This window comes from Streptomyces sp. bgisy100 (assembly GCF_057709105.1).
In genome coordinates this window covers 114185-171855 of record NZ_JBYITE010000012.1, presented here as the reverse complement: position 1 = coordinate 171855, position 57671 = coordinate 114185, and the positions used below count along the sequence as shown (strand labels likewise).

48 protein-coding genes and 1 pseudogene (2 of these 49 running past the window's edge) are annotated in these 57671 nt (G+C 72.2%); 31 read left to right on the top strand and 18 right to left on the bottom strand.

From position 1 onward, the window contains the following. From AC3EQ1_RS11630 to AC3EQ1_RS11605, 6 genes are all read left to right on the top strand, one after another. Positions 1-2639: the 3' portion of a DUF6531 domain-containing protein gene (locus AC3EQ1_RS11630; protein WP_432094248.1), read on the top strand. The gene continues 1918 nt to the left of window position 1, outside the view; only the last 2639 of its 4557 coding nucleotides appear in the window; its start codon lies beyond the left edge, outside the window; it ends in the stop codon at positions 2637-2639. Between the two features lie 2 nt (positions 2640-2641). Next, positions 2642-3088: an SUKH-3 domain-containing protein gene (locus AC3EQ1_RS11625; protein ID WP_432094247.1), complete on the top strand. Its 447-nt coding sequence runs from the start codon at positions 2642-2644 to the stop codon at positions 3086-3088. A gap of 41 nt (positions 3089-3129) precedes the next feature. Next, positions 3130-3576, top strand: coding sequence for an SUKH-3 domain-containing protein (locus AC3EQ1_RS11620; RefSeq protein ID WP_432094246.1), 447 nt, complete (start codon positions 3130-3132; stop codon positions 3574-3576). Positions 3577-3733: 157 nt separating this feature from the next. Continuing rightward, positions 3734-4096 carry a type II toxin-antitoxin system RelE/ParE family toxin gene (locus AC3EQ1_RS11615; protein WP_432094245.1) on the top strand — a complete coding sequence of 121 codons (363 nt, stop codon included), beginning with the start codon at positions 3734-3736 and terminating at the stop codon, positions 4094-4096. Continuing rightward, on the top strand, positions 4093-4410 hold the full coding sequence (locus tag AC3EQ1_RS11610; protein WP_432094244.1) for a helix-turn-helix domain-containing protein: 318 nt from the start codon (positions 4093-4095) through the stop codon (positions 4408-4410). The genes AC3EQ1_RS11615 and AC3EQ1_RS11610 overlap by 4 nt, the downstream gene beginning before the upstream one ends. Positions 4411-4519: 109 nt before the next feature. Further along, positions 4520-6733, top strand: coding sequence for a thioredoxin domain-containing protein (locus AC3EQ1_RS11605; protein WP_432094243.1), 2214 nt, complete (start codon positions 4520-4522; stop codon positions 6731-6733). A 380-nt stretch (positions 6734-7113) separates the two neighbouring features. On the opposite strand, the gene AC3EQ1_RS11600 is transcribed toward AC3EQ1_RS11605, so the two are convergent. Further along, a complete protein-coding gene (locus tag AC3EQ1_RS11600; protein ID WP_432094242.1) occupies positions 7114-7752 on the bottom strand; it encodes a TetR/AcrR family transcriptional regulator in 639 nt (212 codons plus the stop codon). Between the two features lie 337 nt (positions 7753-8089). Beyond that, positions 8090-8845, bottom strand: coding sequence for a PAQR family membrane homeostasis protein TrhA (gene trhA, locus AC3EQ1_RS11595; RefSeq protein ID WP_432094241.1), 756 nt, complete (start codon positions 8843-8845; stop codon positions 8090-8092). 280 nt (positions 8846-9125) lie between these two features. On the opposite strand from trhA, the gene AC3EQ1_RS11590 reads away from it, so the two are divergent. Beyond that, a complete protein-coding gene (locus tag AC3EQ1_RS11590; protein ID WP_432094240.1) occupies positions 9126-10946 on the top strand; it encodes a phosphoenolpyruvate carboxykinase (GTP) in 1821 nt (606 codons plus the stop codon). A 259-nt stretch (positions 10947-11205) separates the two neighbouring features. Here the strand turns inward: AC3EQ1_RS11590 and AC3EQ1_RS11585 are convergent, their stop codons facing one another. After that, entirely contained in the window at positions 11206-11646 is a 441-nt protein-coding gene (locus AC3EQ1_RS11585; protein ID WP_432094239.1) for an SCO4983 family protein, read from the bottom strand. A 195-nt stretch (positions 11647-11841) separates the two neighbouring features. On the opposite strand from AC3EQ1_RS11585, the gene AC3EQ1_RS11580 reads away from it, so the two are divergent. Then, complete coding sequence (locus AC3EQ1_RS11580; RefSeq protein WP_432094238.1) at positions 11842-12684, top strand: urea carboxylase-associated family protein; 843 nt, start codon at positions 11842-11844, stop codon at positions 12682-12684. A gap of 139 nt (positions 12685-12823) precedes the next feature. Here the strand turns inward: AC3EQ1_RS11580 and AC3EQ1_RS11575 are convergent, their stop codons facing one another. Both AC3EQ1_RS11575 and AC3EQ1_RS11570 read right to left on the bottom strand, forming a co-directional pair. Further along, a complete protein-coding gene (locus AC3EQ1_RS11575; RefSeq protein ID WP_432094237.1) occupies positions 12824-14035 on the bottom strand; it encodes a pyridoxal phosphate-dependent aminotransferase in 1212 nt (403 codons plus the stop codon). A 595-nt stretch (positions 14036-14630) separates the two neighbouring features. Beyond that, positions 14631-15911: an amino acid deaminase gene (locus AC3EQ1_RS11570; RefSeq protein WP_432094236.1), complete on the bottom strand. Its 1281-nt coding sequence runs from the start codon at positions 15909-15911 to the stop codon at positions 14631-14633. Between the two features lie 304 nt (positions 15912-16215). Here AC3EQ1_RS11570 and AC3EQ1_RS11565 point away from each other — a divergent pair, with 304 nt between their 5' ends. Then, positions 16216-16629, top strand: coding sequence for a RidA family protein (locus tag AC3EQ1_RS11565; protein ID WP_432094235.1), 414 nt, complete (start codon positions 16216-16218; stop codon positions 16627-16629). A 243-nt stretch (positions 16630-16872) separates the two neighbouring features. Here the strand turns inward: AC3EQ1_RS11565 and AC3EQ1_RS11560 are convergent, their stop codons facing one another. Beyond that, positions 16873-18204: a M14 family metallopeptidase gene (locus AC3EQ1_RS11560; protein ID WP_432094234.1), complete on the bottom strand. Its 1332-nt coding sequence runs from the start codon at positions 18202-18204 to the stop codon at positions 16873-16875. A 184-nt stretch (positions 18205-18388) separates the two neighbouring features. Between AC3EQ1_RS11560 and AC3EQ1_RS11555 the strand changes: the two genes are divergently transcribed. The 15 genes from AC3EQ1_RS11555 to AC3EQ1_RS11485 all read left to right on the top strand — a co-directional run bounded on the left by AC3EQ1_RS11555 (position 18389) and on the right by AC3EQ1_RS11485 (position 33764). Next, a complete protein-coding gene (locus AC3EQ1_RS11555; protein WP_432094233.1) occupies positions 18389-19279 on the top strand; it encodes a S1 family peptidase in 891 nt (296 codons plus the stop codon). A 515-nt stretch (positions 19280-19794) separates the two neighbouring features. Then, positions 19795-20652 carry a hypothetical protein gene (locus AC3EQ1_RS11550; RefSeq protein WP_432094232.1) on the top strand — a complete coding sequence of 286 codons (858 nt, stop codon included), beginning with the start codon at positions 19795-19797 and terminating at the stop codon, positions 20650-20652. Between the two features lie 151 nt (positions 20653-20803). Next, positions 20804-21517, top strand: coding sequence for a Flp pilus assembly protein CpaB (gene cpaB, locus AC3EQ1_RS11545; RefSeq protein WP_432094231.1), 714 nt, complete (start codon positions 20804-20806; stop codon positions 21515-21517). A gap of 8 nt (positions 21518-21525) precedes the next feature. Further along, on the top strand, positions 21526-23160 hold the full coding sequence (locus tag AC3EQ1_RS11540) for a CpaE/TadZ family protein (RefSeq protein WP_432094230.1): 1635 nt from the start codon (positions 21526-21528) through the stop codon (positions 23158-23160). Next, a complete protein-coding gene (locus AC3EQ1_RS11535; RefSeq protein WP_432094229.1) occupies positions 23157-23750 on the top strand; it encodes a TadE/TadG family type IV pilus assembly protein in 594 nt (197 codons plus the stop codon). Before AC3EQ1_RS11540 ends, AC3EQ1_RS11535 begins: the two co-directional genes overlap by 4 nt. A gap of 22 nt (positions 23751-23772) precedes the next feature. Then, positions 23773-25110, top strand: a complete 1338-nt coding sequence (locus tag AC3EQ1_RS11530) for a TadA family conjugal transfer-associated ATPase (RefSeq protein ID WP_432094228.1) — start codon at positions 23773-23775, stop codon at positions 25108-25110. 198 nt (positions 25111-25308) lie between these two features. Next, a complete protein-coding gene (locus tag AC3EQ1_RS11525; protein WP_432094227.1) occupies positions 25309-26247 on the top strand; it encodes a type II secretion system F family protein in 939 nt (312 codons plus the stop codon). Between the two features lie 13 nt (positions 26248-26260). Continuing rightward, positions 26261-27148 carry a DUF5936 domain-containing protein gene (locus tag AC3EQ1_RS11520; protein WP_432094226.1) on the top strand — a complete coding sequence of 296 codons (888 nt, stop codon included), beginning with the start codon at positions 26261-26263 and terminating at the stop codon, positions 27146-27148. Positions 27149-27585: 437 nt separating this feature from the next. Then, positions 27586-29004, top strand: a complete 1419-nt coding sequence (locus AC3EQ1_RS11515) for a sensor histidine kinase (RefSeq protein WP_432094261.1) — start codon at positions 27586-27588, stop codon at positions 29002-29004. After that, positions 29001-30050: a response regulator gene (locus AC3EQ1_RS11510; RefSeq protein ID WP_432094225.1), complete on the top strand. Its 1050-nt coding sequence runs from the start codon at positions 29001-29003 to the stop codon at positions 30048-30050. Before AC3EQ1_RS11515 ends, AC3EQ1_RS11510 begins: the two co-directional genes overlap by 4 nt. Positions 30051-30283: 233 nt before the next feature. Beyond that, positions 30284-30532, top strand: coding sequence for a hypothetical protein (locus AC3EQ1_RS11505; protein WP_432094224.1), 249 nt, complete (start codon positions 30284-30286; stop codon positions 30530-30532). Continuing rightward, on the top strand, positions 30529-31224 hold the full coding sequence (locus AC3EQ1_RS11500) for a pilus assembly protein TadG-related protein (RefSeq protein ID WP_432094260.1): 696 nt from the start codon (positions 30529-30531) through the stop codon (positions 31222-31224). The genes AC3EQ1_RS11505 and AC3EQ1_RS11500 overlap by 4 nt, the downstream gene beginning before the upstream one ends. Before the next feature lie 39 nt (positions 31225-31263). Beyond that, positions 31264-31857 (top strand): hypothetical protein, encoded by a 594-nt coding sequence (locus AC3EQ1_RS11495; protein WP_432094223.1) that lies wholly within the window; start codon positions 31264-31266, stop codon positions 31855-31857. 7 nt (positions 31858-31864) lie between these two features. Further along, the gene (locus AC3EQ1_RS11490) at positions 31865-32500 is read left to right on the top strand and encodes an OmpA family protein (protein WP_432094222.1); all 636 of its coding nucleotides are present in this window, start codon (positions 31865-31867) and stop codon (positions 32498-32500) included. Positions 32501-32996: 496 nt separating this feature from the next. Beyond that, positions 32997-33764, top strand: a complete 768-nt coding sequence (locus AC3EQ1_RS11485) for a prepilin peptidase (RefSeq protein WP_432094259.1) — start codon at positions 32997-32999, stop codon at positions 33762-33764. A gap of 326 nt (positions 33765-34090) precedes the next feature. Here the strand turns inward: AC3EQ1_RS11485 and AC3EQ1_RS11480 are convergent, their stop codons facing one another. Beyond that, positions 34091-34474 (bottom strand): ATP-binding protein, encoded by a 384-nt coding sequence (locus AC3EQ1_RS11480; RefSeq protein ID WP_488187154.1) that lies wholly within the window; start codon positions 34472-34474, stop codon positions 34091-34093. A gap of 1113 nt (positions 34475-35587) precedes the next feature. Between AC3EQ1_RS11480 and AC3EQ1_RS11475 the strand changes: the two genes are divergently transcribed. Continuing rightward, entirely contained in the window at positions 35588-36490 is a 903-nt protein-coding gene (locus AC3EQ1_RS11475) for an SDR family oxidoreductase (protein WP_432094220.1), read from the top strand. Between the two features lie 89 nt (positions 36491-36579). On the opposite strand, the gene AC3EQ1_RS11470 is transcribed toward AC3EQ1_RS11475, so the two are convergent. Further along, positions 36580-37023, bottom strand: coding sequence for a DUF192 domain-containing protein (locus tag AC3EQ1_RS11470; protein ID WP_432094219.1), 444 nt, complete (start codon positions 37021-37023; stop codon positions 36580-36582). 767 nt (positions 37024-37790) lie between these two features. Next, the gene (gene mgrA / locus AC3EQ1_RS11465) at positions 37791-38828 is read right to left on the bottom strand and encodes an L-glyceraldehyde 3-phosphate reductase (protein ID WP_432094218.1); all 1038 of its coding nucleotides are present in this window, start codon (positions 38826-38828) and stop codon (positions 37791-37793) included. Positions 38829-38940: 112 nt separating this feature from the next. Between mgrA and AC3EQ1_RS11460 the strand changes: the two genes are divergently transcribed. The 4 genes from AC3EQ1_RS11460 to AC3EQ1_RS11445 all read left to right on the top strand — a co-directional run bounded on the left by AC3EQ1_RS11460 (position 38941) and on the right by AC3EQ1_RS11445 (position 44634). Further along, positions 38941-39738 (top strand): isoprenyl transferase, encoded by a 798-nt coding sequence (locus AC3EQ1_RS11460; protein WP_388858978.1) that lies wholly within the window; start codon positions 38941-38943, stop codon positions 39736-39738. Positions 39739-40664: 926 nt separating this feature from the next. Then, the gene (gene phoH2, locus AC3EQ1_RS11455) at positions 40665-41987 is read left to right on the top strand and encodes an RNA 5'-3' helicase PhoH2 (protein WP_432094217.1); all 1323 of its coding nucleotides are present in this window, start codon (positions 40665-40667) and stop codon (positions 41985-41987) included. A 445-nt stretch (positions 41988-42432) separates the two neighbouring features. Further along, positions 42433-43149 (top strand): aggregation-promoting factor C-terminal-like domain-containing protein, encoded by a 717-nt coding sequence (locus tag AC3EQ1_RS11450; protein WP_432094216.1) that lies wholly within the window; start codon positions 42433-42435, stop codon positions 43147-43149. Between the two features lie 132 nt (positions 43150-43281). Beyond that, positions 43282-44634: an AI-2E family transporter gene (locus tag AC3EQ1_RS11445; RefSeq protein WP_432094215.1), complete on the top strand. Its 1353-nt coding sequence runs from the start codon at positions 43282-43284 to the stop codon at positions 44632-44634. A gap of 259 nt (positions 44635-44893) precedes the next feature. Here the strand turns inward: AC3EQ1_RS11445 and AC3EQ1_RS11440 are convergent, their stop codons facing one another. Further along, positions 44894-45427, bottom strand: a complete 534-nt coding sequence (locus tag AC3EQ1_RS11440) for an alkyl hydroperoxide reductase (RefSeq protein ID WP_432094214.1) — start codon at positions 45425-45427, stop codon at positions 44894-44896. 6 nt (positions 45428-45433) lie between these two features. Continuing rightward, positions 45434-45988, bottom strand: a complete 555-nt coding sequence (locus AC3EQ1_RS11435; RefSeq protein ID WP_351504669.1) for a peroxiredoxin — start codon at positions 45986-45988, stop codon at positions 45434-45436. Between the two features lie 132 nt (positions 45989-46120). Between AC3EQ1_RS11435 and AC3EQ1_RS11430 the strand changes: the two genes are divergently transcribed. Next, the gene (locus tag AC3EQ1_RS11430) at positions 46121-47077 is read left to right on the top strand and encodes a LysR substrate-binding domain-containing protein (protein WP_432094213.1); all 957 of its coding nucleotides are present in this window, start codon (positions 46121-46123) and stop codon (positions 47075-47077) included. Positions 47078-47135: 58 nt separating this feature from the next. On the opposite strand, the gene AC3EQ1_RS11425 is transcribed toward AC3EQ1_RS11430, so the two are convergent. The 5 genes and pseudogenes from AC3EQ1_RS11425 to AC3EQ1_RS11405 form a co-directional block, all read right to left on the bottom strand. Beyond that, on the bottom strand, positions 47136-47552 hold the full coding sequence (locus AC3EQ1_RS11425) for a PIN domain nuclease (protein ID WP_432094212.1): 417 nt from the start codon (positions 47550-47552) through the stop codon (positions 47136-47138). After that, positions 47549-47800: a type II toxin-antitoxin system VapB family antitoxin gene (locus AC3EQ1_RS11420; RefSeq protein ID WP_432094211.1), complete on the bottom strand. Its 252-nt coding sequence runs from the start codon at positions 47798-47800 to the stop codon at positions 47549-47551. Before AC3EQ1_RS11420 ends, AC3EQ1_RS11425 begins: the two co-directional genes overlap by 4 nt. Positions 47801-47999: 199 nt before the next feature. After that, the gene (locus AC3EQ1_RS11415) at positions 48000-49604 is read right to left on the bottom strand and encodes a hypothetical protein (protein ID WP_432094210.1); all 1605 of its coding nucleotides are present in this window, start codon (positions 49602-49604) and stop codon (positions 48000-48002) included. Between the two features lie 297 nt (positions 49605-49901). Next, a pseudogene (locus AC3EQ1_RS11410) lies at positions 49902-50198 on the bottom strand (type II toxin-antitoxin system antitoxin); the annotation flags it as partial. After that, a complete protein-coding gene (locus tag AC3EQ1_RS11405) occupies positions 50195-51133 on the bottom strand; it encodes an SPFH domain-containing protein (RefSeq protein WP_432094209.1) in 939 nt (312 codons plus the stop codon). The gene AC3EQ1_RS11405 and the pseudogene AC3EQ1_RS11410, both read right to left, overlap by 4 nt. A 258-nt stretch (positions 51134-51391) precedes the next feature. Between AC3EQ1_RS11405 and AC3EQ1_RS11400 the strand changes: the two genes are divergently transcribed. Continuing rightward, a complete protein-coding gene (locus AC3EQ1_RS11400; RefSeq protein ID WP_432094208.1) occupies positions 51392-53617 on the top strand; it encodes a transglycosylase domain-containing protein in 2226 nt (741 codons plus the stop codon). A 109-nt stretch (positions 53618-53726) separates the two neighbouring features. Here the strand turns inward: AC3EQ1_RS11400 and AC3EQ1_RS11395 are convergent, their stop codons facing one another. Continuing rightward, positions 53727-55190 carry a catalase gene (locus tag AC3EQ1_RS11395; protein ID WP_432094207.1) on the bottom strand — a complete coding sequence of 488 codons (1464 nt, stop codon included), beginning with the start codon at positions 55188-55190 and terminating at the stop codon, positions 53727-53729. Positions 55191-55568: 378 nt separating this feature from the next. After that, positions 55569-57671: the 3' portion of a SpoIIE family protein phosphatase gene (locus AC3EQ1_RS11390; RefSeq protein WP_432094206.1), read on the bottom strand. The gene runs 237 nt beyond the window's last position; the window shows 2103 of its 2340 coding nt (coding positions 238-2340); the start codon falls outside the window, past its right edge; the stop codon is at positions 55569-55571.

The following is a 57671-nucleotide window of genomic DNA, read 5'->3' as shown; positions in this document are numbered from 1 at the left end:
TGCGCACTCAGGACCGGTACGACCGCATCACCTCGGTCACCGACCCTGTGGGCCTAACCACCCGCTACACGTACGACGAGGCAGGCCACCCGACCGCCGTCATCCGGGCGGACGGATACCGGAGCACCGCGGAGAACGGCGAGTTCGGGCGGCCGGTCACCGTGACCGAAGCCGACGGAAGCGTCTGGCGGATGGAGTACGACTCCTGCGGTGAGCTGACCCTCGAAACGGATCCCACTGGTGGCCGGGTCTCGTACCGGTACGACGACATCGGCGCCGTCACCGCGATCACCGACGCCGCCGACCGCACCGTGCTGATGGAGACCGACGCCGCGGGCATGCCGATCGCGGTCACGGACGCCGAAGGCGCCACCAGGCGACTCGAGCGCGACCCCATGGGCCGGCTCATCGCCCAGACCGAACCGGACGGCTCCGTCACCCGGTTCGCCTGGACGCCCGAAGGCAAGCTCAGCCGGCGCACGCTCCCGGACGGCACCACCGAGCGCTGGACCTACGACGGCGAGGGCAACCTGGTCGAGCACACGGACGGTACCGGGCAGACGACTCGCTTCGAGTACACCGGTTTCGACCTGCCCGCCGCTCGGACCGACCCGGACGGCTCGCGCCTGGAATTCACCTACGACCGCGAGCTGCGCGTGACCTCGGTGACCAACCAGCTCGGCCGGTCGTGGCAGTACGAGTACGACGCGGTGGGCCGGTTGTCCCGTGAACGCGACTTCGGCGGACGCACGCAGAGCTACCGGCACGACGCCGCGGGCCGGCTCGTCGAGCGGACCAATGGCGCCGGCGAATCCACCGTGTACGTACGGGACACGCTCGGCAAGGTGCTCGAGCAGCGCACCACCGAGGGCGTCACGACCTACGCGTACGACCCGGTGGGCAATGTACGCACGGTTCGGAGCCCGCACGCCGAGTTGAGCTACGAACGGGACCCCCTCGGTCGCGTCCTTGCCGAGACGTGCAACGGCGCCACCGTTCGCTCCGCCTACGACGTGCTCGGCAGGCGCATGCACCGCGTCACCCCCACCGGTGCCGAGAGCCGGTGGGAGTACGACGGGCGGGATCGCCCCGTAACGCTGCGGACTGCGGGCAGGTCCGTCAGCTTCGCCTACGACGACGCGGGGCGGGAGGTCGAGCGCCGGGCGGGCGACGCGGTGCTCCACCAGACGTGGGATGCGCGCAATCGCCTGACCTCGCAGACATTGACGGCGAGCGGCGGGCCCACCGCCGGCCCTGCGCCGGAGCCCGTGCAGCGCCGCACGTACGCCTACGGTCCGGACGGCACGGTCGCCGCCATCGGCGATCGGCTCACGGGCGACCGCGCCTACCGCACCGACCACGCCGGGCGTATCACCCACGTACAGGCGGCGACCTGGTCGGAACGCTACGCGTACGACGCCGCCGGCAACCTCGCACAGGGCGAGCCCTCGGGGGACGGCGCAGAGCCGTCCGCCACCGACGCGCTGCCCATGCGGAGCCCGGGCAACGTCCGTTACGAGTACGACGCGCAGGGCCGCGTAGTGCAGCGCCGCAAGAAGCGCCTGTCGAGAAAGCCCGAGGTCTGGCACTACGTCTGGGACAGCGAGGACCGGCTGGTCGGGGTCACCACCCCGGACGGCACACGCTGGCGGTACACCTACGACCCCTTCGGCCGCCGGATCGCGAAACAGCGGCTCGGGGCCGACGGGCTGACCGTGGTGGAAGAGGTGCGGTTCACCTGGGACGGCTTCGTCATGGCCGAACAGGTCACCCGGACCGGCGACGAGCCACCCCGGTGCACGGTCTGGGACTGGGAACGTGATCGCTTCAGCCCGGTCACCCAGGTCGACCGCATCCCCGCGAAGGACCGGCCGCAGGAGTGGGTCGACGAGCAGTTCTACGCCATCGTCACCGACGTCGTCGGCACTCCCGCGGAACTCGTGGACGACACGGGCACGGTGGCATGGCACGCGCGGACGACGGTGTGGGGCAGCCCCCTGGACGCCGGCTCCGGCTCCGGAGAGGCCTACTGTCCGCTGCGCTTCCCCGGCCAGTACCACGACCCCGAGACCGGGCTCAACTACAACTACCAGCGGCATTACGACCCGGACACGGGGCAGTACGCCTCACTCGACCCCCTCGGTCTGGCGCCGGGCCCCAACCCGCGTTCGTATGTGTCGAATCCGTTCTCCGCGGTGGACCCGCTGGGGCTCGCGCCCGACTGCGAGCGTGCGCTGCAGGGGGCACGGGACCGGGCGGACAACGAAGCGCTGAAGCCGGGCGCTAATAAGCACAATAGGCCGACAAGTTCGGCGGGCTTGGTCGTACCGGGGCATCGGCAGGCGTTCACCGGTGCGAATATGAAGGGAGGCGGATACCACGACCTGCACCCGCGCGTGCAAGCGGCGTATGACAACGTGCCGGCGAAGACCAAGGAGCTGACAGGGGGACAACATTCGCGTTGCGGCGAGGCGGAGGCATTGTCGAATGCCCTGAACGCTGGGGTCGAGCCACGCGGTGGAGTGATGGCTGCTGTCGAAGTCCGGCCACCGGGTAACGGAAAGCTTGGCGCACCCAAGGAAATCTGTGGGTCGTGCCAAGATGTGCTTAACCAGTTCGAAATTACGGCGGTGACCTAAACATGAAGGATGTATCTGGGCCACGGTGGTCGGCGGAGACCGACCGGGTGTTGCGGGAGGCGGGCTGGCACCCAGGACGCTCGGTGTCCACAGCGGAGTGGGAGCGCGTGTTGCAGGAGCACGACGAGTTCGAGATCCATCCAGCAGCGCAACACTTCCTGGTGGAGTTCGGCGGACTGGCTTTGACGCTGTGGTCCCCCGGCAGCGTCAAGCCGGTACGGGTAGAGATCAGCTTCGATCCCGCGCTGGCCCAGTGGGACCAGGAGATTTTCGAGGTGCTCAGCGAGCAGGCAGGCGCCGAACTCTATCCCCTTGGCATGACCAACAACCGCAACACATACCTTTGCATGGCGCCAACGGGTAAGGTCTACACCGGCATGGACGACGCGTACTTCCTGGCAGAAACCGGCGACCAGGCGCTGGAGAAACTCCTCGATAGGACCCGTTAACGTATTGCGACGCGGATCCGGGAGACGGGGGCGGCACTAGGGTGCGGAACGGATCCAGGCCGCGGTGGTCGGCGAAGGCCAACGCACTGCTGGAAGAGGTGGGTTGGCGCCCAGGGCGTTCGGTGTCCGCGGCGGAGTGGGAGCGCGGGCTGCAGGAGCATGACGGCTTCGAGATTCATCCAATGGCGCAGCGCTTTCTGGCGGAGTTCGGCGGGCTGAATGTGACGCGGCTGTACGTCGGCACCTTCACAGAGGTGCGGGCGGAGGTGGTCCTCGACCCTGCGCTGGCGAAGGGGAACCGGGAGAGCTTTGACGTGCTCAGCGCGGATGTCGGCGCCGAGCTCTACCCGCTCGGTATGACCGCCAATCGAAGGGCATACCTCGGCATGACGTCGGCCGGCACCGTCTACGCCGGTATGACGGACGCATGCTTCCTGGGGGAAAGCGGCGACCAAGCCCTGGACAGGCTCGTAGGGCAAATCATGTAGCGCAAAGAACGCTCGTTGAGCCGTACCGGCCTTGCGGCTCGGAACGCGTTCGGGCTCACGACGGCCATCCCGTCCACGATCTCACTGAGCAGCAGAGGTTGGTTCCGCCGGGGCTTGGGCTGGGCGGTGGAGTATAGCGTTTGTTATACTCCACCGGGTGGATGCCGAATGGGAGATCTTCCTCGTCGACGAGGTGCGTGAGTGGATCGACTGCCTTGAGGGCCCCGCGCACGCCAGAGTGGTTCAGGCGCTGGATGCGCTGGCGGAGGGCGGGCCAGGGCTGGGGCGTCCGCTGGTGGACACCATTCACGGCTCCTCGATGGCGAACCTGAAGGAATTACGTCCCGGCACGGTGCGGATTCTGTTCGCCTTCGACCCGTGGCGCTGCACCATTCTGCTGGTGGCGGGGGACAAAGCGGGGCGGTGGAACGAGTGGTATCGGGAGGCCGTTCCGCTGGCTGAAGAGCGCTATGAGATCTATGTGAAGGAACGAGCCCAGGAAGAAGGAGGGCAATCGTGAGCGGCTACACGCGCTGGCGGGACATCCGTGCTGAGAATGTTGCCCGCGCCGGCGGTGAGGAGGCGGTGCGGGAAGGCAAGGAGGAGCTCCTCGCGGAGATGACCGGGCGCCGTCTGGCGGAGCTGCGACGAGCCCGCGGGCTCACCCAGCAGGACGTGGCCGATCGTATGGGTGTCACCAAGGGGCGCGTGTCGCAGATCGAGCGGGGGCACGTTTCAGGGCAGGACGTTCTTGCGCGGTTCGCCGTCGCGCTCGGCGGACGTCTTCACCAGGCCATCTACTTCGACGATGGCGACATCGCTGCCATCGCCTGAGCCGGGCCTGTGCCGTGCGACTGTGCCCGGCACGTGCAGTTCGACCGAGCGAGGCAGAGCCTGAGCGGGCCTCGCTGACGAGGTCGGGCCTTGTGAGAGGCTGGCTCGTATGAACCGGCTGGCTGGCGTGACCTCGCCCTATCTGCTTCAGCACGCTGACAATCCGGTCGACTGGTGGCCCTGGACGCCGGAGGCCTTCGAGGAAGCGCGGCGGCGCGATGTGCCCGTTCTGCTGTCGGTCGGTTACTCCGCGTGCCACTGGTGCCATGTGATGGCCCACGAGTCCTTCGAGGACGAGGCGACCGCCGCCCAGCTCAACGAGCACTTCGTGCCGGTCAAGGTGGACCGGGAGGAGCGGCCGGATGTGGACGCCGTCTACATGGAGGCGGTGCAGGCGGCCACCGGGCAGGGTGGCTGGCCGATGACGGTCTTCCTCACCCCGGATGCCGCGCCCTTCTACTTCGGTACGTACTTCCCGCCCGAGCCGCGCCACGGGATGCCGTCCTTCCGGCAGGTCCTGGAGGGCGTGCGGGCCGCGTGGGACGAGCGCCGTGACGAGGTCGGGGAGGTCGCCGGGAAGATCGTCCGGGATCTCGCCTCCCGCTCCCTGTCGCTGGGTTCCGCGGGGGCGCGGCCGCCCTCCGAGGAGGATCTGCACGCGGCTCTCCTCGGCCTCACCCGCGAGTACGACGCGTCGTACGGGGGATTCGGCGGGGCCCCGAAGTTCCCGCCGTCGATGGTGATCGAGTTCCTGCTGCGGCACCACGCCCGGACCGGCTCCGAGGGTGCCCTCCAGATGGCCCGGGACACCTGCGGGGCCATGGCGCGCGGCGGGATCTACGACCAGCTCGGGGGCGGCTTCGCGCGCTACGCCGTGGACCGTACGTTCACCGTGCCGCACTTCGAGAAGATGCTCTGGGACAACGCCCTGCTGTGCCGGGCGTACGCCCATCTGTGGCGCTCCACGGGGTCCGCCCTCGCGCGCCGGGTGGCGCTGGAGACCGCGGACTTCCTGGTGCGCGAACTGCGCACGTCCGAGGGCGGATTCGCCTCGGCGCTCGATGCCGACAGCCCCGCGTTCGAGGGCGAGGGGGCCGGCTCAGGCCGGCCTGTCGAGGGCGCCTACTACGTGTGGACGCCAGAGCAGTTGCGCGCCGTGCTGGGCGAGGAGGACGGCCGGTGGGCCGCCGAGGCCTTCGGGGTCACCGAGGAGGGCAGCTTCGAGGAGGGCGCCTCGGTGCTCCGGCTCCCCGCCGACGGTCCCGGACTCCCGGGCGACGACGTCGTGGAGAGCGACGTCGGCGGGAGCGGTGTCGAGGAGAGCGACGCCGTGGGGCGGCCCGGAGGCGCCGCCGCACAGAGCATGGGGGCGGAGCCGGCCGCGGGGACGGAGCGGAACGCGGGCGCAGGGCAGGCCGCGGACGCCGAGCGGATGCGGTCGGTCCGGGAGCGGCTGCTGGCCGCCCGCGAGGAGCGCCCGCGCCCCGGCCGCGACGACAAGATCGTCGCCGCGTGGAACGGCCTGACCGTCGCGGCGCTCGCGGAGACCGGCGCCTACTTCGGCCGGCCCGACCTGGTCGAGGCCGCCCTCGACGCCGCGGACCTGCTGGTCCGGGTGCACATGGATCAGCAGGGCCGGCTCTTCCGCACCTCGCGCGACGGCGCGGCGGGCGCGCACGCCGCGGTTCTGGAGGACTACGCAGATGTCGCCGAGGGCTTCCTCGCGCTGTACTCGGTCACCGGCGAGGGCGTCTGGGTGGAGTTCGCGGGGCTGCTGCTGGACACCGTGCTCCGCCATTTCACCGCCGAGGACGGCTCGTTGTACGACACCCCGGACGACGGGGAGCCGCTGATCCGCAGGCCGCAGGACCCGACCGACAACGCTCACCCCTCGGGCTGGTCGGCGGCGGCCGGGGCACTGCTCGGCTACGCCGCGCTCACCGGCAGCTCCCGCCACCGCGAGGCGGCCGAACGGGCCCTGGGCGTCGTGGGCGCCCTGGCGGCGCGCGCGCCGCGCTTCATCGGCTGGGGGCTGGCGGTGGCCGAGGCCGCGCTGGACGGGCCGCGCGAGGTGGCCGTGGCCGGTCCGGAGGCGGACCCGGCGACGGCGGCGCTGCACCGTACGGCCCTGCTCGGCACGGCCCCCGGCGCGGTCGTCGCGGTGGGCGCCCCCGCGGCGGGGGAGGCGGACGTTCCGCTGCTGCGCGACCGTCCGCTGGTGGACGGCCGCCCGGCCGCGTACGTCTGCCGTCACTTCACGTGTGACGCGCCGACGGCCGAGCCGTCGGAACTGGCCCAGCGGGTCGGGACCCGGGTCGGCTGAGTCCGGGCCTGCCGGTGCAGCGCGTCGGGTCCCGCGTCGGCTGAGTCCGGGCCTCCCGGTGCAGCGGTCGGGTCCCGGCTCGGCTGAGTCCGGGCCTCCCGGTGCCGGTCTTGGCCCCGGCCCCGGGGCGGACCGGGACCTCGGACCGGCCCGCCCCGGCCGGACGGGCGCCGTCACCCCCGCGAGGGGTGCGCTCCGCGAGTGAGAGGTGCCCGCGGACGCCCCGGCCCGGCCCCGGAGACACGCCCGGCCCGGTCCCGGAGGTACGCCCGGCCCGGTCCCGGAGGTACGCCCGGCCCGGTCCCGGAGGCGCGGCCGACCCGCCCCCGGCGGTACGGGGAGCGGTGCGCTCAGCCGACGGGAGGTGCTCGCCGGGCCGGTCAGAGGGCGAAGCCGTGGGTGAGGGTGGTCATGGTGTGGTCCATGACGTCCTCCACGTCACCGTCGAGGCCGCCCTCGGCCCAGTGCAGCAGCGTCTCGTGGAGGGCGCCGAGCACCGCCGCGGTGAACACCCGGAGGTCCAGGTCGTCGGCCGGGCGCCCGGTGCGTTCCGCGAGGACCCGGCACAGCAGGCGCGCGGTGTCCGCCTGCCTCTCCCACATGCGGGCCCGCAGCGCCGGTACCCGAAACACCAGGCCGGCCCGGAGGGCGAGCTCTTCGCGCCCGTCGGCGAGCAGTCGGCGCAGCGTCTCGACCACGACGTGCCGTACGGAGTCCAGGGGCGGCTCGTCCTCCGGCCGGGCGCGCAGCGCGCCCTCCAGCAGGGGGTCGTACTCATCCGTGAGGACGATGTCCTCCTTGGTGGGGAAGTAGCGGAAGACCGTGCTGGGGGAGACCTCGGCCGCCTCGGCGATCCGCTCCACCGGGGTGGCGTCGTACCCCTGCTCCTGGAAGAGCCGGTAGGCGGCCCGGCGGATCGCCTGCCGGGTTCTGATCTTCTTCCGTTCACGCAGCCCGAGTCGGGGGACGGGGGCGCCGGAGGGGGAGACGGCGGTGCGTGCGGAGATCATGCGGATCATTGTCGGGGATGGGGTCTCCGCGGGACCACGGCAGCGGTTCGGCCACCGCTCACGCGTCGCCGGGAACACCCCGTTCCGGCCGGAATCCGGCAGCGCGGCGCACCGTCGACCACGCCCCGGGCATGGACAAGGCCGCGGCCTCCGGGGCCACGGCCAGGGGGAGAACAGGGGACGGGGACGGCGCGGGGGACAGGTAGGGGGCCGGGGACGGGCCGAGAGCGGGAAGGGGCGGGAGCGGGAAGGGGCGGGAGCGGGAACGGGGACAGGAGCAGCGGCGACAACGGGACCGGATTCGGGAACCGGAACCGGAACCGGAGGAACGACGCCGCCCGCCGGGTCAGCCGTGCTGGTACGCCACCAGGGAGATGCCGACGTAGTGCACGACGAACGCCGCGAGGGTGAAGGAGTGGAACACCTCGTGGAAGCCGAACCAGCGGGGTGACGGGTTCGGGCGCTTGATGCCGTAGACCACGCCGCCGACGCTGTAGAGCACCCCGCCGACGATCACGCAGACGAGCACGGCGATGCCCCCGGTGCGCATGAAGTCCGGGAGGAAGAAGACGGCGGCCCAGCCCATCGCGATGTAGCAGGGGGTGTAGAGCCAGCGGGGCGCACCGACCCAGAACACCCGGAAGGCTATGCCCGCGATGGCGGCGGCCCACACCGCCCACAGCAGCGCCTGCCCCCGGCCGCCCGGGATCAGCAGCATCGTGAGCGGGGTGTAGGTGCCCGCGATGATGAGGAAGATGTTGGCGTGGTCGAGGCGGCGCAGCACCGCCGTGACCCGCGGGCTCCAACTGCCGCGGTGGTAGAGCGCGCTGACGCCGAACAGCAGACAGGCGCTCAGGGTGTAGATCGCGCAGGCGATCCGGCCGCGGGTGCTGTCGGCGAGCGCCGTCAGGAAGATCCCGGAGATCAGCGCCGCCGGGAACATGCCCGCGTGGAGCCAGCCGCGCAGATGCGGCTTGACCTGGGCCGGGAGGTGCAGTGCCCCCGTTCCGGAGGGCCGGGACGCGCTCTCCGGGGAGCCGTCCGGGGGCGGGAGGTCGTCGTGCGCGGCGTCGGACGCGGCGTCGTGGGCGGCGGCAGTCATGGCCGCCATGCTAGCTACGCCACCGTAAGTACCGCCGGTCCGTCGAGTGGTGATGCTCACGAAATCGCCCCCTGGACAGAACCGCCCCGGGGTCGGATGATCAAATGAGTGCGGTCGGCACCGGATGAGCGGTCACGAAGCATCCGGGTCGCGGCCCCCACGGGGCAACTACTTCATCAGCGGACTCCCTGGGCATCCAGTACGGCGGATTCCGGGCCGGGCCCGTTCAACCCTCAATCAGTGACGCCGGACCTGGCGGTTCCGGCGGGACGGAGCGATCGTGGCGCGCAGCAATGCGGCTCCCACCACCCTCACCAAGCACCAGGAGCTCATCTCCTGGGTCGACGAGATCGCGGCACTCACCGAGCCTGCCGAGGTCGTGTGGTGCGACGGTTCCGAGGCCGAGTACGAGCGCCTCTGTGAGGGGCTCGTCGAGAAGGGCACCTTCCGGAAGCTCGACCCGGTCAAGCGCCCCAACTCGTACTACGCCGCCTCCGACCCGAGTGATGTGGCACGCGTGGAGGACCGCACCTTCATCTGCTCCGAGAAGGAGGCGGACGCGGGCCCGACCAACCACTGGAAGCACCCCGACGAGATGCGCGAGATCTTCGCCGGGGACCAGGGCATCTTCCGCGGCTCGATGCGGGGCCGGACGATGTACGTCGTGCCGTTCTGCATGGGTCCGCTGGGTTCGCCGCTGTCCGCCATCGGTGTCGAGATCACCGACTCCGCCTACGTGGCCGTCGCCATGCGCACCATGACCCGCATGGGGCAGCCCGTCCTCGACGAGCTGGGCACCGACGGATTCTTCGTCAAGGCCGTCCACACCCTGGGGGCGCCGCTGGAGCCGGGCCAGGCCGACGTGCCGTGGCCCTGCAACAGCACCAAGTACATCTCGCACTTCCCGGAGTCCCGCGAGATCTGGTCCTTCGGCTCGGGCTACGGCGGCAACGCCCTGCTCGGCAAGAAGTGCTACGCGCTGCGCATCGCCTCCGTCATGGCCCGCGACGAGGGCTGGCTGGCCGAGCACATGCTGATCCTCAAACTCACCCCGCCGCGGGGCGAGTCGAAGTACGTGGCCGCCGCGTTCCCGTCCGCCTGCGGCAAGACCAACCTCGCCATGCTGGAGCCGACGATCCCCGGCTGGACCGTCGAGACCATCGGTGACGACATCGCCTGGATGCGCTTCGGCGAGGACGGCCGGCTCTACGCGATCAACCCCGAGGCCGGGTTCTTCGGCGTCGCGCCCGGCACCGGCGAGCACACCAACGCCAACGCCATGAAGACCATGTGGGGCAACTCGGTCTTCACCAACGTCGCGCTCACCGACGACGGCGACGTGTGGTGGGAGGGCATGACCGAGGAGCTGCCCGCCCACCTCACCGACTGGAAGGGCAACGACTGGACGCCGGCCTCGCAGACGCCGGCGGCCCACCCGAACGCCCGGTTCACCGTCCCGGCCGGCCAGTGCCCGATCATCGCGCCCGAGTGGGAGGACCCCAAGGGCGTCCCGATCTCCGCGATCCTCTTCGGCGGCCGCCGCGCGAGCGCGGTGCCGCTGGTGACCGAGTCCTTCGACTGGCAGCACGGTGTCTTCCTGGGGGCCAACGTCGCCTCCGAGAAGACCGCCGCCGCCGAGGGCAAGGTCGGCGAGCTGCGCCGCGACCCGTTCGCCATGCTGCCGTTCTGCGGCTACAACATGGGCGACTACATGGGCCACTGGGTCGAGGTCGGCAAGGACAAGGACGCGTCCAAGCTGCCCAAGATCTACTACGTGAACTGGTTCCGCAAGGACGCCGACGGCCGGTTCGTGTGGCCGGGCTTCGGTGAGAACAGCCGCGTGCTCAAGTGGATCGTCGAGCGGCTCGACGGCTCGGCCGAGGGCGTCGAGACGCCGATCGGCATCCTGCCGACGAAGGAGGCCCTGGACACCGAGGGGCTCGGCCTCGGCGACGCCGACCTCGACTTCCTGCTCACCGTCGACAAGGACGTGTGGCGCGAGGAGGCGGCCCTGGTGCCCGAGCACCTCAACACCTTCGGCGACCACACGCCGAAGGAGCTGTGGGACGAGTACCGCGCTCTCGTCCAGCGTCTCGGCTGACCCGGGCCCGCGTCCGGACGGTGCCCCGGGCCTTCCCGGCCCGGGCGCACCCGCGTCCCGGGCCCCCGGGAGCGGATCCCGACAGTGCTCGATGCCCCCGTTCCGCCGGAGATCCGGTGGGGCGGGGGCATCGTGGTGTCCGGGCGGACTGGCATCGGTGTGCGCGCCGTCAGCGCACTTCCGTTCAGTGGGCCGCCGTCCGGTGGGCCGCCGTCCAGTGGACCGCGGTCACGGTGGCCGTCGCCCGGTGGGCCGGAAGTCAGTGGGCCGCCGACAGGGCCGCCGAGGAGACGTCGAGCGCGGCGGCGTGGGCGTCCATCCGCTCGGCGGCCAGGATCGCCGCGGCGGTGTCCGCGCGGGACGCCGCGACCACCAGCGCCCGGCCGGCCAGCGCATGTGCCCGGCGGTGCAGGGTGTCCGCACGGGCCGCGCCGGCGCCGCCCGGCGCGGTCGAACGCACCGGACGCCGCCCCCGCCGCAGCCGTGCGACCTGCTCGGCTATCCGGTCGGCAGCGGGGTCGAGCTCGGATCCGGGCCCGCCACCGGCACCGGCGGGCAGGGCGCGCAACTCGTCGGTCACCGCCAGCAGAGCCGCCAAGTGCCCGGCGAGCTGGATGTCCAGCTCCTCGCCGCGGGAGCGGTGCGGGAACTCCGGCTCGGCCATGGTGTGGACCGACTTGGTGCGGATCGGTTCGTACATGGTGGCCTCCAGCCAGGTCTAGGAGCCCATCCTAACTTGGATCCAGTCTAAAGTTCACCGGGATCTTCTCTCCGGATCTCCCCGGCTCCCCCCCCATGCCCGGACTCCGACGCGTGTCCGGAGCGCGGGGGTTCCCCGGCCCGGACGGGTACTGGCGAAGGGGAGAACCGTACCCGACCGGGAAATGAGGATCCGATGGCCACCACCGACGCCGCCTACCAGGCCTCCGAGGGCGGACCACTCGACATCGACCGCGCCTTCTACGACCGGCTGGCCGGCACTGTCGAGGGCCGTGAACGGACCGAGAGCTTCACCGTTCCCATCCGCTCCGGCCGGGCCTGGGAGGTCCCCGCCGGGCATCTGTGCCGGCTCCTCACCGTGGACGGCCCGCAGGTCGGGGACCTCAATGTGTGGAACCGGCACGATCCGCGCGAACGTCTGTGGGCCGCCCGCACCCGGCAGTTGCAGCGTGCCCACGTCAGCACCTACGACCGGCTCTGGTCCACCCTGCCGTTCCTGCGGCCGCTGCTCACCTTCACCGGCGACACCCTCGCCGGGTACGGCACGGACGCCGACGGGGGCAGGGTCCACGACCTGCTCGGCACCCGCTGCGACCCGTACGTCAACCGCATGCTCACCGGCGAGGACTTCGACTTCCACTGCCACTCGAACCTGGTGCGGGCCGTCCTGCCGTACGGGCTCACCGAGTTCGACGTGCACGACGTGCTCAACGTCTTCCAGTGCACCGGCCTCAACGCGGCGGACCAGTACTTCATGAAGGCATGCCCGGCACGGCCCGGCGACCACCTGGAGTTCTTCGCCGAGCAGGACCTGCTGTGCGCGCTGTCCACCTGCCCCGGCGGCGATCTGTCCGTACCGCTGTGGGGGCCGGACGCGCACGATCCGGTCGAGGTCTGCCACCCCATCGGTGTGGAGGTGTACCGGGTCGATCCGGAGCTGCTGCGGGGCTGGTCCGAGCCGCGGCGGGCGGAGTACCGGAATCTGCACGGCGTCCGCCTCCCCGCCTGGGGGAGCTGAGCGGGCCCCGGGAGGCGACGGCCGTCGGGCCGGTGACCGTTCGCGGAGGCGGCCGGGTCCGGACAGCCGGATGCCGGGGCACGCGCGTCGTGCCCCGGCATCGGGAGGTGTGTGGGCCGGCGGGGCCGGCCCGACGGCGCTACGGCTGGCCGTAGCCGTCCAGGAATCGGCCGATCCGGTTCACCGCGTCCGCCAGGTCGTCCTTGTGCGGCAGCGTGACCAGCCGGAAGTGGTCGGGCTCCGGCCAGTTGAAGCCGGTGCCGTGAACGATCATGATCTTCTCGGCGCGCAGCAGATCGAGCACCATCTGCCGGTCGTCCTTGATCTTGTAGACGTTCGGGTCGAGCCGGGGGAACGCGTACAGCGCGCCCTTGGGCTTCACACAGGTCACGCCCGGGATCGAGGTCAGCAGCTCGTGTGCCGTGTCGCGCTGCTCCAGCAGCCGCCCGCCCGGCAGCACCAGATCGTTGATCGACTGCCGTCCGCCCAGGGCCACGGCCACCGCGTGCTGCGCCGGAACGTTCGCGCACAGCCGCATGTTGGCGAGGATCGTCAGGCCCTCCATATAGCTGGAGGCGTGGTCCTTCGGGCCGCAGACCGCGAGCCAGCCGCTGCGGTAACCCGCCACCCGGTAGGCCTTCGACAGGCCGTTGAAGGTGAGGGTCAGCAGGTCCGGGGCGATGGCGGCGGTCGGGGTGTGGACGGTGCCGTCGTAGAGGATCTTGTCGTAGATCTCGTCGGAGCAGACGATCAGCTGGTGCCGGCGGGCGATCTCGGTGATGCCGGTCAGCAGCGCCTCGTCGTACACCGCGCCCGTCGGGTTGTTCGGGTTGATCACGACGATCGCCTTGGTGCGGTCGGTGATCCGGCGCTCGATGTCCGCGAGGTCCGGCATCCAGTCGGACTGCTCGTCGCAGCGGTAGTGCACGGCGGTGCCGCCGGAGAGGGAGACGGCGGCGGTCCACAGCGGGTAGTCGGGGGCCGGTACCAGCACCTCGTCGCCGTCGTCGAGCAGCGCCTGCATCGACATCTGGATCAGCTCGGAGGCGCCGTTGCCGAGGTAGACGTCCTCGACGTCCAGCTCGATGCCCTTGGTCTGGTAGTGCTGGACGACCGCGCGGCGGGCGGCGGGGAGGCCCTTGGCGTCGCCGTAGCCGTGGGCGCTGCCGAGCGAGCGCAGCATGTCCTCGAGGATCTCCGGCGGGCACTCGAATCCGAAGGGTGCCGGGTTGCCGGTGTTCAGCTTGAGGATCTGGTGACCTGCTGCCTCCAGCCGCATTGCCTCCTCGAGGACCGGGCCACGGATCTCGTAGCAGACATTGGCGAGCTTCGTTGACTGGATCACCTGCATGTCCGCCACCATACGGGCGTACGGCGCGGGCGGCGCGGTGTTTTCGGCCACCGGAACAGGCCGGTGGCCGCCCCGGCGGACGGTGGATCACCGGAGCCGCGGACGCTCGCGAGCGGTGACCCTGACGCCCGCGGCTCGCTCCCCCTCGCGGGCCGTCTTCGATGACAAAGCGGCCGTGGATCCGGACGTGCGGAATCCCGGTCGGAACGGCCGGTGAGGCTTCGAAAGTGGAGTCGAACCCGCCCCGGCTCCCGACCGTCGCTCCACCCGCCGGGAGCCCGCGCCACCTGCGGAAAGGGGGTGCGAACGGGCCCGGCGACCGGTCGGCCGGGCGCGGGGTGAGATGCGCCACGCACTGCTCCGGTGGGAGTACGCGCGGGCCGGCCCGGGGCCGGGTGCGGTGGCCCGGGCCCGCAGCCGGGCCTGTGCCCGGGCACCTCCGCCCGCACCGCTGCCCCGGGACGCGGGAAGGCCCGCACCTCCGGGCCTTCCCAGGGCCGCTCGCCGGAAGCCGGCCCTTCCAGCGAGCGGCTCATGGAAGAGCGGCCCATAGAAGAAAGGGGCGCCCCTCGGAAGAAGGCGCCCCTCGGAAGAATCAGAAGAAGGTGCGGACGAAGTCCGTGACCGTGCCGTCCTCCGTCACCACCGGGATCAGCTGCCACTTGTCGAACACCGTGCACGGGTGGGACAGGCCCAGCGCGACCCAGTCGCCGACCTCCAGCTCCGCACCGTCGGCGACCTTCACCCATGCGTGCTGGTCGGACAGCCCGGTGACCGAGAGGCCGTCCGCCGGGCGCTCGGCTCCGTCGCGCGCCGACCGTACGGTCTGCGGCACCGGCAGGTGCAGGTCGTACGCGGCGTCCCGCTTGCCCGCGTTCAGGAAGGCCTGGCCGGGCTCGGGGCGGGAGACGACCTGGGCCCACAGCCGGAACGCGGGCATCAGCGCGCCCTCCTCCGGCACCCGGTTGAACGGGGTCAGCCGCCGGTAGTGCACGTCGTCGTGCGAGACGTAGGCGCCGGAGCGCAGCAGCTTCAGCACCGGCCGGGAGAGCTCCGGCACCTCGGCGAAGACCTCCGCCACCCCGTCGAACCAGGCGCTGCCGCCCGCGCTCAGCACGATCTCGTCGACCTCCGCGAAGCGGCCCTCGGCGTCGAACGCGGTGGTGATCGCGACGAGCCGGCGCAGCCAGGCCGTCACCCGCTCGCTGTCCGGCCGGGGCACCTCGCCCTCGTAGCCGGCGACGCCGACCAGCCGCAGCGTCCGTGCGGCCGCGACCGCGTCGGCGACGGCGGTGCAGTCGGCCTCGGTCCGGGCGCCGGTGCGGGCCCCGTCGCCGGCGCCCAGTTCGATCACGACCTCGACCGGCCGCCGGGCCCGGGCGTCGCGCAGGGCGGCGTCCATCAGCTCGACGCCCCGCACCGAGTCGGCGTAGACGACGCAGCGGAAGCCGGGGTCGGCGTCCAGTTCGCCGCTGAGCCAGCGCAGCGCGGCGGGGTCGACGAGCTGGTTGCCGAGGAAGATCCGCTGGATCCCGAAGGCGCGGTAGACGCGCATCTGCGCGGGCGTGGCGGCCGTGATGCCCCAGGCGCCGCGCTCCAGCTGGCGCTCGAACAGCTGCGGCGCCATGGAGGTCTTGCCGTGCGGGGCGAAGGCCAGCCCGTGCTCGGTGGAGTAGCGCTCCATCTGGGCGAGGTTGTGCTCCAGGGCCTCGGCAGACAGCGTGAGCACGGGGGTGAGGAAGCCCCCGGTGAACAGGGAGCGGCGCTCGGCCGCCAGGGCCCCGACGGTCAGCCCCTCGGCGTCCGGCGGGAGACCCTTGAAGCGGTGGTCGACCCGCTCGTGCGCCAGCCGGGCGACGGCGTTGTCGGCGGCCATGGAGCCTCCTGGAAACGTTCGTTGGACAGGGACACAACACCCATGACGGATATCGTTCACGGCTGTCTAGCATCCGGAAAACCGCCTGGTCAACGGCGGACCGCGGCCCCGGAGGCGGGTGCTCCGGCAGCAGCCGGCGGGGCGGGGCCGGGCATCGGCAGCGGGCGTCGGCCCGTAGGGAGGTCGCCGGGTGCCGCGGACGGCCGCCGAAGGCGTCCGGCGGCGGGCGGACCCGGGGCGTCCGGGTAGGAGTGCCGTGCGGGGGAACCACATCCGGAGCACCAGCCGCGAAGGAGGCCAGCCCATGAGTGACGGGCTCCGAAAGACCGCGATCACCCCGGCCACCCACACCGAGCCGCCGGCGAAGTTCTCGCACGGCGTCAGAAAGGGCGACATCCTCCAGGTCGCCGGCCAGGTCGGCTTCCTCCCGGCGGCCGAGGGGCAGGCCCCCGCCCCCGCCGGGCCCACGCTCCGCGAGCAGACCCTCCAGACGCTCGCCAATGTGCGGACGGTCCTCCAGGAGGGCGGCGCGAGCTGGGAGGACGTGGTGATGGTGCGGGTGTATCTCACCGACACCGGGCACTTCGCGGAGTTCAACCGGATCTACGACGCGTACTTCGCGGATCTGGAGGGGCCGCCGTCGGCCCGGACGACGGTCTACGTCGGCCTGCCGGCCGGGCTGCTGGTCGAGATCGACGCCCTCGCCGTCCTCGGCTGAGCCGGCCGCGCCGGGCCGTTCCGGGCAGGCGGTCGGCGGAGGCGGAAGCGGCTTCGGGGCCGGCGGACGCGGAACGGCCCCGGGCCGCGCCCCGGAATACCGCCCCGGTCTGGGCCCCGGAAGGCCGCCCCGACCTGGCGGGGAATCCGCCCGCGGACGGGCGGCCGGTGAGGAGCCCGGCGCACCGCGAACGGGGCGCCCCGTCCGGGACGCCCCGTTCCTCGTGCAGGGACGGCAGGAGGATCAGCGGGTGGCGCAGTACTGCTGTTCCTTGCCGATGGAGCGGTACATGCAGTCGGCGTTCTCCAGGAGTTGCAGGACGGCGTCGCGGTTGCGCGAGGTCTCCCGCTCGATCACCTCGTCGGGCGGGTAGAAGCCGCCGCCGAAGAACCCGGTCGGATACATCTCGAAGGTGTAGCTGAAGATCTTCTGGTTCCCCCACAGCCAGTCGTCGATCGAGCCGTCGGTGATGTAGAGGTCGCTCGCCTGCTCCGGGGTGTAGCCGTTGCTGGCCGCCATCTTCCCGCCGACCGCGGCGAAGGCGTCGTGGTCGTCCTTCGTCATGCCCGGGGCGGTGTCGTCGTCGGTGTACCCGTACGGCCAGAGCACCAGTTCGCTGTAGGTGTGGAAGTCGATGCCGGCCGTGATCTGCTGCTTCCCGCCGACGACCCGGCTGCGGGCGAAGTCGGCGACGACCTTCACCTCGGGTGCCGACTCCGGGCGGGTGCCGCGGTAGGTCTCCGCCCCGGGCGTGCCCGAGGAGCCGCCGCAGCAGCCCCACTTGTAGTCCCAGTTGCGGTTGAGGTCGGTGCCGATCCGGGACGACCCGGCGTTGGGCTGCCGGTTGAGGCGCCAACTCCGGTAGCGGCCGGTGGCGATGTCGTACTCGCCGCCGTCCGGGTTCAGGTCCGGGACGATCCAGATCTCCCGGCCGTCCACGGCCTTGGTGATCCGCGGGTCGCTGCCGTAGTCCTCACCGAACTCGCGCAGCAGGTAGAGGGCCATCTCGACGGTGAGGTGCTCCCGGGCGTGCTGGTGATGGGTGAACAGCACCTCGGGCTCGGACTCGTCCTTGGCGACGTTGTCGCTGACCTTGACGGCGATGATGTCGCGGCCCTCGTGGGACTTCCCGATGACCTTCTTGCTCATGATGGCGGGGTACTTGGCGATCCTGGCGTCGATCTCGGCCATCGCCTCCGCGTAGTTGTGGTAGCGGGAGTCGGCCGACGGGAAGTCGAAGGCCTTCGCGGCCCTGCCGTCCGTCCGCGCCGGGGGAGCGGGCAGCACCTTGAGCCGGTGGCCGAGCCGGCGCAGGGTCCTGGCCTGCGCGGCATCGGCGGTGACCACGACGGAGTGGTCGTCCACCTCGTCGATGGAGACCCCCGTCGCGGCGAGGGCGGAGCGCTGCGCGACGGTGGCGGGGCCGGCCACCACGTACTGCCGGGCGTCCGGTTCGCCGGTGACGGTCCGTCCGGAAGGGGTGTCGTCGGCCTGTGCGGTGAGGGGTGCGGCCAGGGCGAGCGCCAGCAGTGCGGCGAGGGCGGTGGCCCGTCTGCCCTTGAGGGGGAGTCGCATGAAGTCTCCTGGGTGGGGTGTCCGGAGTGGGGTGCTCAGTGCGACGTGAAGGGTGCGGGTGTCCCCGCCCATCGTCGGGAAATGGCATGCAACGGTCAAGAGGGCATGGTTGTTCTCCGCCGTCGGTGCCCCCACAATGCGCATGACAACACCGAAGGATTTTCGGTACAGAGGGGACCCCCACATGAAAAAACCTCTCGTCACTGCGCTCATGGCGGCCGCCCTGGCCGGCCTGGGCACAGCCCCCGCGGCAGCCCTCGGTCCTGACCTGACGTCGGCTCCCGCCGCCGCCCAGGCCCCGGCGGCGCAGCCCCGGGCGAAGGCCAAAGCGGTCGACTTCGCCGGCACCGTGGCGCTCAGCAACTGCTCCGGCTCGGTGGTCCGCCCGCCCTCCGCGAGCTCCGCGGACCCCGCACTCGTCATGTCCAACGGCCACTGCCTGGAGAGCGGCATGCCGGGCGCGGGCGAGGTCGTCGTCGACAAGGCGTCGAGCCGGTCGTTCAGCCTGCTGAACTCCGCCGGCCGGAAGGTGGCCACGCTCCGCGCCACCAAGGTCGCGTACGCCACCATGACCGACACGGACGTGTCGCTCTATCAGCTCAACACCAGCTACGCCGCGATCGAGTCCCAGTACGGCATCCGGGCCCTGCCGCTCTCCGCGGACCGCCCGGCGCAGGGCACCGCCATCAAGGTGGTCTCCGGCTACTGGAAGCGGATCTACAGCTGCAGCGTCGACGGTTTCGCCCACCGGCTGCGGGAGGGCGAATGGACCTGGAAGGACTCCGTCCGCTACACCGCCGCCTGCGACACCATCGGCGGCACCTCGGGCTCGCCCGTGGTCGACGCGGCGACCGGCAAGGTCGTCGCGGTCAACAACACCGGCAACGAGGACGGGGAGCGGTGCACCGACAACAACCCCTGTGAAGTCGACGAGAACGGCACGGTGACGGTGCGCGAGGGCATCAACTACGCCCAGCAGACCTACGGGATCACCCGCTGCATCGGGGCCGGCAACAAGGTCGACCTGACCCTGCCGGGGTGTGAGCTGCCGAAGCCGTCGGGGGTCCGCTCCTGACGGAACGCGCGCTTCCGACGTGGGCCGGCCGCCGGGGGGCGGCCGGCCCGCATGCTGTGGCCCCGGCGCCGGGCCCGGCTGAGCCGAACGGGTGATTCGGGAGAGGAAGTTTCCGCGGCCCCGCGACAGGCGTGCGGGGTCCCACGGCAGGCCCGAGATTCCTCGCGGCCGGTCCGGGCGCGACCGTGCGACGCCTCGTGAGTAGTGGGCCCGGTCGCCCGCCGCCCCGCAGGGGCCGGACGTGCGTCACCCCCGGCACCGCCCCCCCACGTCACCCCCTGCTCCGGCCGATCAATCACCCCGCCACCGACCCGTGTTCGGATGATCCGGCCCGTCTCGCCCGTTTTGGTGATGAACTCTGCGCTGATCATTCCTCGCAGAGTGTTCTCTGGCGCTCACCGCGCGGATAAGCTGCGGAGGCGTCAGGGGGCAGCGCCATCACCTCGAGCAGTGCGTACAGGGATGATCTACCGTTCCCGGTCCGGCCGGGTACGGAGTGGAACGGGGAACCACACGTGCTCACCGCCATAGCAGTCACCAGCCCCGAGCTGGTGCTTCCGCCGGCCGACCGGCACACGCCCACCGCGGTCGTCCTGCAGCCGCCCGCCCGGCAGGAGCTGGAGGCGGCACTGACCACCTTCCAGGTCCTGGTCGAACAGCACGGCTACGTCATCGCGCTCTACCCCTCCTCGATCGACCGGGACTTCGCCCGGCGCCTGCACACCGTGCGGTCGGTCATGGAGAGCGACCGGATCGCCCTGCTGCCGGTCGGCCTCCCGCCGCTCGCCGTCGCCGTGCTCGTCCGCCAGTTACGCCAGTTGTCGCTCGGCGACTTCAGCCCGGGAGTCCTCGCCTCCGCCGCCCGGCTCCTCTCCCACTACATCCACGCGGGCGCGCTGCTCGCGTCCGTCGCGCGGCTCGACCGGATGCCCGTCGGCCTCGCGTCCCACCTCGGCTCCTGGCTGCCGGGCACCCGCTACGGCGTCCTCGCCGCCCCCGGGGCCCGGCTCGTCCGTGTCCGGCCGGACACCACGCTGGAGGGCCCCGGCTTCGACACCCGGCTCACCGTGGCGGGCGGCCGGCTCCGGTCCGACTGGGTCACCGGAACCCTCGCCCGGCAGTGGCGCGTCCAGGAGGTCCAGGACGCCCGGCTCCCCGAGGACTCGCCCCGCTGGTGGGGCACCGGAAAACTCATCGAATTCGCGGCCGCCATCCGTGATCCCGTGATGCTGTACCAGCTCGTCGCCTCGGTGCGCCGGGACCTCTGTCACTGGTGCGGGCTCGAATTCATCGGCGACCGCTGCGCCTTCTGCTCCGCCCCGCTGCTCCGGCCCGAGCTCCCGGCGGTGTCCCACGGTGACCCGAACCGGTGAGAGCTCCCCGCGTCCGGCCGTTCCCGGTGGCCTTTGTGCGGCCCGGCCCCCGGCGTGACCCCGGCCCGCTCCGGCGCCGCGCCGCGCCCCGCCCGCCGCACCCGGCACCCGCCACCCGCAACGGCCCCGTACCCCGACGAGGAATCCCCTTATGAACTCACGCCAGCGCCGTGGCGTCATCCTGCTGCTCCTCTCCGTCCTCTGCGCGGGCGGAGCCTTCGCGGGCGTGCTCTCCGTGATCAGCGACGTGGAGTCGAAGGTCGGGCCGGAGACGACGGCCTACGAACTCAAGGCGGACGTGCCGGCCTACCGAGCGCTGGACTCCGCGCAGTTCCGGCGGATATCGGTGCCCGAACGCTGGCTGCCGCGCACCGCCGTGACCGATCTCGGCGACCTCCGCGGAAAGATCGCCGTCAACCCGCTGCGCAAGGGCTCCCTGCTCCAGTCCGACATGATCGCCGACCGCCCCGAACTCGAGTCCGGGCAGCAGGAGATCGCCATCATGATCGACGCGGCCACCGGCGTCGCCGGCAAGATCACCCCGGGCTCCAGCGTCAACATCTACGCGACCTTCGAGGGCGACCGGGACGACCGTGCCCCCGTCTCCAAGGTCATCGTCGACCGGGCCCGCGTCATCGACGTCGGCGAACTCACCGCCCTGCGGCCGCGGAACGACGAGGAGCGGCGCAGGGGCGGAAGCGGCGAGGCCGTCCCGATCACCTTCGCCCTGGACACCGACGACGCCCAGCGGGTGGCCTACGCGGAGTCCTTCGCCACCCGCGTCCGGCTCGCCCTGGTGGCCCCCGGGAGCGATCAGTCGATCCCCCGGAACGAGCGCACCTACACCCTTGACGGAGACAGGTGAGGCACCGGATGGCCACCCGAATCCTCCCGGTCGTCGGCGACCCCGACGCCGCCCGGGCGATGACCACGCTGATCGGCCAACTGCCGGACACCGAGCCGCTGCCGGCCGCCGCCGACTCCACCGCGCTGGTCGACACCCTCGCCCGGCTCGCCGGCGAATCCGTCATGGACCTGCCCGAGGTGGTGCTCGTCCACGAGCGGATCGGCCCGGTCCCCGCCCTGGAACTGATCCGCGACATCGCCCTCCGCTTCCCGGCGGTCGGCACCATCCTGATCACCGCGGACATGAGCCCCGGGCTGTACGCGGCGGCGATGGACTCCGGCGCCCGCGGCCTCATCGGACTGCCGCTCTCCTACGACGAACTGGCCGCCCGGGTACAGGCCACCGTCCAGTGGGCGGTGGGCGTCCGGCGGCACCTCGGCTCCGACGGCGACGTGCTGACCGGCCCCGGCGGCACGGTGGTCACGGTCACCGGCGCCAAGGGCGGCGTCGGCACCACCCTCACCGCGATCCAACTGGCGCTCGCCGCCCGCGCGTCCGGCCGCAGCGTCGCCCTGGTCGACATGGACCTCCAGTCCGGGGACGTGGCCTCCTGCCTGGACGTGCAGTTCCGCCGCTCGATCGTCGACCTGGCGGGCATCAGCGACCTCTCCCCGAGAGTGCTGCAGGACGCCCTGTTCACCCACCCGACCGGCCTCGGGCTGTTGCTCGCCCCTGACGAGGGGGAGCGCGGCGAGGAGGTCGGCGACCGGGCCGCCCGGCAGATCGTCAGCGCCCTGCGCAGCCGCTACGAACTGGTCGTCATCGACTGCGGCGCCCAGATGAACGGCGCGAACGCGGCCGCGGTGGAGATGGCTGACACCGCGCTGCTGGTCACCACGCCGGACGTGGTCGCGGTGCGGTCGGCCAAGCGGATGGTGCGGCTCTGGGACCGGCTGCAGATCCGCAAGGCCGAGGAGACCACCACCGTGGTGAACCGGCACAACCGGACCACCGAGATCCAGCCCGCGATCGTCGGACGGACCACCGGAACCCAGGTCGCCCGCACGGTGGTTCCGGCGAACTTCAAGGAGCTCCAGCCGTGTGTCGACGCGGGCCGGCTCCAGGACCTGGACAGCCGCTCCACCGTCAAGCAGGCGCTGTGGGGACTGGCCGGGGAACTGGGCCTGGCCGGTGGCGGCGGCCGGGCCGGAGCGGAGGGACAGGGCGGCGGTCCGGGGGGCAGAACGCGCAGACCGGCCGGGCGCTGGGCGGCGTCGGGCCGCCGGCGGCGCGGCGCCGACAGCGGCCAGGTCTCCGTCGAGTTCCTGGGGATCACCCCGCTGATCCTCGTGGTGCTGGTTCTGCTCTGGCAGTTCGTGCTCGTCGGCTACACCTTCACCCTGGCCGGTGACGCGGCCGACCGGGGCGCGCGCGCCGCGGCGGTCGCGGCCGGGGGCGGTGGCACCGGCGTCGAGGCCGCCGCCACCGAGGACCTGCCCCGCGCCTGGGCCGACGGGGCCCGGGTCGGCGCCCCCTACACCGAGAACGGGCTGACGAAGGTCAGCGTCGGTCTGAAGGTCCCGGTGCTCTTCCCCGGCGGGGTCTCCTTCCCGTTCACGGTCACCGGGGACGCCGGCGCGGCCACGGAGGACCGGGGATGACGCCGGAGCCCGCGCGGCCGGAGCGGCGGTGGCCGCCGTCGGAGCGGCTCCTGTCGGCCCGGCGGCTGTCGAACCGGTTTCCGTCGGTCCGGCTCCTGTCGGTCCGGCGCCCGTCGAACCGGCTGTCGTCGGTCCGGCTCCTGTCGGCCCGGCGCCCGTCGAACCGGCTGCCGTCCGTCCGGCCCCGGTCGGCCGCGGCGCATCCCCGGCTCCGGTCCCGGCCCCGCTCCCGGGACCGCGGCCAGGCCTCGGTCGAGTTCCTGGGCTTCCTGCCCGTGCTGCTGGTCGTCGTCCTCGCCGCCGTACAGCTGGGCCTCGCCGGGTACGTGGCGGCGCAGGCACGGACCGGTGCCCGCGCGGCGGCCCGTACGGCGGCCCGGGCGGAGCCCGCCGCCGACCCGGTGGCCGCGGGCCACGCGTCGATGAGCGACTGGGTCGCCCGGCGCGCCGAGGTCGTCTCCGACGCCGGCGGGTCCGACGCCGCTTCCGCCACCGTCCGGGTGCAGATCCCCTCGATCATCCCCGGGGTGGAGAGCTTCGGTCCGGTGGAGAAGACCGCCACCATGCCCCGCGACGAGCCGGCCCCGTGAGCCCCGCACCGAGGAGCACCGCATGAGCCTGAGGGCGCGCATCACCTCCCCCGAGACGGCGGGCGGGCAGCACGAGGAGAGCCATCTCGTCGCCGTCTACCGCACCAAGCTGCTGGAGGAGATCGACCTCGCGGAGATGTCGCTGCTCGCCGCCGCCGAGCGCCGGGCCCGCCTGGAACGCGTGCTGGGCCACATCATCAGCCGCGAGGGCCCCGTCCTCTCCACCCACGAACGATCCCTGCTGATCCGCCGGGTCGTCGACGAGGCACTCGGCCTCGGTGTGCTGGAACCTCTCCTCGAGGACGCCTCCATCACCGAGATCATGGTCAACGGGCCCGACCACATCTACGTCGAGCGGGCCGGCCGGGTGGAGCGGCTGCCGCTGCGCTTCGCCTCCAACGACCAGCTGATGCAGACCATCGAGCGCATCGTCTCGACCGTCAACCGCCGGGTCGACGAGTCCAATCCGATGGTCGACGCCCGGCTGCCCTCCGGAGAGCGCGTCAACGTCATCGTCCCGCCGCTCTCCCTCACCGGCGCCACGCTCACCATCCGGCGCTTCCCCCGCGCCTACCGGCTGCCGGAACTGATCGGGCTCGGCACCCTCGACGAGCCGATGCTGATGCTGCTCTCGGCGCTGGTCCGCGCCAAGTTCAACATCATCGTCTCGGGTGCCACCGGCTCCGGGAAGACGACGCTGCTCAACGCCCTCTCCGGGCTGATCCCCGAGGGCGAGCGCATCATCACCGTCGAGGACGCCGCCGAGCTCCAGCTCCAGCAGCCGCACGTGGTCCGGCTGGAGACCCGGCCGCCCAACGTCGAGGGCAAGGGCCGGGTCACCATCCGCGACCTGGTGCGGAACTCGCTGCGGATGCGCCCGGACCGGATCATCGTCGGCGAGGTCCGGGGCGGCGAGACGCTCGACATGCTCCAGGCGATGTCCACCGGTCACGACGGTTCGCTGGCCACCGTGCACGCCAACAGCGCCGAGGACGCGCTGATGCGGCTGCAGACGCTGGCGTCCATGTCGGAGGTGGAGATTCCGTTCGAGGCGCTCCAGGACCAGATCAACAGCGCCGTCGACTGCATCGTCCAACTGGCCCGGCACGCCGACGGATCCCGCCGGATCGACGAGATCACCATGCTGTCCTCGCGCGGCCGGGAGCCGTTCCGCATCGTCTCCGTCTGCCGGTTCGACGCCCGGCCCCTGGGCGCCGACCGGATCGTGCACGGCAGCTTCCGCTGCCTGCCCCTGCCCGCCCGTACCGCCGAACGCCTGCACTACGCGGGGGAGGCCGTCCCGCCCGCGTTCGGCGTCGCCGCCTCCGACGACCAGCTCGACACCCGCAGAGCCCTCTAGCCGACGGGATCCCGACAGCCCACCCGACCTGACAGCCCACTCGACCCGACAGCCCACTCGACCCGACAGGCCTCCCGGTCCGACAGCCCACCCGGCCTGACGAAGCCCCGCCCCGACGCAGCCCGATCCGACAAAGCCCACACGCCCCGCCGAACCCCCCGCCCCGCCGAACCCCACGAACGGAAGCCGGCACCCGACATGGACCATCTCGCGCTACCGACCCTCGGTGTCACGCTGCTGGCCTGCTGCCTCGCGGTCCTCGGCGGGCACACCTACGCCACCGGCAAGGCCCAGCGGCAGGCCGTCGTCGACCGGCTCACCGCCGTCGGCCCCGCGCCCGTCACCGGCCGCCGGCGGCGGTTCCCGGGCCTCGACCGGCGGCTGCGGCGCACCCGCTACGGCCGGCACCTCGACAACCGGCTCGCGGCGACCGGCCTCGACCTCACCGTCGGCGAGTTCACCGTCTTCACGGCCCTTCTCGCCGGCGGGCTGTGGCTCGTCGGCGCCTCGGTGCTAGCAGCGTTCTTCGGCCCGATCGCCGGGCTGATCGGCGTCTGGGCGGCTTTCGCGTTCCTCAACTGGCAGCGCGGCAGGCGCAACGAGCGGTTCATCAACCAGCTCCCCGAGCTGTCCCGGATCCTGGCCAACGCCACCCAGGCCGGCCTCGCCCTGCGGACGGCGCTGTCCATGGCCGCCGACGAACTTGAGGCTCCGGCCGGTGAGGAACTGGGCAAGGTGGCGGACAAGCTGTCGGTCGGCCACTCCGTCGACGACGCCCTGGCGGAGCTCACCGGACGGCTGCCCTCCCGGGAACTCGTCGTCCTCGTCACCACCCTCGTCCTCTCCAACCGGGCGGGCGGCACGGTCGTCGGCTCGCTGCGGAACCTCACCGTGACGCTGGAGGAGCGCAAGGAGACCCGCCGCGAGGTCCGCACCCAGCTCTCCCAGGTCACCCTCACGGCGTTCGCGGTGCCCCTGCTGGGGCTGGGCGCGCTGCTGCTGATGAACCAGGTCATGCCGGGGTCCCTGGACCGGATGACCTCGTCCGCCGTCGGCCAGGCGGCGGTGCTCGTCGCCCTCGGCCTGTACGGGCTGGGGTTCTTCCTGATCCGCCGCATGTCGAAGATCGACGTCTGAGAGGAGCGCAACCGTGGGACTGCTGCTCGCGTCGGTGATCGGCCTCGGGGTCCTGGGCGCGTTCCAGGGCCTGCGCATGTACCGGGCGGAGGCCCGGCTCCCCGGCGACCTCGTCGTGGCCCTGGAGGTCGGCGCCTCCCGGACGACCGCCGTCGGCTCGGTGATCGACCGGCTCGGGATGCGCTTCGCCCCCCTGGTGCTGCGCATGATGGGCCCGAAGCGGGTCGACGCGGTGCGCCGGAGAATCGACCTGGCCGGCAACCCGGGTGGTCTGACCCTCGACCGCTACGCCGCCCGCCGCGCGGTCTACGGCATCCTCGGCGCGGTCGGGGCGTTCGTCATGCTCGACAAGGGCAACCTCGTCCTCGCCGCCCTGCTGCTCGCCTTCGGCATCTGGTGGACGGACGTCGGCATCCGGGCGGCGATCCGGCAGCGCAAGGACGTCATCGAGCGGACGCTCCCCGACTTCCTCGACGTCCTCGCCGTCGTGGTGAGCGCCGGCCTGGGCTTCCGGCAGGCCCTGGACCGGGTCGCCGACCAGTACGCGGGCCCGTGGGCCGACGAACTCCGCATCACCCTGCGCCAGATGGACATGGGCGTCAGCCGCCGGCAGGCCTTCGACGAGCTGCGCCGGCGCAACGACTCCGAACAGGTCGCGATGTTCGTGACGGCGCTCCAGCAGGGCGAGGAGCTGGGTGCCCCGATCGTGGACATCCTCATCCAGATCGCCACCGACATGCGCCGTACGGACGCCCAGAACGCCCGCCGCAGAGCCGCCCGGGCCGTGCCGAAGGCCACCGCCGTGATCACCACGTTCATGGTCCCGGCCACGATGATCCTGCTGGTCGCGGGCTTCGTCTTCGGCTCGGGCGCGGACTTCGGCGCGATCACCGGACAGTGACGGACGCGGTCGCGGTGGAAGGAGGTGCCGACCGGATGGCCCGGGGAGAGAACGTCGCGCACGGAAGCCTGACCGGCGACCCCGCGGGCACCTCACGGCCGGGCACCTCACGGCCGGGCACCTCGCTGCCGGGTCCGCCGGCGGCGGGGCCGGACGGCGGCGCACGGGCCGCCGCCCGGGGGTGGTCCGGTGGCGGCGGCCGGTGGCGTGTCCGTGGCTGGTTCGCCGGCGGCCGGTTCAGTGGCGTGCGCCGGATCGGCCGCGGCCGGCCGGGTCACGACGAGCACCGGTACGGATCCGGGCACGCGTACGGCTCCGAGCGTCGCCCGCCCCGCTCCGCGTCCGGGTACAGCCACGGGCGTCCCGCACCCTCCGAGCACCCGTACAGCCCCGAGTGGTCGCGCGACCCGGACTGCTCCGGCGAACCGTCGCTCGGCATCCAGGTGAGCGCCCTCCAGGCGCTGTGCCGGCAGGTCCTCGGCTTCCGGATGGCGATGATCGGCGTCGCGGCCCCGGCCGCGCTCGCCCGGACCGCCCCCGGTCTGCCCTCCTGCCTCGTCGGGGGCGCCGTCGTCGTCACGTTCATGGGCTCCTACCTCCTCTTCCGCGACTGGGAGCGGTTCGGGCCGCTGCTGCTGCGGCACCCCGCGCTGCTCGCCGTCGACATGGTCTTCGGCTCGCTGCTCCTCATCACCGCGACCCCCGAATCGACCCTGGCCTACGTCACCAGCTGCACCCCGCTGCTCGCCGGGCTGGTCTACGGATGGCGCGGCGCGGGGGTGTTCGCCGGGCTCGACGTGCTGCTCCTGGCCACGCTCTACGCCGCCGACGGCCGGCTCGACGCCACCGGTCCCAACGCCTATCTGCTGGCCGGGTTCGGTGTGGTCGCCGGCGCCATCGGGGTCACCCTGCGCGGTCTGATGTTCCGGGTCGGCGCGGCCACCCGGGCCCTGACCGAGGCCCGCGCCCGGCTCGCCGTCACCGAGGCGGTGGGCGCCGAAAGGGCCCGGCTGGCCCGCGAGATGCACGACTCGGTGGCCAAGACGCTGCACGGTCTGGCACTCGCCGCCGACGGCCTGGCGGGCAGCGCCGGGCGGATGGACCCGGACGAGGTCGGACGCCAGGCCGGAACCGTCGCCCGGGCCGCCCGCCGGGCAGCCGCGGAGTCGCGCGAACTCCTCTCCGACCTGCGCCGGGAGACCGACATCGACAGCGCCGGCACGGATCTGCCGACGGAACTCGCCGTGCGGGTAGCGGACTTCGCGGGCCGGAGCGGCCTCGACGCCCGGGCCCGCCCGCTCAACGAGGTCCCCGTGCCCCCGGTGCCGTACGCCGTCGCGCGCCAGCTGCTGGTGATCGTGGGGGAGGCCCTGGACAACGCCGCCCGGCACGCCCGTGCGGAGCACGTGGTGGTGGAGGCGGGCGTCGTGGACCGGATGCTGTGCGTCCGGGTCCTGGACGACGGCCGCGGACTGCCGCCCGGCACCACGCTGGACGGCCTGCGCAAGGGCGGGCACTTCGGCTTCGTCGGCATGGTGGAGCGCGCGGCGGCGCTCGGCGCGCGGCTGCGGATCGGGCGCGGCGGCGCGGGCAGCGGCACGGAGGTCCGTATCGACCTGCCGATGGCCGCCGTGCTGCCGGCCGGCACCCGGCCCGGCGCTCGTCCCGCTACCGGTGTCCGGCATTCACCCGCCGCTCAGCCCCGCGGTCCGCAGCGCGCCGCTCCGCAGCACCCCGGTCCACCGCCTCCGAGCCCGCGACCTCCGGGTCCACAGCAACCAGCCGCCGAAGCCCCCGAGTTCTTCCACCCCGCACCTCCCCGTCCCCGCCCATCGAGAGGAGGCCGCACGCCATGACGGTCCTGCCCGGCACCGGCGGATGCGGCACCAACCCGTCCCCGCCCGCCGCCCTCCGGGAACCCCCCGGCTCCCGGCCGCTGCGCGTGGTCGTCGCCGACGACAACCCGGTGGTACGGGCCGGGCTCAGCACGCTGCTCGGCAGCCGCGAGGGCATCGAGGTGGCCGCCGAGGCCGCCGACGGACGCCAGGCGTACGACGCCGCCCTCCGGCACCGACCGGACGTGATCCTGCTGGACGTCCGGATGCCCGGCGTCGACGGCATCGAGGCCCTGCCCCATCTGACGCCCCTCGCACCCGTCCTGATGCTCACCTACAGCGGTGAGCGCGATGTCGTCCGGGAAGCCCTCCGGCTGGGTGCGGGCGGCTATCTGGTGCACGGTGAATTCACCGTCGACCAGCTCGTTCTCGCCGTGCGCGACCTCCGCGCGGGGCGGGCCCACTTCACGGTGACCGCTGCCGACGCGTTGCTGGAGCACGTTCGCGCCGGGGCATACGACGCGCCCTCCGCGGCGGCCCCCAGGAGGCCCGGCGGGCATCGGGATCCGGCTGTGCCGACGGGTTTCGGACCGGCCGTCGAGGCCTGCGATGCCGGGCCCGTACCGCCCCCTGCGGTCGGTGTGCCGCAGCAGGACCGGGTCGCCCGCAAGGGTGTCGCCCCGGCATCGGAGAGTCCATTGGAATCCTGGACTTCTTTGCAAGTGCGACGAAATATGGGACAGTCGATAGCCGGGTCCTCCGGGGGGCGGAGCCCATCGGCCCGCCCGTGGACGGCAGTCGGGGAGCCGTGGAGCGGAAGTCCGGTGGACCGGGCGCAGTTCGGGCTGAGCCGGCGGGAGGCGGAGGTGATGGAACTGATCACGACAGGGATGTCGAACCAGCACATCGCCGCCGCGTGCTTCATCAGCGAGAAGACGGTCAAGAACCACATCAACCGGATCTTCGGCAAGTTGCGGTGCGAGAGCCGCAGTGCGGCGATCGCCGTGTGGATGGGCATCGCGCGGGGAGCCCCGGCCGGCGTGGCGAGAGGAGCGCACCGTGACTGAGGACGCACGGCCCACGGGCCGGCCGGACTCCGGAGCGCACCTCGGCGCGCGGGCGACCCGCCGGATCCGAATCCGGATTTGGGCCCCTGGACCCTGGGGCGGGCCCCTCCCGTCGGCCTACGGTGCCGGGGTCGACAGCGGCACCGGCGAGAGCACCACCGCGAACGGGGACGGCGCCCACGGGACCCGGGCCACCCCTCTGCGAGGGGCGAGCCCCGAACGAGGGGAACATCATGAGCGATCTGCTGACCAAGGCGTACGTGACGACCGAGGTGCGCGCGGTCCATTGGCGCAGGACGGCCGGCACGGCGTTCCGGAAGCGTTATGCCCAGCCGTGGGACCGCGGTCAGACGGCGGTCGAGTACCTGGGCATCATCGCGGTCGTCGTCCTGATCGTGGGAGCCCTGGCAGGTACCAAGATCGGCAAAACCATCTACAAGGCGATCGGCGAACAGATCAGCAAGGTCACCGGCCAGGCCTGAGTTCCCGCCGGTCCGGCGACACCGGGCAGGCCTTCCCCATCTACATCACGGTGGTGGCGGGCCTGCTCTTTCTTGCGTTCGCGTACTTCGCGGTCGCCCAGGCCGTGGACCGGCGCAGCGGTGGCCAGACCGCTGCCGACGCCGCCGCGCTGGCCGCGGCCCAGGACGCGCGCGACCAGTTGCGGACGGCGCTGCTGGATCCCCTCCTGGACCCTGGTGCGCTGACGGACCTGCTGAACGGGCAGGGAGTGGAGTTCGCGACCGCGTGCGCCGAGGCGCAGTCCTTCGCCGCCCGGAACGACGCCGATGTGGCGGGCGAGGGCTGCCGTCGGGTGGACGACGGGTTCACCGTGACCGTGGAGACCCGGGGCACCGTCGGCGACTCCATCGTTCCCGGCACGGAGAACCAGCACGCCCGCGCCACGGCGACCGCGGTCGTCGAACCGCTCTGCCGCGTCGCGCCCGCCCCCTCCGGCACCGAGTCCGGCCGTCCCGACGACGGCGCGACCGGTCCCGCCGACGACGAACCGGAGGAGCCGGACGAGCCCGGCGGCGAGGAGGACCCGGGTGACGACGAGGAGAAACCGGGGCTCGAACTCGACTGCGACGGTCAGGTCTGGGTCATCGACCCCGGGAGCGGCGCTCCTCTCCCGGAAGCGGCGGACCTGTTCTCCGTTCACCTCCGGGACTGAGCCGCACCCAGCGAACGACGAGTAAAGGACACATGGTTCATGAGCACTGGGCAGACATCAGGGGCCCGAAGGGGCACCGCCGCGGTCGCGCTGGCGGCCGCTCTGGTTCTCGTCGTTTCCGGCTGTGGTGGCGAGGACGCAGGCAAGCCGCAGGAGCCCAAGCGGACGGAACGGGCCAAGGACGATGGCGAGACGGAGCGACAGGACAACGAGGCCGCCGAGCCGAGGCAGGTGCTGGCGACGATCGAAGGCAAGAGCGGACTGATGATCACGGTGACCAGGGCCGATCGGGACTCCGGGGGGTTCGTCACCGTCTCCGGAACACTGAAGAACACCAGCGATGAGGACTTCATCTCGACCGATGCCACCGACTGGAGCGGCGACGAGGAAGAGGTCCTCAAGCACGGCGAATCCCTCGGCGGCGCCACCCTCGTCGACAGCACCGGCAAGAAGCGCTACTACGTCCTCCGGGACACCGAGGGCCGCCCCTTGTGCACCACCTTCGAATCGGACATCGAAGCAGGCAAGAGCGTCCCCGTCTTCGCCCAGTTCCCCGCTCCGCCGGCGAACACCCGCAAGGTCGACTTCCAGATCCCGACCTTCCCCTCCGCCTCGATCGAGATCTCCGGGTGAGCGCCCCATGACCACACCCCGCCGCCCCCGTCCGGCCGCCGCGCTCGCCGTCGGCGCGTGCGCCGTCGCCGCGCTGACGCTCGTCCCCGCCCCGCACGCCGTGGCGGACGACCCGCCGGGACTGCCCGGGCCCGCGGCCCCGCCGGTGCGCGTCGACGCCGACGACCCCGGGCTCAAGATGGTGAACGGTGCCACCCTCGCCCCGGCCAAGGTCCTCGACATCACGTCGGTGGTCGAGTCCGAGGGCGGTGAGGAACGGCGGGAGGACACCAACCGCAGCGTCACCTTCGCCCTGCAGGCCGAGGTGCTCTTCGGCAAGGACAGCGCGAAGATCGGCGACGGTGCCCGGTCCCGCATCCGCGAGATCGCGGACGAGATCGAGAAGCAGGACGCCCCGAACGTCCAGGTCTTCGGCTTCACCGACAACCTCGGCTCCTCCGCCCACGGCGACGTGCTGTCCAAGAAGCGCGCCGATGCGGTGCAGCGGGTCCTCGCCGGACTCCTGGGATCGGACGTCACCTTCGAGATCCGCGGCTACGGCGAGGACTATCCGATCGCCGGCAACGACGACGAGGAGGGCCGGAAGAAGAACCGCCGTGTCGAGGTCAGCTTCCCCCGCGCCGAGCCGGGCGGCGGTGGATGACCACCGCGGGGGCGGGACGGCCGGATTCCGCGGGCCCGGTCCGGCTTCCGACGCGGCCGGTACGGGCGCCGTACCGCCCGGACGGCGTGGCGCGCTTTCCGGCCCGGGACTGCCCTGACGACCGCCGTTCCCGGCCCCGTAGGGTCAGGGGGTGCATCCGATACTGACCGTCCTCGCCGCCTGCTACGGCGCCGTCGCCGGGGTGTTCGTGCCGCGAGCCGTCTACCGGCTGGCCGTCGAGCCCGAGCAGCAGTGGCGCGCCGCGTGCCCCGAGGGCCATCCGATCACCGGACCGGCCGGCGGCTGGCTCGGCCTCGCGCGCTGTGCGGTACCGGCGCACACGGCACCGGCCGGACTCCCGGACGATCACTCCGACGGCACGCTCCCCGCTCCCACGGCCTCCACCGACCCGACCGGGCCGAACGCACCGATCGGCCCGAACGCACCGACCGGCCCGAACGCATCTACCGGGCCCGGCACATCGGCTGCGGCCGGCATATCTGCTGCGCGCGGCACACCGGATGCGCCCGCCGTACCGACCGAACCGACGGCACCGACCGACTCGTCGGCACCGACCGCACCGACCGACTCGACGGTGTCGCCAAGCGATCCGATCGCTCCCACGGCGCCGACCGGTCCGGCCGCTCCCACGGCTCCCGCCGCGCCGACCGCTCGGCCGGAGCCCTCCGGAGCGCGCGACAGCCTGCGCCGCGTCCACGCCTACGGGCCCCCGGCCGTGATCGTCGCCCTCCTCACCTCGCTGGTCTGCGCCATGCTCTCCGCGGCCGTCGGCAAGCGGCCGGAACTGGCCGTCTGGCTGCTGCTCGCGCCCGTGGCGGTGGCGCTCGCCCTGGTCGACACCGCCGTCAAGCGTCTCCCGGACGTGCTCACCCTGTCGCTGGCCGCCGGGGCCGCCGCCCTCCTGGGGGTGGCCGCCCTGCTCCCCGGTTCCGCGGGCTCCTGGACGGGCGCCCTGCTCGGGGGCTGTGCCCTGGGCGGGCTCTACGGCCTGCTGTTCCTCATCCATCCGGGCGGGATGGGCTTCGGCGACGTCAAACTGGCCCTCGGCCTGGGCACGGTGCTCGGCTGGTACGGCTGGGCCGTCCTGTTCGCGGGTACGTTCGCGGGCTTCCTGCTGGGCGCGGTCTACGGCATCGGGCTCATCGTGCTGCGGCGCGCGGGCCGGAAGACCGCGGTCCCCTTCGGCCCGTTCATGCTCACCGGCGCTCTGCTGGGACTGCTGCTCGGCGGTTTCGCGTCCTGAACCTCCGGGCGCCCCGTCGGCGGTGCCCTCAACCGGCGGTGCACGACAAACGGTTGCCCCACCGGCGCAACTGCCTGCATGGCTCGCACCGCCGGGCCAACACCCTGCCCCGTTCACATCGTTCTGCCCGGACGCCACGGTTCTGCCCGGACACCGGAGTCCCCTCAGCCGGTACCCGAACCCCCACCGGCACCCCCGCGTCTCATCCGAACCCGTTCCCCGTACGAACCCCCAGCGCGTCCGAGATCGCACCGCGCCCGAAACCGCGTCCGAAGTGGCATCAAACCCGGCTCCGACAGCCCCGATCGACGAGGCGGTTTGATCGTTCAGCTCGCGGTGGCCCCCGGGTGCCGGACCTCGCACCACACCACTTTTCCGCCCGAGCCGACCTGCCGTTCCGTGAGCGCGTAACGGCCCCAGTTGTCCGAACAGAGGCGGACCAGCAGCAGCCCCCGGCCGCCCTCGCTCTCCAGGTCGGCCGGAATCGGCGAGGGCAGAGCCGGGTTGGTGTCCCAGACGCTGATCCGGAGCGTGTCGTCGGTCCACTTGAGCCGCACGGACGCGGGGCCCGTCGAGTAGCGGTACGCGTTCGTCGCCAGCTCCGAGGTCAGCAGCTCCGCCGTGTCCGCGAGTTCGTTCAGTCCGTGCTGGTCGAGAACCATGCGGACGGTCGACCGGACGATGGCCGGTCCCAGGGGGTCGTGGGGCACCTGGAGGCTGTACTGCCACGATGCGGGCGGCTCGGGAAGAGACCCGCGATCGGAGGCCGGAGCAATGACGGTCATAAGGGGCTCCTGTTCAGGCGGGGAATTTGTACACGTGCCAAGGGCGGACTGGGATGAATGTCGGCCCGCCCGGAGCGCCGTGAACCGAGCGCTGTCAAGAGCGCGAACAGGGGCAAGTCCCACTCTGCGGAGTGCTGTTCTGCCAGGTGGGAGCGGATGTGCCGGAGTCAGGGCCGACGGACCGGCCCCGCCGGGCCGGGGCCGGAGCGGTGAGCGAAAGCACACCGGAACACGGCTGAGGTGCACCCCCGCGTCATCACCCTCGGACATCGGAGGGTCACAGCAGGCGACGCGTGCTCTGTAATGGACTCAGCCGACGGGGGAGTCGGAGGACGGCGCGGTCGCTCTGCGGCCGGGGCTCACGGGGGTGCCCGCTGTGCACGCGACAAGGATCGATTCCACGACGTTGCCGACGCTCCGCGTGGCAACGGCCGGGGGCGGCTGTGCGGGGGGCACTGCGGGGGCCGGCGCATCGCCGTCCCGGCGGATTCCGCAGCACGCCCCGGCGCTGGACGATCTGCTGCGCACGGCGGAGAACGCCCTGGCCCGCCGCTGCCCCGCCGGGAAGGGGCTACGGCCTCCTCCCGGCGGGCAGCGGCCGGCCGCGCCGTCCGGTACGGCCACCGCGGACGATCCCGGGCGGGACAAGCCTCCCGGCCGCCACGGGAGTTCCCGTACGGCCTGGCCCACCGGCTGCTGATCAGCCCGCGCTCCACGGCCCGTCTGCGGAGGTCCGTATCCGTGGGGTCCGTATCCGCGGGGTCTGTATCCGCGGGGTCCGGAGGCAGCGGCCGAACGGCCCATCCGGTGACTTCGATCGCCTCCTCCGCCCGGTGCCCATGACAAGCTGAGGCGTCCGGTACCGGCACCGGCACCGGAGGGCGTCGGCCGAGCGCGCGAACCAGCCCGCCGGTCCGCCGCGCACCTGGTGGGACGAGCCGGCCCCGCGCACTCGGCCCGTCTCGCCGCGGCCGGGCCCGTCTCGAAACCGCGCCCGCCGCACCCCGCGAGCGGGCCGCCTGCTGGGAGGTACGCACGGTGAACGGAACCGTTCTGGTGACCGGTGGCACCGGCACGCTCGGACGGGCCGTCGTCCGCCGGCTGCTCGACGACGGACGCCCGGTGCGGGTGCTGAGCCGGCGCCCCCGAGCCGAGGCCGACCGGATGCCGTACACCTGGGCGACCGGCGATCTGCGCACCGGCGAAGGACTCGACGCGGCCCTGGACGGGGTGACCGCGGTCATCCACTGCGCCACCGCCAACGGCCGCGGCGACGTCGAAGCCACCAGGCTGCTGACCGAGGCCGCCCAGCGGGCCGGCCGGCCGCACCTCGTCTACATCTCCATCGTCGGGATCGACCGGCTGCCGCTGGGCTACTACCGGGCCAAGCTGGCCGCCGAGCGGCTGATCGAGCACTCCGGACTCCCCTGGACCGTGCTCCGGGCCACCCAATTCCACGATCTGGTGGCGCGGATGACGTCGGCCCAGCGGCGGCTGCCCGTTGTTCTGACGGTCGCCGGGGTGCGGTTCCAGCCGGTCGACGTCCGCGAGGTCGCGGACCGGCTGGCGGAACTGGCCGCCGGACCGGCTGCCGGACGCGTGGCCGACATGGGCGGACCCGAGATCCGCGACGCCACCGATCTGGCCCGCAGCTGTCTCCGGGCCGCCGGCGTCCGGCGCCGCGTCGTCCCGCTGCGGCTGCCCGGCGCCCTCGTCGCGGGCCTGCGGAGAGGCGGCAACCTCGTTCCGGACCGGGCCGTCGGCCGGATCACGTTCGAGGAGTTCCTGGCCGGCCCGGCGACCGGTGCGACACGGCCCCCGCAGCAGGGGGTGACGGATCCCGAGAAGCCGGATTCCGAGTCCCCGGATCCCGAGAAGCCGGATTCCGGGGAGAAGAAGCCCGGGGAGGAGAAGCCCGAGCAGAAGAAGCCCGAGGAGTAGAGGGAGGAGAAGAGGAGCGGGAGCGGCGGACGGACGACCGGTGAGCGTGAGCCGGGCCGTGCCGTCGGCGGACGCGTCAGCCGATCGCGTCAGCCGATCTCGACCTCCGTGCCGGGCCGCAGCCCCCAGCGCGCCATCGCGCCGGCCTCCGTCTCCAGGACGTGCCGGGCGCGCAGCCGGGGGAGCCCGAGCCGGCCGGGCTTCATGGTGCGGACGGCTATGACCCGCAGCCGCCGGTCCAGGTAGGCGACGTCGATGGGGAACCGCATACGGAAGGTGTGCACCCCACTGGCCGGGGTGAGCAGCAGCGCCCCCTCGATGCCGTCGCGCCCGAGCAGACCGCGGGTGCGTGCCCGGTAGGACGTGGCGATCTCCACGGGAATGGCCGGACCCGGGGCCCGGGACCGGGACGACCCCTGACCCGCGGACGGCACCTCGCTCAGCGATGCCTCCCCAGCCCCGGGCGGCCCCGCGCTCCCGCCCCCCGTGCCGCCGATCCGTAACGTGCTCCTGCCGTCCCGCCAGCGGCCCATCCGTCCTCCTGCCTGCCGGACCCGGCGCACCGGGCCGTTCCTGTCGCGGTTCGTCCCGGTTCCCCGGAGCCACCCGCCTGCGTACCCGGCCGGTACCTGGGTCCCCAGGCGCTCGTACCCGGCCCGTGGCCCGTACCCGGCCCGTGGCTCGTACCCGGCTCCCGCCCGGAGTCACCCGTCCGCCTCTCCGGCGCTGTGCTTCGCCCGGAAACGGTGCACCGGCTCGCGGCGCCCGGCACGGCACCGCGAGCTTTCCGGCACACCGGACGAGCCGTCCCTGCCCGGGAGTGGCCCGGTCTGGGACTGATGGGACGGACGGGGCGGAAGTCAAGGCTCCCCTCCCACGTCTAACCCCTCTCCAAAAGTCGTCTCCGGACCCCGTCCCGAGTGGTCCCGGCCCAGCGTGACGGGCCTTCCGGGAGCCGCGGCGGAGACGTCCGACGCGCGCAGCGCGCCGTCACTCCCGTCATTGCCCCGACCACGCCCTATGAGCCGCTATGGTGGAAACCCCCCCTCGGGCCGGTCCGTATCCCCCCCCACGGACCGGCCCGCTTTCTTGCCCGGTGCGCCGGAGCCGCCCCACGGCGCCCGCCCCGGGGAAACTCCGGATCCCGGCCCCCGGGCCCGCCTCACCGGGATCTCGGCCACCCGGCGGCCAGCCACCCGGAGCGAGGCCCTGGATCCAGGCCACCCGCACCCGGCTCACCCGGATCCCGGCCCCCGGACCCCGGCTCACCCGGATCCCGCCCCCGGGACCCGCCCGGGCCTCAGCTCCGCGCGGCCCAGATGTTCACGCCCTCCGTGGACCGGGCGAAGGAGTCGATCTCCGTCAGCTCGTCCGCCGTGAGCGGCGGGCCGTCCAGCGCCGCGACATTGGCCTCCAGCTGCCGCACGCTCGACGCGCCGATGAGCGCCGAGGTCATCCGCTCGTCCCGCAGCACCCAGGCCAGGGCCAGCTGGGCGAGCGACTGTCCGCGCCGCTCGGCGATGGCGTGGAGCCCCCGCAGCCGCCGCACGACGTCGTCGCTCAGCAGTCCCGGGTCCAGGGACTTGCCCTGGGACGCCCGCGAGCCCTCCGGCACGCCGTCGAGGTACTTGTCCGTCAGCAGACCCTGCGCGAGCGGCGCGAAGGAGATGCATCCCATGCCCTCCGCCTCCAGGGTGTCGAGCAGCTCGTCGTCCTCGGTCCAGCGGTTGATCATGGAGTACGAGGGCTGGTGGATCAGCGGCCGTACGCCCATGTCGCGCAGGATCCGGGCCGCCTCCCGGGTCTGCTCCGCGCTGTAGGAGGAGACGCCGACGTACAGGGCCTTGCCCTGCTGCACGGCGGACGCGAGCGCGCCCATCGTCTCCTCCAGCGGGGTGTCCGGGTCGAAGCGGTGCGAGTAGAAGATGTCGACGTAGTCGACACCCATCCGCCGCAGCGAGGCGTCGAGCGAGGAGAGCAGGTACTTCCGGGAGCCCCACTCGCCGTACGGGCCGGGGTGCATGAGGTAGCCGGCCTTGGTGGAGAGGACCAGTTCGTCCCGGTAGGGGCGGAAATCCTGGGCGAAGATCTTGCCGAAGTTCAGCTCGGCCGAGCCGGGCGGGGGCCCGTAGTTGTTCGCCAGGTCGAAATGCGTCACCCCCAGGTCGAACGCGCGGCGCAGGATCGAGCGCTGCGACTGCAGGGTGCGGTCGTCGCCGAAGTTGTGCCACAGCCCGAGGGAGATCGCGGGCAGCTTGAGGCCACTGTGGCCCGTGCGCCGGTACCGCATCGTGTCGTAGCGCTCATCGGCGGCGAGGAAAGGGGAGGTGTCTGTCACACCGCCCTCCCTATCACGGGGTTCCGCCCCGGCCGGGTTGGTGGCGGAGGCCGAGCGCGCAGTAGGCTGCTGGCTTCGGGGCCGCCATGTCACGGAGGGGCTGAAGAAGGCGATGCTGCGTTTGTCCGGGGGCCGCTCCCCGTATCCGCGGGTGGTACGTGACCTGGCCTACAGGCTCTACGCACGCCGGGTGGAAGGCCGCCTCGACCACGATCAGGTGCCCAAGCACATCGGTGTCATTCTCGACGGCAACCGGCGGTGGGCACGCGCCTCCGGCGGTACCGCCGAGCAGGGCCACCAGGCCGGGGCCGAGAAGATCAAGGAGCTGCTCGGCTGGTGCGCCGAGACGGACGTCGAGGTCGTCACCCTGTGGCTGCTGTCGACGGACAACCTCGACCGGCCCGAGGAGGAGCTCGTCCCGCTGCTCGGCATCATCGAGGACGCGGTCCGCGACCTCGGGGCCGACGGTCGCTGGCGGGTCAGCCATGTCGGCGCGCCCGATCTGCTGCCCCCGCGCACCCAGGCCGTCCTCAAGGAGGCCGAGCAGGCGACCAGCGGTGTCGACGGCATCGTGGTGAACGTGGCCGTTGGCTACGGCGGCCGTCAGGAGATCGCGGACGCGGTGCGCTCGCTGCTCCTGGAGCAGGCCGGGCGCGGCAAGTCGATCCAGGAGGTCGCCGAGGTCCTCGACGTCGAGCACATCGCCGAGCACCTCTACACGCGCGGCCAGCCCGACCCCGACCTGGTGATCCGTACCAGCGGTGAGCAGCGGCTGTCGGGCTTCATGCTCTGGCAGAGCGCCCACTCCGAGTACTACTTCTGCGAAGTCTTCTGGCCCGCCTTCCGCAAGGTGGACTTCCTGCGGGCGCTGCGCGACTACGCGGCCCGCCACCGGCGCTACGGAGGCTGACGCCCGGCCGGCCGCGGCACGCACCGCGGCCGGCACCCGGCCGGCTCTCCGTGCCGCGGCCCGTCAGGCCCCGCCACTCACCCGGTCGGCCCTCGTGCCACGGCCCGTCAGGCCCCGCCACTCACCCGGCTGGCCCTCGTGCCACGGCCCGCCCGGCCCGGGCACCCGGCCGATCTCAGCGGCCGTCCGAGCCGCCGGCTCTCCGCCGTCGTCCGCGCTGCCCGGTCTGCGGGCGAACGCCACCCCGGGGCCGGGACCGTCACTGCCCCCCCGGCCGTCACCGCGACCTGACCGTCACCGCCCCCGGCCGCCGTCGCGCCCGGCCGGCCCGGGACGAGCACTCCACCCCTCGCACCGGAGCACGCCCAGGGGCGTGGGTGACCCCGCGTTGCTCCGGCCGGGGTATTGGAGGAACCCCTCTGTCGTATGAGCCGCGCGGCCGTGCGCAGTGGCCCGTTCGGACCACGTTCGGGCCGGCCCGGCGTGGCGTCGAGCGGCCCGGCCGGGACCGGCGGTGGCCGATTGAGACCGGTGCGGCGGCCCCGTTCCCGTCCGCCGTGCACCGGAACCCGGTGGGACGTTCCGTACGGTGAGCCGCGTATCGCCGCAAGTTGGACGGCGCTGTTGCCCAACGTTCACCGTCGCGCCGTCATATGCCATGGCATGGCGGCGCACGTTCGAGGGAATATCTCAGTCACGTCGACGCCCGGTCCACGGGCGTCCGGCACCAGCGGGTGGCATGGGGTCGCCCGCCCGGGAGGCCCTTTGCACACGGACGACCGTGCGGTTCGCTCGGCAGGAGCCGACGAGCCGCGGACGGACATCGTGAGGGGCCGGCGCTCGGCCCGTGCATCACGGCCCGAGCCCGGTCCATTCCCCGGCGACGCCGTCGCACCCCGACCTCATCCGAGGGGGTTCGTCCACCCGTGGTGACCAGTAACAAGCGCCGCGCGCACGACCGGCGCACCTACGTCATCGACACCAGCGTCCTGCTGGCAGACCCGTCGGCCATGAGCCGCTTCGACGAGCACGAGGTCGTGCTTCCCGTCGTCGTGGTCACGGAGTTGGAGGCCAAGCGACACCATCCGGAGCTCGGCTACTTCGCCCGGCAGGCCCTCCGCCTGCTCGATGAATACCGGGTGACCTACGGACGCCTCGACGCGCCGATCCCGATCGGGGAGCTGGGCGGCACGCTCAGGGTCGAGCTCAACCACTCCGACCCGGGCGTTCTGCCGGCCGGTTTCCGGCTGGGGGACAACGATTCGCGGATCCTGGCGGTGGCCAGAAACCTTCAGGCCGAGGGGTACGACGTGACCGTCGTGTCCAAGGACCTGCCGCTGCGGATCAAGGCGTCGTCGGTGGGTCTGCTCGCCGAGGAGTACCGCGCCGAACTCGCCATCACCGACTCCGGCTGGACCGGCATGGCGGAGCTGGCCGTCAGTGCGGAGGAGGTGGACGAGCTCTTCGCGGCGGACAGTGTTCATGTGGCGCAGGCGCAGGAGCTGCCGGTCCACACCGGGCTGGTGCTCCAGTCCGAGCGTGGCAAGGCGCTGGGCCGGGTCACCGCCGACGGCCGGGTCCGGCTGGTGCGCGGCGACCGCGAGGCGTTCGGCATCCACGGCCGCTCCGCCGAGCAGCGGATCGCCCTGGACCTGCTGCTCGACCAGGAGGTCGGGATCGTCTCCATGGGCGGCCGGGCAGGCACCGGCAAGTCCGCGCTCGCGCTGTGCGCCGGTCTGGAGGCGGTGCTGGAACGCCGGCAGCACCAGAAGGTGATGGTCTTCCGGCCGCTGTACGCGGTGGGCGGGCAGGACCTGGGCTATCTGCCGGGCAGCGAGGCGGAGAAGATGAGCCCGTGGGCGCAGGCCGTCTTCGACACGCTGTCCGCGGTGACGTCGCGCGACGTCATCGAGGAAGTGGTCGGCCGCGGCATGCTCGAGGTGCTGCCGCTGACCCACATCCGCGGGCGGTCGCTGCACGACGCCTTCGTCATCGTCGACGAGGCGCAGTCGCTGGAACGGAACGTCCTGCTGACCGTGCTGTCCCGGGTCGGGGCCAACTCGCGGGTGGTGCTCACCCATGACGTGGCGCAGCGCGACAACCTGCGGGTCGGGCGGTACGACGGGGTCGTCGCGGTCGTCGAGAAGCTGAAGGGCCATCCGCTCTTCGCGCACGTCACACTGAACCGCTCGGAGCGCTCCCCGATTGCGGCACTGGTGACCGAAATGCTGGAGGAAGCCCGCATCTGAGATGGATACGAACCCGTTCGACGGGTTCGTAGAGCTCCGTACAGTTCATACCGGGACGCCGCGCGGCAAAGCGAAGAAGCTTAGCCGCGCGGCGTTTTCACGCGCGGGTGTTTCCGAAAAGCCGCAGGCCCAAACGGGATGTGAGCTTTAACACGCAACGCGGAATTGCCTCGAGGCGTCGGCGTCGGGCAGAGTCTGGGTCCTGTCAGGCCCCGCATACGGCACACCGGCACCCCCAGCGGTGCTGCACCACAAAACTCAACAGGCGTTCGCCGTATGCCGCCCGAGCACCACGCGGAACTCCCGAGGGAGTTCGCACCGGGCCAGTGCCTCCCGTGACCAGTCGGACCCGGTATCACCGGGACCGGAACAAGGGGAGGCCAGCGCCAGGGGCACGATTGCGTCCGCGAGGTCACCTAAGCGGGCGACGCTGGAAGGAAACCGTGTGAGCCGGATTTCGGTCCGGGGATTCGCAGTGGCTTCGGCCACCGCAGTCACCACCGTCGGCGCTGTCGTCGGTGTTGCCTCGGGTAGCACGCCGGGTTCGACCACCGAGCCCGCCGAGGCGACAGCTGCTGATGCGACGCTCCTCGCAGACATATCCGCCGGGAACCAGACCCAGGCGCAGACCGCGTCGCTGACGCAGCAGGCGGACGCCCAGTCCACCGCGGCGGACGCGGCAGCGAAGAAGTCCGCGGAGGAAGCGGCCCGCAAGCAGGCGGCCAAGGACGCGGCGGACAAGAAGGCCGAAGCGGACCGGAAGGCGGCCGAAGCCAAGGCGGAGGCCAAGGCCAAGGAGCGCGAGAAGGCCGCCAGTGTGGCCAGCCGCTCCACCCGCGACTCCGGTGACTTCCCTGTCCAGGCGTCGTACACGGTCGCCCAGGTGCAGGCCATGGCGCGGCAGATGATGCCGGCCGACCAGTTCCAGTGCTTCAGCAACATCGTGGACCACGAGTCCACCTGGAACTACCAGGCGACCAACGCCGGCTCCGGTGCGTACGGTCTCGTTCAGGCGCTTCCCGGTTCCAAGATGGCGTCCGCCGGCGCCGACTGGAAGACCAACCCCGCCACGCAGATCAAGTGGGGTCTGAACTACATGAACGAGCGCTACGACAGCCCCTGCGGTGCCTGGGACTTCTGGCAGGCCAACAGCTGGTACTAGCCCCTCCGGCCCGGGTTCCGGGCCACCGAGGCGAAGACACCCGCGAAGCCCCCGTCCACAAGGTCGGGGGCTTCGTCGTGTCCGGGGTACCGTCTTCAGGACAACGACGCGGGGAGAGGGGGCGGAAGGGACATGTCCACATTGCCGCAATGGGTGGGCGGTCTGGGGTCCAGGCTGCACGGCTTCACCGCGTGGCTGGACGACCGGCGGCGCGCGGCGGCGGCCGCCGCCGAAGAGCACGAGGGCGGCCCGGCGGGCCCGCCCGAGGACGCCGACCGGGAGCCCGACCACGTCCCCGCCCCTCCCGCCTACGCTCCGGCGGTCGCCGCGAAGCCCGATCCGGTCGCCGCGGTCCCCTGGGGCGTGCGGGTGGCCGCGGAGGCCGGCTGGCGACTGCTCGTCCTCGCGGGCACGCTCTTCGTGCTGATGCGCGTCATCAGCGCCGTCCAGCTGGTGGTGCTGTCCTTCGTGGCGGCCCTGCTGATCACCGCCCTGCTCCAGCCCACTGTGGGCCGGCTCCGAAGAGTGGGCCTGCCGCGCGGGCTCGCCACCACCCTCACCTTCATCACCGGCTTCGTCATCATGGGCCTGGTCGGCTGGTTCGTGGTGTGGCAGGTGATGGACAACATCGACAACCTCTCGCTGCGCGTGCAGGACGGCATCGACGAGCTCCAGAAGTGGCTGCTGCAGAGCCCGTTCCACGTCACCGAGGCGCAGATCAAGGACATCGCCCAGAGTCTGCGGGACGCGGTCGGGTCCAACACCGAGGAGATCACCTCCGCCGGGCTCGAGGGCGTCACCGTCATCCTGGAGTTCCTGACGGGCATCCTGCTGGCGATGTTCAGCACGCTGTTCCTGCTGCACGACGGCCCCAAGATCTGGAACTGGCTGCTGAAGCTGGTGCCGAGCGCGGCCCGGGAAGGCGTCGCCGGCGCCGGCCCGCGCGCCTGGCGCACGCTCACCGCCTACGTCCGCGGGACGGTCATAGTGGCGATGATCGACGCGATCTTCATCGGGCTCGGCATCTGGTTCCTCGATGTGCCGATGGCCGTGCCGCTCGCGGTCTTCATCTTCCTCTTCGCGTTCGTCCCGCTGGTCGGGGCCGTGGTCTCGGGTGCGCTCGCGGTCATCGTCGGGCTGGTCACCCAGGGCGTCTTCACCGGGCTGATGGTGCTCGTGGTGGTGCTCGCGGTGCAGCAGATCGAGGGCCATGTGCTGCAGCCGTTCATCCTGGGGCGCGCGGTCCGGGTGCACCCGCTGGCCGTGGTGCTCTCGGTCGCCGCGGGCTCGCTGGTCGCCGGAGTGGGCGGTGCGGTCGTTGCGGTGCCGCTGGTGGCCGTGACCAACACCGTCGTCGGCTATCTGCGCAAGTTCTCGCAGGAGCAGGCGCTGCGGGTCGTCCCGGTGCCCGCGCCGGTCGCGGTGGGGACGGCCGTTCCCACCGCGCAGCCGGTGGCACCGCCCGAAGAGACACCGCGCGTCTGATCCCTGGCGTCCGGCTCCGGCCCGATCCGGACGGCGGACCTCGGGGGCGTGCGTGTGCCGTCACGCGGCACCGTAGCTGTGCCGGTGGCCCGTCCGATCGCGGACGGGCAGCCGGTGTATCCGCTCGGGGGTCATCCGCTCGTGCCATCGGTGCATCCGCTCGGGCCCGTTCTGTACCGGGCGGGCGCGTGCTCCGTCCGGGCATACGCATGAGGGCCACGCGGTAACCGCGTGGCCCTCATTGCGAAGGGGGAGAAGCTCAGCCCTCCAGCACGGCCTCGGCGTCGAGGGTCGCGCCGACGGCCTGGAGCACCGAGGCGATCTTGAACGCCTCCTGGATCGTCTCGCGGTCCACACCGGCCTTGCGGAGCACCTGCTCGTGCGAGTCCAGGCACATGCCGCAGCCGTTGATCGCGGAGACCGCCAGCGACCACAGCTCGAAGTCGACCTTCTCCACGCCCGGGTTGCCGATGACGTTCATCCGCAGGCCCGCGCGCAGGTTGCCGTACTCCGGGTCCGACAGCAGGTGCCGGGTCCGGTAGTAGACGTTGTTCATCGCCATGATGGCGGCGGCCGACTTGGCCGCGGTGTACGCCTCGGGCTTCAGGTTGGCCTTGGCCTCCGGCTCCAGCTCCTTCAGCACGCGCGGCGAGCGGGTGGCGATCGCGCAGGCGAGCACCGTGCCCCACAGCTGCTGCTGCGGCAGGTCGGAGTTGCCGATGACCGAACCGAGGTTCAGCTTCAGGTCCTTGGCGTAGTCCGGAACAGCGGACTTCAGCTCGTCGAGGGCCATGTCAGATCACTCTCCGGACAGGAGCGCGACCGGGTCGAGGGTGTCCTCGCCCTGGCTCCAGTTGCAGGGGCACAGCTCGTCGGTCTGCAGGGCGTCGAGGACCCGCAGGACCTCCTTGGGGTTACGGCCGACCGAGCCGGCGGTCACCATGGTGAACTGGATCTCGTTGTTCTGGTCCACGATGAACACGGCACGCTGCGCGAAGCCGTCCTCGCCCTCGACGCCGAGCTCGCGCATCAGGTCGTGCTTGGAGTCGGCCAGCATCGGGAAGGGCAGGTCACGCAGGTCGTCGTGGTCCTTGCGCCAGGCGTGGTGCACGAACTCGGAGTCGCCGGAGACGCCGAGGATCTGGGCGTCGCGGTCCGCGAACTCGTCGTTCAGCTTGCCGAACGCGGCGATCTCGGTCGGGCAGACGAAGGTGAAGTCCTTCGGCCAGAAGAAGACGACGCGCCACTTGCCCTCGTAGGACTTGTGGTTGATCTGCTCGAACTCCTTGCCGCTCTCGAGCGAAACGCAAGCGGTCAGGTCGTATGCGGGGAACTTGTCACCGACAGTGAGCACGCGCTCTCCTTGCAGCATGGAACGTCCCTTTTGGGGCTGTTCCTTGGGGGTTGGACGGGCTTCACCTAACCACAGGCGCCATTGATCGCGGAAATCGGTAAACTGGTTGATGTTGATCGGAGGTGGTTATCAGTGACCGTCGGAAGAAGCCTTGGCCGGAACGGAGCCCGGCAGCCCAGCCTGGCGCAGCTCCGCGCCTTCGTCGCCGTCGCCGAGCATCTGCACTTCCGGGACGCCGCGGCCGACATCGGGATGAGCCAGCCCGCGCTCTCCGGTGCGGTCTCGGCCCTGGAGGAGACGCTCGGTGTGCAGCTCCTGGAGCGTACGACCCGCAAGGTGCTGCTCAGTCCGGCGGGGGAGCGGCTGGCGGGGCGCGCCCGGGCCGTGCTGGAGGCGGTCGGCGCGCTCCTGGAGGAGGCGGACGCGGTGCGGGCCCCGTTCACGGGTGTGCTGCGGCTCGGGGTGATCCCGACCGTCGCACCGTACCTGCTGCCGACGGTGCTGCGCACGGTCCACGAGCGCTACCCCGACCTGGACCTCCAGGTGCACGAGGAGCAGACCTCCTCGCTGCTGGACGGGCTGGCGCAGGGGCGGCTCGACCTGCTGCTGCTCGCCGTCCCGCTCGGCGCGCCGGGGGTGACCGAACTCCCGCTCTTCGACGAGGACTTCGTGCTCGTCACCCCCCGCGACCACTGGCTGGGCGGGCGCGGTGACATTCCGCGCGAGGCGCTGCGCGAGCTGGATCTGCTGCTCCTGGACGAGGGGCACTGCCTGCGGGATCAGGCCCTCGACATCTGCCGCGAGGCCGGCCGGGAGGACGGCGCCCCGGTCACCACCAGCGCGGCGGGGCTGTCGACGCTGGTGCAGCTGGTCGCGGGCGGCCTCGGGGTGACGCTGCTGCCGCGCACGGCGCTCCAGGTGGAGACCGAGCGCAACGACCAGCTCTCGACCGGCTGCTTCGCGGAACCGGCCCCGGCACGCCGGATCGCGCTGGCGATGCGGTCGGGCGCGGCGCGGCAGGAGGAGTTCGAGGAACTGGCGAAGGAGCTGCGCTCGGCGGTGCGCTCGCTGCCGGTACGGGTGCACTGAAACCGCCCGCGCCCGGGAGCCGGGCGGCCCGCCGGACTGCCCGGGACGGGCCCCCGGCTCAGTCGGCGGTGCCGGCCTCCACGACCCACTCGGCTTGCAGCTCGCTCACCGAGGCGATCATGTCGAAGTCGCCGTCGTAGTGCAGGACCGTGGCCCGATGCCGCTCGGCGGTTGCCGCGATGAGGACGTCGGCCAGTGACAGCGCCCGGTGAAAGCCGGCGTTCAGGGCCAGGGCCTGGATCTCGAGTGCCCGCTCGAACTCCTCGTCATTGCAGGGCAGATGGTCGAAGCCGCGAAGCAGGGTACGCAGTCGCAGCGCCTCGGGCTTTCCGCGCGCCGAGTACAGCACCTCGTACTCGGTCGGGGCGCACACCGCGAGGAGCCCATCGTGGTCCAGTGCATCCAGCCGCGCCCGCACCGTCGGCTTGCCCCGGCGGGCCAGTGCGGACTTGTCGATGAGGTAGCGCCCCTTCACGCCGCCGAGGCCCCGCCGTCACGCTTCAGCGAGCCGTCCGGATTCCGCGGCCCCGTCTGCGAGCGGATCTCCGCGAACGTGTCCTCGAACTCACCCTCGTCAATGGCATCGAACAACTCCCGGCGCAGCCGCAGCCTCACCCCCTCCTCCATGGCCGCCCGCACTGCGGCGGCCTTCGTCTTCACCCCGTACACCCGCATCGCCTGCTCGACGATCTCCTCGTCCAGATCGATCACAGTCCTGGCCATCAGTTATCCCTCCATAGCCCGACGACACAGCAACGATATCAATTCAAGCCTAGGAATGACATCGGAACCAGGGGTGCCGCGCAGGGGCGTATGGGGATCGTTGTGCCGCTGATCGAGAACCTGGTGCATCTGCGTACCCCGCGCGGGCGCTCGTCGGCCGGGGTGCCCGCACGGGTCGTCCGTCCGCTGGCCGCCCGCCTCAGTCCGTGCCGCGCCGCCGTCGGATGCGGTAGCCGGTGACTGCTCCGGCCAGGGCGATCAGGATGCAGACGGCGGTGCCCACCGCCATGGTCCGGCCCGGACCGGCTTCGTCGGTGGTCCCGTCCGCGCGGTGTCCCGCCTCCTCCGCTCCGGTGCCCTGCTCCCGGGCCCCGGTGATGCGGACGCGGATGGCCTCGGTGTTGTTCTCCTGATTCCGGTCGCGCTCCCCGAAACCGTGCTTCAGGACCGTCGTCACCCGGCCCGCCGCGCCCGGCGCCGCACGGTCCAGCCGGAATCGCACCTTCAGGGTTGCCGTCTCCCCGGGGTCCAGACTCCCGGCCGAGCAGGTGTAGCGCCGCTCGCCGGACCGCCAGGGGCCGCAGGCCCAGGGCTCGTACTCCATGTCCCCCTCCGGATCCAGCGAGGGCTTCGCCGGTGCCATCAGGGTGGTGCCCTCGGGCGGGGTGATGCGGTAGTCGAGGTGGCGGTGGTCGATGCGGCCGGGGCCGCTGTTGCGCAGGCCCACGTCGAGTCCGACGATGTCGCCGGTCCGGCCGCTCAGTTCACCGCCCACCGCGCGGACTTCGACCCGTTGATCGGTGTCGATGGCCACATGGCCGCCCGCCGCTGAGAACCCCTTGTTCTCCGTCGGCCTCAGCCCCAGCTCGGGACCGCTGCCGCGGACGGTGGGAGGCTCGCCCGCCTGGGAGTCGAGCGGGGAGTCGGCGTCCTGTCCCGGTACGAAGGCCCGGAAGCTCACCGAGCCCCTGGTCAGCGACGGTCCGCCGTCCGCGAGGATGGGCGCGGTGAAGGCGACCGCGCGGCCCGGCTCGACCGGTGTGTCGAAGGTGCAGTGCGCGACGGACTGACCGGTGGGCGTGTAGCGGCAGTTGCGGTACGTGCGCACCAGGGTGATCCGCGGGTCCGCGATCACCGACACCGTGAAGCGGGGGGCGGTGACCGGCCCGTGGTTCAGCACCCCGGCGCCCCGGATCTCGACGGGCCGGCCCGCCGGTGCGTCCTCGATGGTGAGCTTCCTGCTCCACAGCTGCGCCGAGCCGGCGGTCATCTCGGTCCCGGCCTCGGCCCGCCGGCCGTCCGGGCCGGTGGCGGAGAAGCGGACGGTGCCGTGGGCACCCGGCTCGGCGGACTTGTCCGCCCCGAGGACGACGAGGTCGGTGAGGGCGTGGCGATGGTCGGACGAGGTGAGACGGCAGGTGAAGCGGTACCCGGCCCCCTGCTTGCACACCCGCTTCGCGGAGAGCCGCACCTTCCCGCGCACCTCGGAGGCGTCCACGGTGAGCGTGATGCCCCGGACCGGAGTGTCCCCGGCGTCGACCGTGACCGGCAGCGTCGCCCGGGTCGGATCGGAGGACTGGGTGAAGTACGTCCGGGGCGCCTCGATGCTCAGCCCTCCGCCGTCCTCCGCCGACGCGCCCGGGGTCGCTGATGTGCCTGAGGCCGCCGCCGCGCCCGAGGCCGCCGACCCGCCCGGGGCCGCCGCCCCGCCCGGGGCCGCCGACGCGGCCGGTCCGGGCAGCAGCAGGGCCACGGCCACTGCGGCCAGGCCAACGGGCAGGAGCGCCCCCGTGATGCGACTCATCCCCATGACGATGCGGGGGCGCGGACACGAAGCGATCACAGTGACGTCCCGTGTCCGCCACAGGCCCCGCGTGCCACACGCTGACGCGCTGCGCCCCATGCCGCAAGGCCGCGGGCTGTCAGGCCTACCCCGGTCCGCCGCGAGCTGTCAGCTCTGCCCCGGTCCACCGGGCGCCGGCCGGTCCGGCTCCGGCCCGTCCGGCCCCCCTCCGGCGTCCCGCCCCCCGTCTTCACGACCGGCCCCCGGCGTCCGTCCGCGCCCCGATGCCCGCTCTCGGCCCGGTGCCCGCTCTCGGCCCGGTTCCGGCCCCGGCGCCGGTCCGCCCGGCCCGGCATCCCCCGCGGCGGGGGCCTTCGGCGGGCGGCCGCGGCGCGGAATCGGTCCGGCCGCCCGCGGCAGCCGCCCCGCCTCCGCCAGTGCCTTCCGCAGCAGGAACTCGATCTGCGCGTTGGCGCTGCGCAGCTCGGACTCCGCCCAGCGGGTGATTGCGTCGTGCACCGCCGGGTCCAGCCGCAGCAGCACCTGCTTGCGCTGCTGCGGCTTGCGCTGCGGGTCCCGGCCCCGCCGAGGGGGGTGGGGCGAGTCGTCCGTCACTGGTAGAGCGTGCCCGTGTTGAGGACCGGCTGCGGGGACCGGTCGCCGCAGAGCACCACCATCAGATTGCTGACCATCGCCGCCTTGCGCTCCTCGTCCAGCTCCACGATGTCCTCCTCGGTGATCCGGGCCAGCGCCGCCTCCACCATGCCGACGGCGCCGTCCACGATCTGCCGCCGCGCCGCCACGACCGCGCCGGCCTGCTGCCGCTGGAGCATCGCGGAGGCGATCTCCGGGGCGTACGCGAGGTGGGTGAAGCGCGACTCGACGATCTGCACGCCGGCCGCGGTGACCCGGACGGCGAGCTCGGCGGCGAGCTTCTCGGTGATCTCCTCGGCGTTGCCGCGCAGGGACAGGTCGTCCTCGTCGTGGGCGTCGTACGGGTACTCGATGGCGATGTGCCGGACCGCGGCCTCGGTCTGGGTGGCGACGAACTCCAGGAAGTCGTCCACCTCGAAGACCGCCTGCGCGGTGTCCCGCACCTGCCAGACCACGACGGCCGCCAGCTCGATCGGGTTGCCGTACGCGTCGTTGACCTTGAGTACGGCCGTCTCGTGGTTGCGCACCCGGGTGGAGATCTTCTCCCGGGTGGTGAGCGGGTTCACCCAGCGCAGCCCCTCGGTGCGGATGGTGCCCACGTACCGGCCGAAGAACTGGACCACCCGGGCCTCGCCCGGCGCGACCGTGTTCAGCCCGCACATCGCGAAGAACGCCCCGATGGCGACCAGGATGCCGAGGATGATCAGCGGCACGCCCAGCGCGCTGCCGTCGTTCGACAGCGCCGCCCCGCCGACGATCATGCCGACGCCCGCGATGAGCCCCAGGAGGCCGAGGAGCAGGGCGAGCCCGCCGCCGATGTCCCGCGCCGGTACCTCACGGACCTGTGGCCTGGGCAGCTCGGGCGCGTCGGCGGCGGCCGGTGTGGTGTCGGACATGGGGTCCCCCGTTCGATCCGGGCGAGGGCCGTGCGCCCTCACCGTTCTATCAAAGTGATAGCACATTAACGCCCGACGCAACCAAGTGGAGCTCTGGGATGTCTTTTCTTTGCCAGAGGTGCTGATTGTCACGTCCGGAATGGCCTTGATCGATGCGCCTTTGGTGTCAGATGCGGTGTTAGCGTCTGGGACCGGTGATTTGCCGGGGGTAGGCCCCGGGCCCCGGTCGCGGGGCAAACGAAACGGGAGCTGCGAGAGATGGGCCGAGCCGAAGCGAGACGCGCGCAGAGTCGCGGGTCGCGCCGCGCCAACGGGAAGAGCGGCATACGCCGCTTCTTCACCTGGAGGAAGCTGCTCGGCAGCTTCCTGGCGGTGTGCACCCTCGGGATAGGCGCCTTCGTCGCGCTGTACCTGCTCGTTGAGATACCCAATGCCAACGCGCAGGCGAAGCTCCAGAGCAACACCTACAAGTACGCCGACGGCACCCTCATCGCCCGGACCGGCAAGCTCAACCGGGTGACCGTGCCGCTCTCCAAGGTGCCCAAGGACGTTCAGCACGCCTTCGTCGCGGCGGAGAACAAGTCGTTCTACACGGACCAGGGCGTCGACCTGAAGGGCACCGCCCGCGGACTGGTCAACACCGTCACCGGCCAGGGCAAGCAGGGTGGCTCCACGATCACCCAGCAGTTCGTGAAGAACTACTTCCTCGGCCAGGAGCAGACGGTCACCCGGAAGGCCAAGGAGCTGATCATCTCGCTCAAGGTCGACCAGACGATGACCAAGCCGAACATCCTCGCCGGCTACATGAACACCAGCTACTACGGGCGGGGTGCGTACGGCATCCAGGCCGCGGCCCGCGCGTACTACAACGTGGACGCCGAGGACCTCACTCCCCAGCAGGGCGCCTACCTCGCGGCGCTCCTCCAGGCCCCCAGCCAGTACGACTGGTCCGCTGCCTCGGAGACCTCGCGCAAGCTGGTGCTCCAGCGCTGGAACTACGTGCTGAACAACATGGTCGAGATGAAGTGGCTCGACTCCGGCAAGCGCTCCGGGATGAAGTTCCCCAAGCCGATCGCGCCCCGTCCGGCCCCGAACCAGAAGGGCCAGACCGGATACCTCGTCAAGGCCGCCAACCAGGAGCTGATGAGGGCCGGCGTCAGCGAGCAGCGGATCGCCGCCGGCGGCTGGAACATCACCCTCGGCGTCGAGAAGGGCAAGCAGAAGGCGCTGGAGAAGGCCGTCCAGCGCAAGCTCACCAGCCGTCTGGACCCGAAGGAGCGGAAGATCGACTCCCATGTCCAGGCCGGTGCCGTCTCGGTGAACCCGAAGACGGGCATGGTCGCCGCCCTCTACGGCGGCAAGGACTACGCCCAGCACGAGACGAGCAACGCCACGCGGGCCGACTACCAGCCCGCGTCCACCTTCAAGCCGCTCATCCTGGCCTCCGCGCTGGAGAACGACTCCACGACCCAGGACAGCGTGCCGATCAACGCCGACACCGTCTACGACGGCACCACCAAGCGGCCCGTGGAGGGCAGCGACGTCGCCTTCGCCCCGCCGAACGAGGACGACAAGAGCTACGGCCCCGTCACGGTGCAGCGGGCCATGAACAAGTCGGTCAACTCCGTCTTCGCGCAGATGGCCGTGGACGTGGGTCTGGACAAGGTCAAGCAGACCGCCGTCGACCTCGGCATGGACGGGGAGGCGGGCGGCTTCGACACCAAGCCGGCGATGTCGCTCGGCGTGATGGGCGCCAGCCCGATGAACATGGCCGGGGTCTACGCCACCCTCGACAACCACGGCAAGAAGGTCACCCCGCGCGTGGTGAAGTCCGCCGAGCGCGGCGAGGAGAAGGTGGAGCTGCCCGACCCGATCGGCGAGCAGGTGGTGGAGCGCACCACCGCGGACACCGTCACCTCCGTGCTCACCGGTGTGGTGGACGACGGCACGGGTTTCGCGGTGCGCAGCGACGGCCTGGACGTCGCGGGCAAGACGGGCACCTCGGACGACAACAAGTCCGCCTGGTTCTCCGGCTACACCCCGAAGCTGGCCACCTCGATCGGCCTGTTCGGTGAGGACAACGAGAACGGCGGCAAGCAGGTCACCCTCAGGGGCGCGGCCGGTGGGGAACGCGTCAACGGCGGTGGCTTCCCGGCCGAGATCTGGGCGGCCTACACCCAGGACGCGCTGAACGGCTCGTCGGGCGAGTTCGACCTGGAGACCGACCAGGGCGCCGCGGTGGCGCCCACCCCGGTGCCGACCCCGACGAAGTCCACCCCGGACCCGGATCCGACCCCGTCGAAGACGAAGAAGTCGGAGTCCCCAAGTGCGAGCCCGTCGGAGTCGGAGTCCACACCGGAGCCGACCCCGTCCAAGCCGTCCGACTCGCCGACGGTGTCCCCGCCGGCGGAGCCGGACGACCCCCGGCCGTCGACGGAACCGGGCGGCGGCGACGACCCGCAGTTGCTGCCACCCCAGAACTGACACCCGGTCGACAGCGGGTACACGAAGCGCCCGGACCCCACGTGGGTCCTGGCGCTTCCCGTTGCGCGAGGGGCCGTCAGCGCTCTCCGGGCGGGGACGGGGAGCCGGGTCAGCCGCCGTTGACCTCCTTGGCGACTCGGTCGCCGAGGTTCTTGTCGACATTGCGCCAGTACTGGATCGCGCGGTCGAGGATCGGCCGGCTCACGCCCTTGAGCAGGTGCCCGGAGATGTTCGCGACCAGACGGTCGCGCTGCGCGTCGTCCAGCACCTCGCGCACCTGGATGCCGGCCTGGCCGAAGTCGTCGTCCTCGCGGTGCAGCGAGTACGCCTCGCGCACCATCTCGCCCGCGGCCTGCCAGCCCGCCGGGTCGCCGTACCGGACGGAGTCGGCCGCGGGGCCGCCGTAGGAGTTCGGGGCGTAGACCGCGCCGACCCGGTTGGGCTCGTACCGCATCGGCCCGTCCTTGGCGTAGGAGTGGACCGGGACGTGCGGCCGGTTCGGCGGCAGCTGCGCGTAGTTGGGGCCGATCCGGTACCGGTGGGTGTCCGCGTAGGAGAAGATCCGGCCGAGCAGCATCTTGTCCGGCGAGACGCTGACGCCGGGCACCAGATTGGACGGTTCGAAGGCGGCCTGCTCGATGTGGACGAAGAAGTCCTCGGGGTTCCGGTTCAGCGTCATCCGGCCGACCTCGATCAGCGGGTAGTCGCCGTGCGGCCACACCTTGGTCAGGTCGAACGGGTTGAACCGGTAGCCCGGCGCGTCCTCGAACGGCATCACCTGGACGTACATCGTCCAGGACGGGGCGTCGCCCGCGGCGATGGAGTCGTAGAGGTCGCGGCGGTGGGCGTCCCCGTCCTCGCCGGCCATCGCGTCGGCCTCGTCCTGGGTGAGGAAGCCGATGCCCTGGTCGGTCTTGAGGTGGTATTTGATCCAGAACCGCTCCCCGCCGCCGTTGACCCACATGTAGGTGTGCGAGCCGTAGCCGTTCATGTGGCGCCAGGTCCTCGGGATGCCGCGGTCGCCCATCAGCCAGGTGACCATGTGCGCGGACTCGGGGGAGAGGGTCCAGAAGTCCCACTGCATGTCGTGGTCGCGGACCGCGCTGTCCGGGCGGCGCTTCTGCGAGCGGATGAAGTCCTGGAACTTCATCGGGTCGCGGACGAAGAAGATCGGCGTGTTGTTGCCGACCAGGTCGTAGTTGCCCTCGTCGGTGTAGAACTTCAGTGCGAAGCCGCGGGGGTCGCGCCAGGTGTCCGGGCTGCCCTGCTCGCCCGCCACGGTCGAGAAGCGGGCCAGCATCTCGGTCCGCTTGCCCGGCTGGAAGAGGTCGGCCTTGGTGAACTGGCTGACGTCGTTGGTGACTTCGAAGACGCCGTAGGCCCCGCCGCCCTTGGCGTGCACCACCCGCTCGGGCACCCGCTCGCGGTTGAACTGGGCCATCTTCTCGATCAGATAGTGGTCGTGGAGCAGGATGGGGCCGGTGTCGCCGACGGTGAGCGAGTGCTCGTCGCTCTCCACCGGGATGCCGGTGTTGTTGGTGGTGTGCGGGACCTTCTTCGGGGACTGGCTCATGGAACGCCTCGCAGTGCCGTGGGTGACGATTTATTCCGGAATGTCCGGAGTGCAGTCAACTCTGCCGACGGCCTGTCGGCAACCACGCGGGTCCCCGGCGTGCCCCCGCCGAAACCCGTGAACAGGGCATCGCGGAATGCCGTCCGCCCCCTCCGCGTTCCCGCGCGTCCCGGGGCCGCGCCCCGGGCATGTGTCCGCGTCCCGCAGGCCGCACAGCCCCCGGACAGCACACAGGGTTCCGCGGAACCCTCCGGCTCCACGGAACCCTGTCCCGGCCCGGCCCCGACGAAAGGCCGGGCCGGCCCTACGGCTACAGCCCCGGCACCGAGCCGGAACCGGGCCCACGGCTACCGCCCCGGCGAAAGGCCGGCGCAGCCCCTACGGCTGCCGCCCCGCCGCGGGGCGTGCCAGCTCGAACCAGACCACCTTCCCGGTGCTCAGCCGCGTCGCGCCCCAGCGCCGCGCCAGCTTGTTGACCAGATACAGCCCCCGGCCGCCCTCGTCGGACGGGCGGGCCTGCCGCAGCCGGGGCAGCTGGGGCACGTCGTCGCCCACCTCGCAGCGCAGTACGTCGGTGCGCAGCAGCCGCAGCGTGATGGGCCGCCCCGCGTACCGGACCGCGTTCGTCACCACCTCGCTGACCAGCAGCTCGACCGAGTCGGTCAGTTCCTCCAGGTCCCAGCGGGCCAGCGCCCGGCGGGCGAGCCGGCGGGCCTTGCCCGGCGTCTGCTCGTGCGGCTCCAGAAACCAGTACGCGACATCGCTCGGCGCGATCCCGTCGAAGCGGGCGGCGAGCAGCGCGATGTCGTCGTCCCGGTCGCCGGGTCCGAGCATGTCGAGCACCTCGTCGCAGAGGGGTTCCAGTGGCGGCGGGTGGTCCGGGCCGGTCAGCCGGGCCGTCGCGGTCAGCTTCTCCCGCAGCTGCTCTATGCCGGTCCAGACGTCGCGCAGCCGGGACTCCACCAGACCGTCGGTGTAGAGCAGCAGCGTGGCGCCCGCCGGGGCGTCCAGCTCCACCGCCTCGAAGTCGACCCCGCCGACGCCTATGGGGGCGCCCGGCGGCACCCGTAGCACCTCGGCACGGCCGCCCAGATGCAGCAGAACGGGCGGCGGATGCCCGGCGTTGGCCACCATGATGCGGTGCGCGACCGGGTCGTAGACCGCGTACAGGCAGGTCGCCATCCGGTCGCTGCCGAGCCGCTGCGCCTGCTCGTCCAGGTGGTGCAGCACCTCCTCCGGCGGCAGGTCTAGCCCGGCGAGGGTCTGCGCGGTGGTGCGCAGCTGACCCATGATCGCGGCGGAGGTCATGGAGTGCCCCATGACGTCACCGACGACCAGCGCCACCCGGCTGCCCGGGAGCGGGATCGCGTCGTACCAGTCGCCGCCCACCCGCGCGGTCTCGGCGGCCGGCAGATAGCGGCTGGCGAGCTTCACCCCGGTGGGCTGCGGCAGCGAGTCGGGCAGCATGGTGCGCTGCAGCGCGTCCGCGATGTACGCCTCCCGGCCGTACAGCACCGCCTTGTCGACCCCGAGCGCGGTGTGCGTCGCGAGCTGCGCCGCGACCAGCAGGTCGTCGGGGTCGAAGGCGGGCCGGTCCGGGCGGCGCAGGAACACCGCCGCCCCGATCACCCGGCGGCGCCCGCGCAGCGGAGCCAGGACGGCGCGCCGTCCGCCCGGTACGGAGTGGGCCGGGCCGAGGAGTTCGGGCAGCGCGGCGCGGGCCGCGGCCGAGTCGCCGAACACCGGCCGGACCCCGCGCAGCACCTCGGCGAGCGCCCCGCCCGGCCGCACCTCGGCGAGCTCGGCGGCCTGCGGGTAGTCGGCCGGCACGGTGAGCACGGGCAGCCGGTTGCCGTCGGTGTCCTGGTCCTCGGGGATCCGGTCGGTGCGCCGCAGCTTCAGGACGACCGGGCCGGTGGGCCGCTCGTCGCCGACCGGCAGCGGGTTGCGGAGGTAGACGAGTATGACGTCGGCGAAGGTGGGGACGGTGGCGCGGCAGAGGCCGAGCACGATCTCGTCGAGGTCGATGCCGCGGGCGATCCGCCGGGTGGCGGCGCCCACGAACCGCAGCCGGTCGCCGTCCCGCGTGCCGCCCGCCGTGGGCAGGCCGTCGGCCTGGTCCGGCGGGAGGGCCGGGTCGGGCACCGGCTCGGACGGGGCCCGCTGGTGCCCGATCTCCGCGCTGTGCGCATGGCCCGCGGGCTCCTCGGCCCCCGTGCCCTGCGGGTGACCGGCGCGGCCGGCGCCGGTGGCGGCGTTGCGGTCGGACTCGCCGCCGGGCGGCGCCGGGTGCGGCACCCCCGGCGGGGGCTCGGCCGGGGAGGCGGAGGCGCCGGCCCGGTTGCGGTGGTCGGCCGCGCCGGCCGGACCGCAGGAGTGGCCGGAGCCGTCCGGGCCCTGCCGGGGCCGGCTCGTGGGGGCGGCGAGGGTGTCGTCCCCCGCGGGCCGGGGGCGTCCTATGGTGCCGTCCGGCTCGGCCGG

Bases quoted from the DNA above. Each gene is read 5' to 3' on its own strand.
- cpaB (WP_432094231.1), top strand. From the start codon at position 20,804: ATGAACTCACGCCAGCGCCGTGGCGTCATCCTGCTGCTCCTCTCCGTC.
- AC3EQ1_RS11535 (WP_432094229.1), top strand. From the start codon at position 23,157: ATGACGCCGGAGCCCGCGCGGCCGGAGCGGCGGTGGCCGCCGTCGGAG.
- trhA (WP_432094241.1), bottom strand. From the start codon at position 8,845: ATGACTGCCGCCGCCCACGACGCCGCGTCCGACGCCGCGCACGACGAC.
- AC3EQ1_RS11460 (WP_388858978.1), top strand. From the start codon at position 38,941: ATGCTGCGTTTGTCCGGGGGCCGCTCCCCGTATCCGCGGGTGGTACGT.
- AC3EQ1_RS11600 (WP_432094242.1), bottom strand. From the start codon at position 7,752: ATGATCCGCATGATCTCCGCACGCACCGCCGTCTCCCCCTCCGGCGCC.
- AC3EQ1_RS11490 (WP_432094222.1), top strand. From the start codon at position 31,865: ATGACCACACCCCGCCGCCCCCGTCCGGCCGCCGCGCTCGCCGTCGGC.
- AC3EQ1_RS11470 (WP_432094219.1), bottom strand. From the start codon at position 37,023: ATGGGCCGCTGGCGGGACGGCAGGAGCACGTTACGGATCGGCGGCACG.
- AC3EQ1_RS11570 (WP_432094236.1), bottom strand. From the start codon at position 15,911: ATGGCCGCCGACAACGCCGTCGCCCGGCTGGCGCACGAGCGGGTCGAC.
- AC3EQ1_RS11530 (WP_432094228.1), top strand. From the start codon at position 23,773: ATGAGCCTGAGGGCGCGCATCACCTCCCCCGAGACGGCGGGCGGGCAG.
- AC3EQ1_RS11580 (WP_432094238.1), top strand. From the start codon at position 11,842: ATGGCCACCACCGACGCCGCCTACCAGGCCTCCGAGGGCGGACCACTC.
- AC3EQ1_RS11565 (WP_432094235.1), top strand. From the start codon at position 16,216: ATGAGTGACGGGCTCCGAAAGACCGCGATCACCCCGGCCACCCACACC.
- AC3EQ1_RS11495 (WP_432094223.1), top strand. From the start codon at position 31,264: ATGAGCACTGGGCAGACATCAGGGGCCCGAAGGGGCACCGCCGCGGTC.
- AC3EQ1_RS11420 (WP_432094211.1), bottom strand. From the start codon at position 47,800: ATGGCCAGGACTGTGATCGATCTGGACGAGGAGATCGTCGAGCAGGCG.
- AC3EQ1_RS11575 (WP_432094237.1), bottom strand. From the start codon at position 14,035: ATGCAGGTGATCCAGTCAACGAAGCTCGCCAATGTCTGCTACGAGATC.
- AC3EQ1_RS11400 (WP_432094208.1), top strand. From the start codon at position 51,392: ATGGGCCGAGCCGAAGCGAGACGCGCGCAGAGTCGCGGGTCGCGCCGC.
- AC3EQ1_RS11440 (WP_432094214.1), bottom strand. From the start codon at position 45,427: ATGGCCCTCGACGAGCTGAAGTCCGCTGTTCCGGACTACGCCAAGGAC.
- AC3EQ1_RS11605 (WP_432094243.1), top strand. From the start codon at position 4,520: ATGAACCGGCTGGCTGGCGTGACCTCGCCCTATCTGCTTCAGCACGCT.
- AC3EQ1_RS11540 (WP_432094230.1), top strand. From the start codon at position 21,526: ATGGCCACCCGAATCCTCCCGGTCGTCGGCGACCCCGACGCCGCCCGG.
- AC3EQ1_RS11525 (WP_432094227.1), top strand. From the start codon at position 25,309: ATGGACCATCTCGCGCTACCGACCCTCGGTGTCACGCTGCTGGCCTGC.
- AC3EQ1_RS11445 (WP_432094215.1), top strand. From the start codon at position 43,282: ATGTCCACATTGCCGCAATGGGTGGGCGGTCTGGGGTCCAGGCTGCAC.
- AC3EQ1_RS11555 (WP_432094233.1), top strand. From the start codon at position 18,389: ATGAAAAAACCTCTCGTCACTGCGCTCATGGCGGCCGCCCTGGCCGGC.
- AC3EQ1_RS11415 (WP_432094210.1), bottom strand. From the start codon at position 49,604: ATGAGTCGCATCACGGGGGCGCTCCTGCCCGTTGGCCTGGCCGCAGTG.
- AC3EQ1_RS11560 (WP_432094234.1), bottom strand. From the start codon at position 18,204: ATGCGACTCCCCCTCAAGGGCAGACGGGCCACCGCCCTCGCCGCACTG.
- AC3EQ1_RS11395 (WP_432094207.1), bottom strand. From the start codon at position 55,190: ATGAGCCAGTCCCCGAAGAAGGTCCCGCACACCACCAACAACACCGGC.
- AC3EQ1_RS11505 (WP_432094224.1), top strand. From the start codon at position 30,284: ATGAGCGATCTGCTGACCAAGGCGTACGTGACGACCGAGGTGCGCGCG.
- AC3EQ1_RS11585 (WP_432094239.1), bottom strand. From the start codon at position 11,646: ATGTACGAACCGATCCGCACCAAGTCGGTCCACACCATGGCCGAGCCG.
- AC3EQ1_RS11510 (WP_432094225.1), top strand. From the start codon at position 29,001: ATGACGGTCCTGCCCGGCACCGGCGGATGCGGCACCAACCCGTCCCCG.
- AC3EQ1_RS11625 (WP_432094247.1), top strand. From the start codon at position 2,642: ATGAAGGATGTATCTGGGCCACGGTGGTCGGCGGAGACCGACCGGGTG.
- AC3EQ1_RS11405 (WP_432094209.1), bottom strand. From the start codon at position 51,133: ATGTCCGACACCACACCGGCCGCCGCCGACGCGCCCGAGCTGCCCAGG.